This is a genomic window from Mycobacterium sp. E3198, assembly GCF_001667015.1.
Taxonomy (GTDB): domain Bacteria; phylum Actinomycetota; class Actinomycetes; order Mycobacteriales; family Mycobacteriaceae; genus Mycobacterium.
On the sequence record NZ_LZIS01000003.1, the window covers coordinates 1 to 45,036 of the forward strand.

The following is a 45,036-nucleotide window of genomic DNA, read 5'->3' on the forward strand; positions in this document are numbered from 1 at the left end:
AGGCCCAGCTGGACCCGACGGCGCTGTCGGTGCTGGCCATGTTGCTGCCGGCGCTTTGCACCTTCTGGCCGTGGGCGTTGGCCTGCTCGTAGATCACCTGGAAGTTGCGACCCAACTGGGTGATGAACTCCTGGCAGGCGACCGAACCGGCGCCGCCCCAGAAGTCACCAGCGGCCAGCACATCGCGCACGATGGCCTGGTGCTCGGCCTCCAACGACGCCGCCTGGGCGCGAATCGTCGCGCCGTGGGCGTCCACGTCGCCAAACTGGTAATTGATGGTCATGTTTACGTCCTTTCAAATCTTCAAAAGTTGGGGACGACAGCGCCGTTGGGCTAGCTGCCGAGGATCTGCTGGGAAGCCTGCTCTTGCTGCTCGTAGTTGTTGGCGTCGCGGATCAGCCCGTCGCGCACACCGTGCAGCATGTTCACGATGTTGCGGAAGGCCTGATTCATCTGGCCCATGGTGTCGTAGGAGGTCGCCTGGGCCTGGCCGCTCCAGCCGGCACCGGCGATGTTCATCGACGACGCCCACATCTTGCGAGCCTCGTCCTCAACGGTCTGAGCGTGGACCTCGAAACGGCCCGCCATCGCCCGCATCTCATGCGGGTCAGTCATAAAACGTGTTGCCATGTTGCCTTTCTCCTTCTGGATTTAACTTCTCGGATTTCTCATTCAGGTTGGTCTTGAATCACGCGTGAAACCTCAGCCCGCCGCCGGCGAGGTCGGTACCACGCTGGTAGTGCGGGGCAGGTCGAAGCGGGGTTCCGCCTCGCCTTGCCACTCGCTCCATTCGGCCCATTCATTCCACTCGTCCATGCCGTCGCCGCCCGCCTCCGGGTTGACCCCGTCGGCCGCCTGCGCGGTTGCATCGGCGCCTTCTTCCGGCTCCGGTGCCCAATGGTCGTAGTCATCCGGGGGAACAGCCACTCCCCACTTCAGCGGAACCGATAAGCCGCCGAGCATCCCCGACTCGCCTCGCTTTGCCGACACCGCATCGTCCGGCAGCGGGGAACCAAGAGGCAGAAGCACGGTGCCCCCTTCCACAGCCGTTTCGTTCACTTTTCGGACCCGGCGGCAAATACAGCACCACCAGGCACTTCGCATCGTAAGTCAATTCTGAGGACAATATCCGGGATTCACCGATTTCGCCTCTTTGAAGAACAGCGCAAGATCGTGGGCGAAACCGATGACGGAATCCGGGTGAGAGCGGCACGCAACCGCAAGATGGCCACAGCCCCGGGCCCTGGGCCGCCGACCGCGGCCCGGCTTATCACCTGCCCTTTCCGGACGACCTATCCGACCCCGGTCCGCGGCACCACGCTGGGCCGCGACTGCACCACGTGGGTCGGGCTGGCACCGCCACGGCCCATCATCCCGCCGGGCATGCCCGCACCGGCGCCCATGCCACCCATCGGCATCGGCATCATCGGCATGCCGCCGCCCGTCGGCGCCCCGGCAGCCGCGGCCCCGGCCGGCATCTCGCCCATGCCCGACATGGCCGCGCTGACCATCCGGGACGGCGCCGATCCCTGCCACGTCGGGGGCACCGACATCGCCCCGACCAGCCGGGCCTTGCCCAGACCGGCCGAGGCGGCGCCCAGGCCGCCCATGCCGCCGCCGCCGAGCCCCTTCGGAACGGCACTGCTGACGAACTTCGCGGGATCCGCGGCCCCGGCAACGTGGCCGGCCAGCGCCGCCGAATTGCTCGCGCCCATTCCCGCTTGGGCCGCCATCATGATCGGCGACATCATCATGCTCACCGGCATCATGCCGACCTGGGCGACCGTCGACAGCGACGAAATCGGAGCGGCCGAGGCCAGCGAGGCCGCCTGCGACACCGCGCTCCCGGCCACCGCCATTACGCCCGTCGCCCCGAGTGCGCTCGACACCGACGACGCGACATTCGAGAGCGGCGCCGCCACGCCGGTCAGCGGCGCGGCCAACAGCCCCGTCAGGCCCGCCAGGTTCGTCGGCGGCAGGCTGAACGCCGGCAACGCCGCGGCCACGCCCAGCGCCCCGCCGTGGTAGCCCACCATGGCGGCGACGTCCTGGGCCCACATCTCCATGTATTCGAACTCGGTCATGAAGATCGCCGGGGTGTTCTGGCCGAGGATGTTCGTCGCGATCAACGCCATCAGCTGGGCGCGGTTCGCCGCGATCGCTGGGGTGGGCACCGTCGCCGCCAGCGCGGACTCAAACGCCGTCGCCGCGGTGCGCGCCTGCAGGCCGGCCGACTCCGCCTGCCCGGCCGCCGCGCTCAGCCACCCCACATAAGGGGTCGCCGCGGCTGCCATGGCCACCGACGCCGGGCCGGCCCACGGACCGTCGGTCAACCCGGAGACCACCGATTGGAACGACGACGCGGCACCCGCCAGGTCCGTCGCCAGGGAGTCCCAGGCCGACGCCGCCATGAACAAGGGCCCTGAACCCGCCCCGGCGAACATCAACGCCGAGTTGATCTCCGGTGGGAAGAACGTAAAAGCGGGAACCATCACACCCCCAAGCCAGTCAGCCGCATCAACGGCACAGTCCAACGATCAACAGACACCACGGGCCGATCCTAAGTCCATCGCCCACCAAAAATCCGGGGTTTCACCAAACCGTCCAGCCCGTATTGGCTCTGATTTCGCGTCGGCGACCGGTTCCCGTTACTGAGGACCCCTCGGGCGGGGGCAACACCGCGGTGCACCCCCGCCCTCGGATGGCCGGTCAGGCCCAGCTGGACCCGACGGCGCTGTCGGTGCTGGCCATGTTGCTGCCGGCGCTTTGCACCTTCTGGCCGTGGGCGTTGGCCTGCTCGTAGATCACCTGGAAGTTGCGACCCAACTGGGTGATGAACTCCTGGCAAGCCACCGAACCGGCGCCGCCCCAGAAGTCACCAGCAGCCAGCACATCGCGCACGATGGCCTGGTGCTCGGCCTCCAACGACGCCGCCTGGGCGCGAATCGTCGCGCCGTGGGCGTCCACGTCTCCGAACTGGTAGTTAATCGTCATTGCACAATCTCCTCACGCCTGAAAGCCACTAGCTGCTCAAAATTTGCTGCGAAGCCTGCTCTTGCTGCTCGTAGTTGTTGGCGTCGCGGATCAGCCCGTCGCGAACGCTCTGCAGCATGTTCACAATGTTGTGAAACGCCTGGTTCATCTGGCCCATCGTGTTGTAGGACGTCGCCGAAGCCGCCCCACTCCACCCGGCGCCGGAAATGTTTTGCGACGAGGCCCACATCAGGCGCGCCTCATCCGAAACCGTCTGTGCGTGCACGTCGAAACGACCTGCCATCACCCGCATCGCGTGCGGGTCGGTCATAAACCGAGTAGCCACTACACCACTCCTTCCCTAAGAAACCGAAATTTCAGTTAGACGCCGCTGCGGCGCCCACGTGCGAGCCCCGACCTATCACCCCCGCCCTTACCCGACTCCGACCCGCGGTACCACGCTGGGCCGTGACTGCACGACATTCGGGCTCGCCCCACCGCGGCCCATCATTCCGCCGGGCATGCCCGCCCCCGCGCCCATGCCACCCATGGGCATCGGCATGAACGGCATCCCGCCGCCCACCGGCGCCCCAGCCGCCGCGGCGGGGATCTCGCTGCCCAGACCCGACATCGCGGCGCTGACCATCCGGGCCGGCGTCGACCCCTGCCACGTCGGCGGCACCGACATCGCCCCGACCAGCCGCGCCTTCCCCATATCCGCGGCCGCGCCGCCCAGGCCGCCGCCGCCCAGGCCCTTCGCCGCGGGAGCCGCCTGGCTGACGAACTTCGCCGCGTCGGCGACGCCGGCGGCCCCCTTCGCACCGGCGAGCGCCGCCGAATTCGACGCGCCCATTCCCGCTTGGGCGGCCATCATGATGGGCGACATCATCATGCTCACCGGCATGATCCCGACCTGGGCGAGCGTCGACAGGCTGGAAATCGGTAAGGCCGAAGCCAGGCCGTACACCTGCTGCACGGCGGGCACGACCACGTCCGTCACCGGCGCCAACGAACCGGTCAGCGCCGCCCCCACCGGCGACAGCAATCCGGCGACCTGCGAGCCGACGCCGGCCAGGCTCAGCGGCGGCAGGCTGAACGCCGGCAACGCCGCGGCCGCCGACATCGCACCGCCGTGGTAGCCCAGCATCGCGGCGACATCCTGGGCCCACATCTCCATGTACTCGAACTCGTTCATGAAGATCGCCGGCGTGTTCAGACCCAGGATGTTCGCGGAGATCAACGCCATCAGCTGGGTGCGATTCGCCGCCACCGCCGCGGGAGCGACCGTCGCCGCCAACGCCGACTCGAACGCCGTCGCCACGGCGCGGGCCCCGGCCGCCGCGGCCGCAGCCTGCCCCGCCGCCGCGTTCAGCCACCCCACGTACGGCACCGCGGCCGCCGCCATGGCCGCCGCCGACGGACCGGTCCACGATCCATCGGTCAGACCGGTCACCACCGAGTTGAACGACGACGCGGCCCCCGCCAAGTCCGACGCCAACCCGTCCCAGGCCGACGCCGCCAGGAACAACGGCTGCGAACCCGCGCCGGCGGAGATTCGCGCCGAATTGATCTCGGGAGGCAACCAGGAGAAATCGAGAACCATCACGACCCCCGCGCAGCGGGCCGCGCCAACGGCCTCGTCGCCCCCCGGAAATCAACACACACCACGGCCGGATCGTAAGCCAAATACCGTGGAAAAGCCGCATTTTCTCCTAAACTTGAATCAATCGAATTAACGCAAACTTGATCCAATCCGAAAGACGCCCGTCGACCGCTGCGCGGGCGAAAGATCAGCCCGCCCCGCGCATCGGGTCCAGGCCCCCGGAACTGCGATGATCTCGGCGCGCCGCGGAATTCACCGCGACAAATGCGATGGCATGCAATTCCATTATTCGGCCCATTAGGTCAATGGTGCCGATTACGCGGCCATGAAATGCGGCAGTGGTTTGTGGCGCGCCGCCTAGCACCCCTTCAAACGCGGCGCCAGGTAATCGGCGACGGCGCCGATCGCAACCCGATCCTGGGTCATGGCGTCGCGCTCGCGCACGGTCACCGCGTCGTCCTCGAGCGAGTCGAAGTCGACGGTCACGCAGAACGGCGTGCCGACCTCGTCCTGGCGCCGATAGCGGCGTCCGATGGCGCCGGCGTCGTCGAAATCGACGTTCCAGCACTTACGCAACTCGGCGGCCAAGTCACGGGCCTTGGGGCTCAGGTCGGCGTGCCGCGACAACGGCAACACCGCGGCCTTGACCGGCGCCAGCCGCGGGTCGAGCCGGAGCACCGTCCGCTTTTCCATGGCCCCCTTGGCGTTGGGGGCTTCGTCCTCGCTGTAGGCATCGACGAGAAACGCCATGAACGACCGCGTCAGGCCGGCCGCGGGTTCGATGACGTAGGGCGTGTACCGGGAGTCGGTGGCCTGGTCGTAGAACGACAGGTCTGCCCCGGAATGCTTTGCGTGCGTTGATAAATCGAAGTCCGTGCGGTTGGCGACGCCTTCCAGCTCGCCCCACGGATTGCCGACGAAGCCGAACTTGTACTCGATGTCGACGGTGCGGTCGGAGTAGTGCGACAGCTTCTCCTCGGGGTGCTCGTACAGCCGCAGGTTCTGCGGGTCGATGCCTAGGTCGACGTACCACTGCAGCCGGGTGTCGATCCAATACTGGTGCCAGTCCTTGGCGGTCGACGGCTCCACGAAGAACTCCATCTCCATCTGCTCGAACTCGCGGGTCCGGAAGATGAAATTGCCGGGGGTGATCTCGTTGCGGAAGCTCTTGCCGATCTGCCCGATTCCGAACGGCGGCTTGCGCCGCGCGGTCGTCACCACGTTGGCGAAGTTGACGAAGATGCCCTGCGCGGTCTCGGGGCGCAGGTAGTGCAGCCCCTCCTCGGTCTCGATCGGCCCGAGGTAGGTCTTGAGCATCATGTTGAATTCGCGGGGCTCGGTCCACTGCCCCTTGGTGCCGCAGTCCGGGCAGACGATCTCGCCCATCGGGACCGAATCGGGGTCGGCGATGTTCTTCTTCGCCGCGTATGCCTCCTGCATGTGGTCCTGGCGATGCCGGTGGTGGCAGTTCAGGCACTCGACCAGCGGGTCGTGGAAGACCTCGACGTGACCGGAGGCCACCCACACCTGCCGCGGCAGGATGATCGACGAGTCGAGCCCGACCACGTCGTCGCGGCCGGTGACCACCGCGCGCCACCACTGGCGCTTGATGTTCTCCTTGAGCTCCACACCCAGCGGGCCGTAATCCCAGGCCGATTTGGTGCCGCCGTAGATCTCCCCCGAGGGAAAGACGAAGCCCCGCCGTTTGGCCAGGTTGACTACGGTGTCGATGACGGACGCCACGGGGCTGTGCACTCCCTTTCGAAGATCCGGGCAGGCGGCGCGGCGGAGAACCGCCGCTCGCAAAACATCAGCCATGGTATCGACCGGCGCCGCGATCTTTGACATGCGTCATTACGCATGTGACAGTGGAAAGCGGCCGATCGCGATTCCCGCGACGGGCCCTTCCAATACTCCTCGAGGTGATGACTGTCCCATGGCGACGTCCCCAACGTCTTCGGTCCCGGCGGCGGCCGGCGGCGACATGGGATCCGAGCTGAGCGTGCTGGCCCACGAGCATGGCGGCGCCGGCCCGGGCGCCCACACGGGGTTTACCGAATACCCCGTCCCGCCGCCGCGGGAGATCCTCGATGCCGCGGGCGAACTGTTGCGCGCGCTGGCCGCCCCGGTGCGGATCGCCATCGTGCTGCAGTTGCGGGAATCGCACCGCTGCGTGCACGAACTGGTCGACGCGCTCGGCGTGCCGCAGCCGCTGGTCAGCCAGCATCTGAAGATCCTCAAGGCGGCGGGCGTGGTGGCCGGCGAACGGTCCGGCCGCGAAGTGCTGTACCGACTCGCCGATCACCACCTGGCGCACATCGTCGTCGACGCCGTCGCCCACGCGAGCGAGGACACCCCGTGACGGGCGCCAGCGTGCGCTCCACCCGCCAGCGGGCCGCGATCGCCACCCTGCTGGAGACCCTGGACGACTTCCGCTCGGCCCAGGAGCTGCACGACGAGCTGCGCCGCCGCGGTGAGAACATCGGCCTGACCACGGTGTACCGGACGCTGCAGTCGATGGCGGCGGCGGGCATGGTCGACACGCTGCGCACCGACACCGGCGAGTCGGTCTACCGCCGGTGCTCGGAACATCACCACCACCATCTGGTGTGCCGATGCTGCGGTTCCACCATCGAGGTGGGCGACCACGAGGTCGAGGATTGGGCGGCGCAAGTGGCCGCCAAGCACGGCTACTCCGAGGTCAGCCACACCATCGAGATCTTCGGGACGTGCGCGCAATGCCGCTCCTAGCCGCGCGCGCAAAAAGTTTCTGAAAAAAGTGTCCGACACGCGTCCGCCGCGTGCTCCTACCCATGAGTGGCCCACGGGCCGAGACACCACCTCAAGGGAAATGAGCACATCATGCGCAAGGAACTATCCCCCCGTCTGCGGCCGGTCCGCGAGGTCGAGGCCCCGTCATTGCAGTTCCGCACGATCCACGGCTACCGCCGCGCCTTCCGGATCGCCGGGTCGGGACCGGCCCTGCTGCTGATCCACGGCGTCGGCGACAACTCCAAGTCATGGGAAACGGTGCACGCCAAGCTGGCGCAACGGTTCACGGTCATCGCGCCCGACCTGCTGGGCCACGGCGAGTCCGACAAGCCCCACGCCGACTACTCCCTGCCCGCTTTCGCGAACGGCATGCGCGATCTGCTCGCCGTGCTCGGCATCGACCGGGTCACCGTCGTCGGGCATTCCTTCGGGGGCGGCGTCGCGATGCAATTCGCCTACCAGTACCCCCAGCTGGTGGAGCGCATCGTGCTGGTGAGCGCCGGCGGCGTCGCGAAGGACGTGAGCCTGGCGTTGCGGCTGGCGGCGATGCCGCTGGGCGCCGAGGCGCTGGGCGCGCGGCGCGCGCCAGGGGTGATGCCCGCGATCCGGCGCGTGGGCCGCGCCGTGCAGAGCGTGCTGGGGTCCACCAAGTTCGGGCGCGACGCCGCCGAGGTCGTCGACTTGCTGGAGGGCTTCCTGGACCCCGACGGTCTGGCGGCGTTCGCGCGCACCCTGCGGTCGGTGGTGGACGCGCGCGGTCAATACGTCACCATGCTGGACCGCAGCTACCTTGTGAAATCCGTTCCGGTGCAGATCATCTGGGGCGAAGACGACCTGATCATCCCGGTGGACCACGCGCACACCGCGCACGCCGCGATGCCCGGTTCGCGCATGGAGATCTTCTCCGACTCCGGCCACATGCCGTTCCACGACCACCCCGACCGCTTCGTCGAGGTCGTCGAACGGTTCGTCGACTCGACCCGCCCGGCCGACTACGACCCGGACACGATGCCGGCGCTGCTGCGGAACGGCGGCCGCGAGGACCTGGCCGTCGACGCGACCGAGGCGGCGGTGTCCTAGCCCGTTACCGATCGACGTATCTCTGCGCCGGTGTCGAGCACCAACAGGATCATGGTGCGCAGGGCCTCGTCGGTCAGGCCGCCGCCGGGAAAGTTGTAGCGCAGCATCACGTCCCCGGTTTTGGCGGCACCCCTGCCGGAATTGCGTTGCACCGCCTTGTCGTTGACCTTCTCGACCACCGTCACGCTGCCGAAGTTGCTGTCGCGCGCCTGCTTGGCGATCTGATCGCTGATCTTTTTGGTCAGGGGCAGATCCCACGCCAGAATCTGCGTCAGCGAGACCAGATCGAGGCCCTCGGCGATGTTGACCACCCGCAACGAGGCCAGCGTGCCGTTGTGGCGCAGCGTCAGCGCGCCGTCGGGCTCCTCCTCGATGGGCAGGGCGTCGCGCAGTATCGACGCCAGCCGGTCCTGTAGTGATGGCATCAGGCGCTCCCGAACCGTCGATGGCGTTCCGCGTATTCCTCGCAGGCCGCCCACAGGTCGCGGCGGTCGTAGTCCGGCCACAGCTTGTCTTGAAAGATGTACTCGGCGTAGGCCGCCTGCCACAGCATGAAGTTGCTGGACCGCTGCTCCCCCGACGTCCGCAGGAACAGGTCCACGTCGGGGATGTCCGGCCGTTGCATGTGGCGCGAGATCGTCGACTCGCTGATCCGGTCGGGTTTGAGCCGGCCCGCCTCCACCAAACGGGCTATCTCCCTCGTGGATTCGGTGATCTCGGCGCGACCGCCGTAGTTCACGCAGTAATTGACGGTGATGACGTCGTTGCCGTCCGTCATCGCCTCGGCGATCGCCAGTTCGTTGATCACGCTGCGCCACAGGCGGGGTCGGGATCCGACCCACCGGATCCGCACCCCGATCGTGTTGAGGTTCACCCGGCGCATGCGCACCACGTCGCGGTTGAAGCCCATCAGGAAGCGGACCTCCTCGGGCGAACGCTTCCAGTTCTCGGTGGAAAACGCGTAAAGACTCAACCACTTGATCCCGATTTCGATTGCACCGCAGACGATGTCGATGACGACGGCCTCGCCGGCGCGATGGCCGTCGGTCCGGCTCAGCCCGCGCTGGGTGGCCCAGCGGCCGTTGCCGTCCATCACGATCGCCACGTGGTTGGGTAACCGGTCGGCGGAAATCCGCGGCGCGGCCGCTTTCGAGGTGTGCTGCGGGGGGCGGCGCGGGCCGCCGCCGGCGGGCGGCGGCAGCTCCGGGAAGGCGACGGGCCAGGTCGACTTGTCGGGAAAGACCGGGTAGTCGGCGGGCGCGGGGGGCAGCTGCGGGAAGTCGGTCGACTTCGGCTTGCGCTCAGCCACAGGCAGTATCCTGCCCGATCAGCGCTGCGCGCCGTTCGGCGATCGTGCGGTCGGCCTGGTAGTTCCGCTCTACCAGCGGCAACGTTTTGAGCTGCCGTTCCAGGTGCCATTGCAAGTGCGCGGCCACCAGCCCGCTGACGTAGCCCCGGTGCGATTGCGGCGACGCCTCGGCGGCCGCCCAGTCCCCGTCGTGCAGCGCGGCCATCAGATCCAGCACACCCGGCGGCGGGGTGGTCGAGCCGGCCGGGCGGCAGTGCGGGCAGACGCTGCCCCCGGCGGCGACGTGAAACGCCCGATGCGGACCGGGGGTGGCGCACCGGGCGCACTCGGTGAGCGCCGGCGCCCATCCGGCGATGCCCATGGCGCGCAGCAGATAGGCGTCCAGCAACAGGTCGCGGGGCCGGCGCCCGTCGGCGACCGCGCGCAGCGCGCCCACCGTGAGCCGGTGCAGCGCCGGGGCGGGCGCCCGCTCCTCGCCGGCGAGGCGTTCGGCAGTTTCCAGCATCGCGCACCCGCAGGTGTACCGGCCGTAGTCGCTGACGATGTCGGCGGCGAACGCGTCGATGGAGACGACCTGGGTGACGATGTCGAGATTGCGGCCGGGGTGCAGTTGCGCGTCGATGTGGGCAAACGGCTCCAGCCGCGCACCGAATTTGCTGCGGGTGCGGCGCACGCCCTTGGCCACCGCGCGGACCAGGCCATGGTCGCGGGTCAGCAGGGTGACGATCCGGTCGGCCTCGCCGAGCTTGTGCTGGCGCAACACCACAGCTCGGTCTCGATATAGCCGCATCACCATAGTTTTGCACCCCGCCGCGACAATGCGGGTATCCGCGCCGTTAGTCTCGTACCCCGTGATCGGCGCTTCCGGGGCGGGCACCGGGTCCATCTCCGGATCCGGCAACCAGCGCTTGCCCACACTGACTGACCTGCTATATCAGCTGGCCAGCCGCGCAGTGACGTCCACCACACTGGTGAGTCGGTCGCTGCACGCCATCCATTCCAGCCAGCCGACGCTGAACGCCTTCCGGGTGGTGCTGACCGAGTCGGCGCTGGCCGACGCGGCGAAAGCCGACCGGCGACGCGCGGCCGGGGACACCGCGCCGCTGCTGGGCATCCCGATCGCGGTCAAGGACGACGTCGACGTCGCCGGGGTGCCCACCGCCTTCGGCACCGAGGGCTACGTCGCGCCCGCGACCCAGGACGCCGAGGTGGTGCGGCGCCTGAAGGCCGCCGGCGCCGTGATCGTCGGCAAGACCAACACCTGCGAGCTGGGCCAGTGGCCATTCACCAGCGGGCCCGGCTTCGGCCACACCCGCAATCCCTGGTCGCGGCGGCACACCCCGGGCGGGTCGTCGGGGGGCAGCGCCGCCGCCGTGGCCGCGGGCCTGGTCACCGCCGCCATCGGCTCGGACGGCGCCGGCAGCGTCCGCATCCCCGCGGCGTGGACGCATCTGGTGGGCATCAAGCCGCAGCGCGGCCGCATCTCCACCTGGCCGCTGCCCGAGGCGTTCAACGGGATCACCGTCAACGGCGTGCTGGCCCGCACAGTGGCCGATGCGGCCCTGTTGCTCGACGCCGCCTCGGGCAACGTCGAGGGCGACCGGCACAAGCCGCCGCCGATCACGGCGTCCGACTATGTCGGCAAGGCGCCCGGCCCGCTGAACATCGCGCTGTCGACCAGGTTCCCGTACAACGGTTTTCGGACCAAGCTGCACCCCGAGATCCTCGCCGCCACGCGGGCCGTGGGTAAGCAGCTGGAGCTGCTCGGCCACAAGGTGGTGCCCGGCAACCCCGACTACGGCCTGCGGTTGTCGTGGAACTTCCTGGCCCGGTCCACCGCGGGCCTGCGGGATTGGGAGGAGCGGCTGGGCGACGGCGTGATCCTGGACCCCCGCACCGTGTCCAACCTGCGCATGGGCCAGGTGCTGGGGCAGGCGATCCTGCGCAGCGCGCGCCGCCACGAGGCGGCCGACCAGCGCCGGGTGGGCTCGATCTTCGACATCGTCGACGTGGTGCTGGCCCCGACGACCGCAGAACCGCCGCCGCTGGCGCGCGCGTTCGACCGGCTGGGCAGCTTCGGCACCGACCGCGCCATGATCGCCGCGTGCCCGTTGACCTGGCCGTGGAACCTGCTGGGGTGGCCCTCCATCAACGTGCCGGCCGGATTCACCTCCGAGGGTTTGCCGATCGGCGTGCAGCTGATGGGACCAGCAAACAGCGAGGGGCTGCTGATCTCGCTGGCCGCCGAGCTGGAGGCCGTCTGCGGCTGGTCCACCAAGCAGCCGCCGGTGTGGTGGCACGCCGGCGCCGACACGCCGCCCGCCGGGGGGACGCCGTCGCGCATGTGAGCCGCCGCGCTCTTAGCTCGCGACAACCGGGGTATCCCCACCGAATGGACCAATCTGATGCTCCACTGCTGAATGCGGTGGCCGACTACCGGGAGAAGAACCGGTACGGGTTCACCCCGCCGGGGCACCGGCAGGGCCGCGGCACCGATAACCGGGTGTTGGCTGTCCTGGGCCACGAACCGTTCCTCGATGACGTGCTGGCCAGCGGCGGGCTGGATGACCGCCGGACCAAAAACGGTTACCTGAAACACGCGGAGGACCTGATGGCCGACGCCGTGGGCGCCGACATCGCATGGTTTTCCACGTGCGGCAGCTCGCTGTCGGTGAAGGCCGCGATGATGGCCGTGGCCGGCGGCGACGGCAGCCTGCTGGTGAGCCGGGACAGTCACAAATCCATCGTGGCCGGCCTCATCTTCTCCGGCGTGCAACCCCGTTGGATCACGCCCCGCTGGGACGCCGAGCGCCATTTCTCGCATCCACCCTCACCGGAGCAGGTCGAGGAGACGTGGGAGAAGTACCCGGACGCGGCCGGCGCGCTCATCGTGAGCCCCAGCCCGTACGGCACCTGCGCCGACATCGCAAAGATCGCCGAAGTCTGCCACTCGCGCGGCAAGCCGCTGATCATCGACGAGGCGTGGGGCGCGCACCTGCCCTTCCACGAGGACCTGCCGACCTGGGCGATGGACGCCGGTGCCGACATCTGCGTGGTGAGCGTGCACAAGATGGGCGCCGGTTTCGAACAGGGCTCCGTGTTTCACCTGCAGGGCGACCGGATCGACAAGGACCGACTTTCGGCCTGCGCGGACCTGCTGATGACCACCAGCCCCAGCGTTCTGGTCTATGCCGCGATGGACGGCTGGCGGCGGCAGATGGTCGAGCGGGGTCACGACTTGCTCGGTGCCGCACTGGATCTGGCCCATCAGCTGCGCCACGACATCGAAATGATCCCGGACGTGGAGGTCCTCGACGACGAGTTGCTCGGCGTGCAGGCATCCCACGATCTGGACCGGATGCAGGTCATGATGGACGTTTCGGCCACGGGCACCTCCGGTTATCAGGCTCATGACTGGTTGCGCGCGCACGCCCACATCGACGTCGGGATGAGCGATCACCGCCGCATCTTGGCGACCCTGTCGTTCGCCGACGACGAGACCACCGCCGGCCGGCTCACCCATGCGCTGGCCGAATGGCGCAGGGCGGCCAGCGACTTCGATCCCCCACCCGAGATCGACCTGCCCGCACCCGGGGAGCTGCAATTGGACAACGTGTGCAAGCCGCGCGACGCGTTCTTCGGGCGCGTCGAGACGGTACCCACCGAGCGGGCCGCGGGGCGGATCTCCGCCGAACAGGTCACGCCGTATCCCCCCGGCATCCCCGCCGTCGTGCCCGGGGAGCGCCTCAATGACGCCGTGCTGGACTACTTGTGTACCGGTGTGCGAGCCGGGATGAACGTCCCCGACGCCGCCGACCCGTCGCTGCAGACCATCCGGGTACTCGCTTAGCCCCGCGCATCCGGGTGCTGGCTTAGCCCCGCGGCATCGACATCACCCGATTGCCAACGGCTTTCAGCCGATCGGGCAGCACGCGGTTCGCCATGCCCATCGCCTTGACCAGGACCGAGCCGGCGACCACCTTCTCCTCGCCGCGCATCAACGCCTCGAAGCCCTGCCGCGCGACCTCGGCGGGATCGTCCTTGGGCCCCTTGCCCATCAGGGAGTCGACCATCTTGGCGCGGCCGAAGAAGTTGGTGTCCGTCGGCCCGGGCATCAGGGCCGTGACGGTGATTGAGGTGTCGCGCAATTCGTCTCGAAGCGCCTCGGCGAACGACTGGACGAACGATTTCGACGCGTTGTAGACCGGCTGATAGGAGCCCGGCATCTGCGACGCGATGGACGACGTGAACAGCACTCTGCCCTTGTCGCGGTTGGCCATGTCTCGCAGCACCAGCTTGGCCAGATGCACGGTCGAGCGGACGTTGAGGTCCACGATGCTGAGGTCATCGGCGAGCTCGCTTTTGAGGAACATCTCACCGCGCCCGATGCCCGCGTTCAGCGCCGCGGCGGCCAGCACGCGCTCGCCGTCGATCGCGCTCTGGTAGAGGTGCTCCACCCCTTCCGGGGTGCGCAGGTCTACCTGTACCGCCTGTACGGCGGCGCTCCATTGGGAAAGCTTTTCCGGGACGTCTCTGATGGCGTCGTCCTCGGCCGCGACGACGAGGTCGTAGCCGTGCTGGGCAAACTGCTTGGCCAGTTCCAGCCCAATCCCACTGGACGCGCCGGTCACTAGGGCTAATTGTGGTTGGGTCATACGCGACGGCTACCCGGGCCACCCGCGGTCAAACCTTCTAAAAGCCCAGCCGACCAAGCTGTTTGGGGTCGCTCTGCCAGTTCTTGGCGACCTTGACGCGCAGGTCGAGGTAGACCTTGGTGCCCAGCAGCTTCTCGATCTGGGCACGCGCGGCGGTGCCCACTTCCCGCAGCCGCGCGCCGCCCTTGCCGATCACGATGCCCTTCTGGCTGTCCCGCTCGATGTAGAGGATCGCGTGCACGTCGATCAGGTCGTCGCGCCCCTCGCGGGGATTGACCTCGTCGATCACCACGGCCAGCGAGTGCGGCAGCTCGTCGCGCACCCCCTCCAGGGCGGCCTCGCGGATGAGCTCGGCCATCAGGACCTCTTCGGGCTCGTCGGTCAGCTCACCGTCGGGGTAGTAGGCCGGGCCGGCGGGCAGCGCCGCGGCCAGCACGTCGATCAGGATGTCGACCTGTGCGCCGGTTACCGCTGACACCGGGACGATCTCGGCCGAGTCACCGACCAGTTCGCTGACGGCGACCAGTTGCGCGGCCACCCGATCCTTGGGCACCTTGTCGATTTTGGTGACGACGGCGACGAGCGCGGTCTTGGGAGCGACCGCGCGAATCTGGTCGACGATCCACCTGTCGCCCGGGCCGATCGGCTCGTCGGCCGGGATGCACAACCCGATCACGTCGACCTCGGCGTAGGTGTCGCGGACCAGTTCGTTGAGCCGCTTGCCCAGCAGGGTGCGCGGCCGGTGCAGGCCGGGGGTGTCGACCAGGATGATCTGGAAGTCTTTTCGGTGCACGATCCCGCGGATCGTGTGGCGCGTGGTCTGCGGCCGCGTCGAGGTGATCGCCACCTTGGTGCCGACCAGCGCATTGGTCAGCGTCGACTTGCCGGTATTCGGCCGGCCCACCAAACACACGAAACCCGAACGGAATTCACTCATGGCAGCCCGTCATGCCGAGTTCCCGTCGGCTTCCGCCGGGCTCACCAGGACGGTGTTGATCCGCACTCGCCCCCGGTAATCGGGGCCGCCCTCGGCGCGCAGGCGCAGGCCGTGCGAGACCACTTCGGCGCCGGGCAGCGGCACCCGGCCCAATTCCAGGGCCACCAGGCCGCCCACGGTGTCGACGTCGAGGTCGTCGTCGAATTCGACATTGTAGAGTTCACCGACGTCCTCGATCGGCAGTCGCGCCGACACCCGGAATCGCTTGTCGCCCAACTCCTCTACCGGCGCGGTCTCCGCTTGATCGTACTCGTCGGCGATCTCCCCGACGATCTCTTCCAGCACGTCCTCGATGCTGACCAGGCCGGCTATCGCGCCGTACTCGTCAACGAGCAGGGCCATGTGGTTGCGGTCGCGTTGCATCTCGCGCAGCAGCGCGTCCAGCGGCTTGGAGTCCGGCACGAAGACCGCCGGGCGCATGACTTGCGACACCTTGGTGTCCCGGCCCCCGTCGGGCGAGGAGAATGTCTGCTGGACAAGGTCTTTCAGGTAGACCACCCCGACAATGTCGTCGACGTTTTCGCCGATCACCGGGATGCGGGAGTGCCCGCTGCGCACGGCCAGGTTGGTCGCCTGGCCGGCGGACTTGTCGCTTTCGATCCAGATCATCTCGGTGCGCGGCACCATCACCTCGCGGGCCGGGGTGTCACCGAGTTCGAAGACCGATTCGATCATCCGGCGCTCGTCGGCGGCCACCACGCCGCGCTGCTGGGCCAGGTCAACGACCTCGCGCAGTTCGATCTCGGAGGCGAACGGCCCGTTCCGCAGCCCCCGGCCGGGGGTGAGCGCGTTGCCCAGCACCACCAGCAACCGGCTGAGCGGCATCAACAACCACGAAATCACCCGCAGCGGAAGGGCGGTCACCAAGGAAATCGAATAGGCATGCTGGCGGCCGAGGGTGCGGGGGCCGACGCCGATGACGACGAAGCTCGTCACCACCATGATGGTGGCCGCGCCGAACAACCCCCACTTGATGCCCCAGTTGTCGTAGAGGAACACGACCAGCAGCACGGTCGCGCTGATTTCGCAGATGATGCGCAGCAGCACCACCAGGTTGATGTAGCGGGGACGCTCGCCCATCACCTTGAACAACGACACCGCACCCGGCCGCTCCTCGCGGACCAGCTCCTGCACGCGCGCCAGCGATACGGTGCTCATGGCGGCGTCGATCGCCGCGAAAAGGCCACCCAGGGCGATCAGGGCGATCGCGCCCAGCAGCTGGGAAACACCGGTCAATTGTCGAAATACCTTGACTTGTCCAGCAATCGGCGGTCGCGCTCCTGCTGGCGGTCCTGCTGGTAGGCCTCGACTTGTTCGGCGACCCATTCTTCGAGCAGCCGGCCCTGCAGGGCGAACATCTCTTTTTCCTCGGCCGGCTCGCCGTGGTCGTAGCCGAGCAGGTGGAGCACGCCGTGAATCGTCAACAACGCCAACTCATGTCCGAGGCTGTGGCCCGCGGCCGCCGCCTGTTCGGCCGCGAATTCCGGGCACAGCACGATGTCGCCCAGCATCGCCGGCCCCGGCTCGGGCGCGTCGGGGCGGCCGCCGGGCTCGAGCTCGTCCATCGGGAAGCTCATCACGTCCGTCGGCCCGGGCAGGTCCATCCAGCGCATGTGCAGGTCGGCCATCGCCGCGGTGTCCAGCAGCACCATCGACAGCTCGGCGCTGGGGTTGACGTCCATCCGCGCGATCACGAATTTCGCGACGCTGACCAACTCCACCTCGGACACGTCGATGCCCGACTCGTTGGAGACCTCGATGCTCATCGGCGACTGCGGCTACCCGAGGCCCGCCGGGCCGCCCGGTTCATCCCCGAGCCGGGCTCCTCGTACCGGGCGTAAGCTTCGACGATCTCCGAGACCAGCCGGTGGCGCACGACGTCGACGCTGGTCAGCTCCGCGATGCAGATGTCCTCGACGCTGTCGAGGATGTCGATCGCCGAGCGCAGGCCCGATCGCGCACCGCCGGGCAGGTCGATCTGCGTCATGTCCCCGGTGACGACCATCTTCGACCCGAAGCCCAGCCGGGTGAGGAACATCTTCATTTGCTCGGCGGTGGTGTTCTGGGCTTCGTCGAGGACGATGAACGCCGAATTCAAGCTCCTACCACGCATGTATGCCAGCGGCGCCACCTCGATGACCCCGGCCGACATCAGCTTCGGGATCAGCTCGGCGTCCATCATGTCGTAGAGCGCGTCGTACAGCGGCCGCAGGTACGGGTCGATCTTCTCGCTCAGCGTGCCCGGCAGAAACCCAAGGCGCTCACCGGCTTCCACCGCCGGCCGGGTCAGGATGATCCGGCTGACCTGCTTGGTCTGCAGCGCGTGGACGGCCTTGGCCATGGCGAGGTAGGTCTTGCCGGTGCCCGCGGGGCCGACGCCGAAGACGATGGTGTGGGCGTCGATGGCGTCGACGTAGCGCTTCTGGTTCAGCGTCTTGGGCCGGATCGTGTTGCCGCGCCAGGACAAAACGTCCAGGGTGAGGACCTCGGCCGGGGATTCGTTGCCGGTGCCGACGAGCATGGCGACGCTGTGGCGCACCACCTCCGGCGTCAACGGCTGGCCGCCGGCCACGATCGCGACCAGCTCGGAGATGGCCCGCTCGGCCAGCGCGACGTCGGCCGGCTCGCCGGAGATGGTGACGGCGTTGCCGCGCACGTGCAGGTCGGCGTTCAGGGAACGTTCGAGGGCGCGCAGGTTTTCGTCGGCGGAGCCGAGCAGGCCCACAACGAGGTCGGGCGGAACGTTGATGCTGCTGCGAACTTGAGCAGAGCCCGAAGGTGCGCCGGCAGCGCTGGTTTCGCGGGGCGTCACGTGGTTTCCGATACCTGCTTCCTCGGCTTGTCAGGGGTTTGCTCAGCTGACTCAGTCTACGCCGGGGGGTCCCAATGGTCAGCCTTCTAGTCGCCGTCGCCTGCGGTCAGGGCGCGGATCAACCGGTCGATGACCGCGCCGGCTTCCCGGCGTGCCGTGTCATGATCGTCCGCCCTCGCCACGTAGAGGGTGGCCTCGCGCATGGCGCCAAGCATCGTCAACGCGGTCGCTTCGATGGGTTGCGGCGGGATTCGGCCGGTCTCGATGGCGCTGGAGAGCAGCGCCCGTACCAACCCGATGTTGTAGCGGTTGCCTATCTCGGTCCACCGCGTCCAACCGAGCACCGCAGGCGCGTCCACCAGCGCGATGCGCTGGATTTCCGGATCGGAGCAGGCGTCCAGCCAAAAAGCGGCGCCCAACCTCATGACCTCGATGGCGTCGGTTTCGCCGGCCGCGGCGATGGCCTCGCCCATCCGGGCGGCGACCTCCGCCTCGACTTGCTCGAACACCGTCGCGAACAGTTCGGTCTTGTCGGCGAAGTGATGGTAGAGCGCGCCGCGGGTCACGCCCGCCGATCGCACGATCGCCTCCAGCGCCACCTCCGAGAAACCGTTGGCCGCGAACAAGGGCCGCGCCGAGGCGACCAGTGCGTCCCGCGTCTCTGCGGAGCGCTCCGCCTGGGTCCGGCGATCATCGTTCACAGGGGTTGCCTTTCATACATACTGTATGTAGGTTCATACATACCGTATGAATCTCGCCCTCAACATAACAGCGGGACGGCCGAACCAGGGAAAGGAACACGGTGAGATGAGCTCAGCGATACAGGCCATCGAGGCGGACCGCGCGGCGTTGCTCGCGACCTTGCCGCTTCTCGGAGACTCTGCCTGGGCACAGGCGAGCGGATGCCCCGGCTGGTCGGTGCGGGACGTCGTGTCTCACATGGCGTGCAGTTTCTGGCTGGCCGTCGACCCGTCGAAGCTGCCCGATCCCGGCGGGCTGCCCGCGGAGCGGGCAGCGGACCTCTACGTCGAGTCGCGCCGCTGGATGACCTCTCGGGAAATCGTCGACGATTACGAGTCGGTCAGCTTGAAGGGCCTCGAGGTCCTGGCCGCGGCAGCGAGCCAGGATTTCGAGGTGCCGCTCGGGGATGTCGGGACCTTTCCCGCGTCGCTGATACCGACGGCGTTCGCCTTCGAGCAATACGTACACATCCGACACGACCTCTTTCAGCCGCACGGCCCGGTGCAGGCGGAGCCCCCCGCCTCCGACGAATTGCGGCTGGAACCCACCGTCGACTGGATCGAGGCGGCGCTGCCCCAGCAGAACGCGGCCCTGCTCGGCCGCATCGACGACGCGGTGGAGATCCGCCTGATTGGCGGGTGCACCCGCACGCTGCGCTTCGGCGACGGGGACGTGACCGCCCACATCACCTCCGACGCCGACGCGTTCGTGCGGTGGGTCAGTCAGCGCGGAACGTGGGAAGCCTTCGGGGTGCAAGCGGAAGGGGACCGGGCGAACCTCGAGATCGTGCGCCAGCTAAGCGTTTTCTGACGCGGCGTCGCCGTCCAAGCCGGCAGCGTTCCATCGCGGCGTGAGCACGCCCAGCGCGCCCAGCGCCACCGCGGCCGCGGTCGACGTCCGCAGTACCTGCGGACCCAGCCGGACCGCGACCGCGCCCGCCGCGGTCAGCGCGGCGATCTCGTCCGGGGCGATGCCACCCTCGGGCCCGATCACCAGCAACACCGAATCCGCTTGGCCGACATGGTGATCCGCGAGGCGTTCGGTCGCCGACTCGTGCAGGGCCAGCACCGCCGACCGGGCGGCGACCTCGTCGTGCACCCGCCCCGTCAGCGCGGCGGTGGACAGCACCCCCTCGACGGGCGGGATGTGCGCCCTGCGGGACTGGCGGGCCGCCGAACGGGCGACGGCCCGCCACCGGCGCAGCCCCTTATCGACCCGGGCGCCCTCCCAGCTGGCCACGCAGCGGGCGGCCTGCCAGGCCACGAAAGCGTCGGCGCCGGCTTCGGTGGCCAACTCGATCGCCAGCTCCGAGCGATCGGATTTCGGCAGCGCCTGCACCACCGTCACCGCCGGGCGAGGAGGCTCGACGCTGAAGCGCCCGAGCACCCGCGCCCGCAGCCCGTCGCGCCCGGCGTGCTCGACCTCGCATCGGGCGAGGCCGCCCGCGCCGTCGCCGAGCACGAGCCGTTCGCCGGGCCGGATCCGGCGCACCGTGGCCGCGTGGAAACCCTCGTCGCCGGCGACGACGGCCAGCTCGCCGGCGTCGGGCAGTGCGTCGACGTAGAACAGCGTCGCCACCATGAGGCGCTCCGGCGACTCAGCGCCCGGTGAAGGTCTCGCGCAGCCGGCTGAACAGTCCGCCGCCGGCGTGGGTGGAGCGAACCTCGGCCACATCGCGGCTGCGGCGATTCTTCAGGTCGCGCAGCAGTTCGGTGTCGTGGTGGTCCAGGCGGGTGGGCACCACCACCTCGACGTGGACGTGCAGGTTGCCCCGGGCGCCCGAACGCAGGTGCGGCATCCCGTGGCCGCGCAGCGTGATGATCGAACCCGGCTGCGTGCCAGGCGGGATGGTGATCTCGCTCTGGCCGTCCAGGATGGCATCGACGGTGACGGTCACGCCGAGCGCCGCGTCGACCATCGGCACCGACACCGTGCAGTGCAGGTCGTCGCCCTCGCGGACGAAGATGTCGTGGGCCTGTTCGTGCACCTCGACGTACAGGTCACCGGCCGGCCCGCCCCCGGGCCCGACCTCGCCCTGGGCGGCCAGGCGGACGCGCATGCCCTCGCCAACACCGGCGGGAATCTTGACGCTGATCTCCCGGCGCGCCCGCACCCGCCCGTCGCCCATGCACTGGTGGCACGGGTCGGGGATGACGACCCCGACGCCGCGGCAGGTCGGGCACGGCCGCGACGTCATCACCTGGCCCAACAACGAGCGCTGCACCGTCTGCACCTCGCCGCGGCCGCCGCAGGTGTCGCACGGGACGGGCACCGAATCGCCATTGGTGCCCTTGCCCTGGCACCGGTCGCACAGCACCGCGGTGTCGACGGTGACCTGCTTGGTCACGCCGGTCGCGCACTCCTCCAGGTCCAGCCGCATCCGCAGCAGCGAGTCCGAACCGGGCCGGACCCGGCCGATGGGACCGCGCGACGCCGCACCCCCGCTGAAACCGCCACCGAAGAAGGCCTCGAACACGTCGCCCAGGTTGCCGAAGCCGCCGAACCCGCCACCGGCCGCGGCGGCATTCTCCAGCGGATCCCCGCCCAGGTCGACGACCCGGCGTTTCTCCGGGTCGCTCAGCACCTCGTAGGCGACGCTGATCTCCTTGAACTTCGCCTGCGCGGCCTCGTCGGGATTGACGTCGGGATGCAGCTCGCGCGCCAACTTGCGATACGCGCGCTTGATCTCCGCATCGCTGGCGTTCCTGCTCACGCCGAGCATCCCGTAATAGTCGCGTGCCACGCCCTGACCTTCCTTGTGCCGCCGTTATGCGGCCGTCACCAAACACCGGGGTGCGCGGTCATCGGGCACCCAGAACTTCGCCGATATAAAGAGCAACCGCTGCCACGCTGGCGATAGTTCCCGGATAGTCCATCCGGGTGGGGCCCAGCACACCCATACCGCCGTACACGGTATCGGAGGTGCCGTAGGCGGTGGACACCATCGAGGTGCCCGCCATCTGCTCGGCGGCGGTCTCGTGCCCGATACGCACCGTCACCTTGCCGGCCTCCTGCTGGGCCGCCAGCAACCGCAGCACCACCACCTGCTCCTCGAGGGCCTCCAGGATGGACCGCAGCGAACCGCCGAAATCCGCGGCGTGGCGGGTCAAATTGGCGGTGCCGCCCATCAGCAGGCGCTCCTCGGTGTGCTCCACCAGCGACTCCAGCAACACCGTCGCCGAGCGGCCGACGGCGTCGCTGAGGCTGTTGGCCAGGCCGCTGCGCCCATGCAGCTCACCGGCCAGGTCGGCGACGGCGGTGGACGCCGCGGCAAGCCTCTTGCCCACCAGAGCCTGGCCCAGCATCTCGCGCAACTGGGACAGCTGATGGTCGTCGATGACGTCGCCGAGTTCGACGATGCGCTGGTCCACCCGGCCCGAGTCGGTGATGACCACCATCAGCAGCCGCGCGGGCGTCAGGCCGATCACCTCCAGGTGGCGCACGGTCGACGTCGACAGCGTCGGGTACTGCACCACCGCCACCTGCCGGGTCAGTTGCGCCAACAGCCGCACCGCGCGGCGCAGCACGTCGTCGAGGTCGACGCCGGACTCCAGAAAGCTTTGGATCGCGCTCCGCTCGGCTGATGACAGCGGCTTGACGTCGGCCAGCCGGTCCACGAACTCGCGGTAGCCCTTTTCGGTGGGCACCCGCCCGGAGCTGGTGTGTGGCTGGGTGATGTAGCCCTCGGCCTCCAGCACCGCCATGTCGTTGCGGACCGTTGCCGACGACACGCCCAGGTTGTGGCGCTCCACCAACGACTTGGAGCCGATGGGTTCCTGGGTGGAGACGAAGTCGGCGACGATGGCGCGCAGTACCTCGAAGCGACGCTCCTCGGCACTTCCCATCGGCTCCCACCTCCTTGATCGCGTCCATTTTACGGTGCCAGCAGGTTCTCACCGCCACTCGCGGCGTCTGGCGGCGACGGCCGGCACCAGCGGGGCTAGCCTGTCCAGCATGCACCGGTCGGGCGGCACACAATGATTTTCAAGGGCGTGCGCGACGGCAAGCCGTACCCCGAGCATGGGCTGTCCTACAAGGACTGGTCCCAGATACCGCCGCAGCAGATCCGACTGGACGAACTGGTCACGACGACGACCGTGCTGGCGCTGGACCGGCTGCTGTCGGAGGACTCGACGTTCTACGGCGACCTTTTCCCGCACGCGGTGCGCTGGCGGGGCATCACCTACCTCGAGGACGGCCTGCACCGCGCGGTGCGCGCCGCGCTGCGGAACCGCACCGTGCTGCACGCCCGGGTGTTCGACATGGACATGCCGCTGAGCCACCAGACCTGACTCTGGCGCGGTCACATTTCCGCGTCGCCGGGTGTCGACGTAGAAAGGACCACGTTCAAGGAGGACCGCCATGGCTCGCCTTCCAGGAGTCTCCGACCGCGACGCCGGCCTGGGCGCCAAAATCGCCTTCTTCTTCACCAAGCGCAAGCTGGCGCAGATGACCGGGCTCGAGACCGCCGGCATGCTCGAACCGCTGCGGATGTACGCGCACATCCCCCGATTGCTCAGCGCCTACGGCCGGCTCGAGCAGGCGGAGTCGAAGCTGGACGTGCTCAGTCCCCGCCACCGCGCGCTGGCCGAGCTGAAGTCGGCGACCACGGTGGGCTGCGAGTACTGCATCGACCTCGGTTCGCAGATCGCGCGCCAGTGGGGACTCACCGACGAGGAACTGCTGGCCCTGTCGGATTACCGCACCGCCGCCTGCTTCTCCGAGCTGGACAAGCTGATCCTGGAGTACGCCACCGCGATGAGCCGCACCCCGGTCGAGGTGAGCGATCAGCTCTTCGACGCGCTGCGCGCCCATTTCGATCCCGCCCAGCTCGTCGGCCTCACCCACGTCATCACGCTGGGCAACATGCGGGCCCGGTTCAACATCGCGCTCGGCATCGGATCGTCCGGCTTCTCCGGTGACCGGGTGTGCGCGCTGCCCGAGAAGGACCGCGCGTGACGAAGCCGGATGGGCGGGGGGCCGCGCTGGCCGCGCGTTTCGAGGCGGCGCGGCCCCGGCTGGGCGCCATCGCCTACCGCATGCTGGGCTCGATCGACGACGCGCAGGACGCCGTGCAGGAGGCGTGGCTGCGGCTCAGCGGCGCCGACCAGGACATCGCGAATGTCGACGCCTGGCTGACCACGGTGGTGGCCCGCATCTGCCTGAACACGTTGCGCGACCGGCACGGGCGCGGGCGGGAGGAGCCGCTCGGTCACCTGCCGGATCCGATCGTCGACGCCGACGGGGAATTCGATCCCGAGCACCGGGCGATGCTGGCCGACGCGGTGGGCCTGGCCCTGTTCGTGGTGCTGGACACGCTGCCGCCCGCCGAGCGGCTGGCGTTCGTGCTGCACGACGTGTTCGCCGTCCCGTTCGACGAGATCGCGCCCATCGTCGAGCGGACCCCGGAGGCGACGCGCAAGCTGGCCAGCCGGGCGCGCCGGCGCATCGAGCGGGCCGAGCCGGCGCCCGACGGGGGCGTCGCCGCGCAGCGCGAGGTCGTCGACGCCTTCTTCGCCGCGGGGCGCGCGGGCGACTTCGACCGGCTGGTGTCGGTCCTAGATCCCGACGTCGTGCTGCGGGGCGACTTCGGCCGCGGCACCGCGGTATTCCGCGCCGAGGGTGCGGCCTCGGTGGCCAGACTCGCCCGCGGCTACGCGGGGCCGGAGCGCGAGGCGCGCCCCGCCATCGTCAACGGCGCCGCCGGCGCCGTCGTGTTCGTCGACGGGCGGCCCACGGCGGTCATGGGATTCGTGGTGCGCGACGGGCGGGTGGCCACCATCGATGTGCTGGCCGACCCGGACCGCGTCGCCAAACTAGACCTGCGCGGCGTGCGCGCCGATCACTGACCGGCGGCCTGCAGCAACTCCATTGCCGAGGAGCGCGACAGCACCCAGCCGCCCTGGTTCACGAACGTGACGTTCTGGGTGACCGGCGACGTCAGCTTGGGACCCGAAACCGCCACGTCGGCCGTCGCGGACCCGGCCGCGGCCGGCTGGATGTTGGTCACGTTGAACGCCAGCGGCAGGTCTCCGTTCTTGGCCGCCTTCTGCAGCTTCTTGTCGGCGACGTGGGCTTCGAGCCCGCTGATTCCGCCCTCAACCAGATTGCTCTTGTTGGAGAACGAAATGCTCGGGTCGGCGAGGCTGGTCAGCAGACCGGTCAACTGGTCGGCCGTCGGCACGTTCACCGCCTGCGGCGGATCCTGCGGCAAGGGCGCGCCGACCGCGATGAGTCGCACCGAGTCCGACTGGCCCGGCGCCGCGATGGACGTGATGCCGGCGGCCGCTCCCCCGATGACGGCCAGGGCTGCCGCACCGCCGGCGAAGAATTTCACGGTTTTCATGGTCCCCCCTCAGGTCGGCACGCATCGACCGACGGTGCCAGTGTGCATCTTTCGACTGTTGTTTCGCTTTTGCGCAGTGTGACGTTACGGCCAGACTATGTGAGCAGCCTGTGCGCCCACTGTGTGGGTGCACAGGCCGCGCGGCTTCGCTAGTTCGTCGCGGTCGCGGCCTGGATGAGGGCGATCGCGGCGTCGTGCTGCAGGATCCAGTTGCCGCCCTGGTTGACGAACGCGAGGTGCTTCTCGACCGGTCCGGCGAACCTCGGACCCGAGATCGCGACGTCGGCCTGGGCCACGTCCGGTCCGGCCGGCGCAATGTTCGTCACGGCGAACGTCTCCGGAAAGTTTCCGTTGCGGTACGCCTTCCGCAGGTCGTGGTCGGCCACGTGGCCCTCGTCCGGGGCGATGCCGTTTTGGACCAGGTTGGTCTTGGTCGTGTACGACACGCCGGGGTCGGTGGCCTGATTGCACAAGTTGGCCAGCTGCTCCGCGGTCGGCAGTCCCGGCGCCGGCGGCGGATCCTGTGGCTGCGGCGCCGCGGCGACGGGAGCGACGGGCGTGACGCCGACGGCCGCCGCGCCCATGGCGATCACGCTGATGGCCACGGATTTCAAGGGTTTCATTCTCATGGTCAGGTCCTCCCCCTGGTGAGTAAGAGTTGTGATTCTGCCCGTAGCGCCTGCTGTTCTTGGTCTCGGGCGGGTCACGGAACGGGCACGCTACCCGCGTTCAGCCGGCCGCCATGGCCTCGCGCAGGCTCTTCGGCCGCATGTCGGCCCAGTTCTCGTCGACGTAGTCCAAACACGCCGACCGGCTCGCTTCGCCGTACGCCACGCGCCAGCCGGCCGGGACCTCGGCGAACGCCGGCCACAGGCTGTGCTGCTCCTCGTCGTTGACCAGCACGTAGAACGCGGCGCCGTCGTCATCGAAGGGGTTGGTGCTCATCGCTTCTCCTCATCGTTTTCTGCTTGACCGGATGCGCCGTCGAGCCCAGCACCCGGTCGGACAGCAGCCCGAGGCAACTCAGGTTGGGGAAACCGGGGCCCTGAGTGAGTCCGGACAGGTTGGGCAGGAACAGCTTTGGGGTGACGTCGGTGACGGCCAGGTCGTAGCCGATGGCCTCCTGCAGGCTGTCGGCCGTGAGCGGGCCGCCCAGGCCGAGCTCGAGCAGGTCGAGCGCGTCCTGGCTGAACAGCGGGGTGAACCACAGCGGGTCGGCGCCGGATCCGTCGATGACCAGATCGAAACCGTGGACCGTTTCGAGGTTTTCGCTACCGCGGTTGGTGGACAGGGTCAACCGGATCTGCCCCTCGCGGCCCACCGCGTGGGCGACCCGGCCGCGCAGGTGGCGGATACGGTCGTCGGACAGCAGCGCTTCCTGCACGTTGGCCGAGAACACGCCGCGGTCGGTGCGGGCCAGCGCGTCGCGGCGTTCGTCGAGCGTCAGCGCGGTCCAGTCGGTGGGATCGGAGAACAGCGAGTTCTCGAAGAAGCCCTCGCCGCGGGTGAACAATGTCACCTGCGGCGAGATGACGGTGATCGTCGAAACCCGATGGCGGAAAAGCTCGTTGAGCATCGACGCGGCCGTCTCGCCCCCGCCGATCACCGCCACCCGCTCGGCGCTGATCCGGTCGTCGCCCGCGGCGCGGTCCCAGAACTGGGCGATCGACAGCATCCGGGGGTTGCCGGGCAGCAGCGACTTCTCGGCCTGGCCGGGGCCGGTGATCATCAAGGCCTCGGCGTGCACGGTGGTTTCGTGGGTCTGCAGCGCCCAGCAGTCGTCGTCGACGGCCAGCCGTTCGACCTCGCCGTGCACCACGTTCAGGCGGACCTGGTCGGCCACCCAGCCTAGGTACTGGCTCCACCGGCGATGGGTGGGCGCCGGCCGGCCGCGGTCGATCCATTCGGCGAACGACGCTGTGGCGATGAGGTATGCCTGCCAGCTGTAGCGGGTCATCCGCTCGTCGAGTTCGGCGTTGCGGCGCGGCACCAGCGCCGAGCGGTAGGGGAACCCGACGTCCTTTTCCGGGCTGGTGCCCAGCCGGTGCGCGCCGTCGGTCCAGCCGCCGCTGGCCTGCCAGTTGGCCCCCACCCCGATGCGTTCGACGGCGACCACATCCGGGACCTCGACACCCATGTCGCGCAGCACCGAAGCCTTGGCGGCGACGGCCACCGCCTTGGCTCCGGCGCCCACGATCGCGAGCGTGCTCATGTCGCCACCTCCCTGAGGCTGTCGGACCATAGTTGTTGCAGCGCGGCGATATCCGCGTCGTCGAGGATGCCGGGCAGCGCCCGCCATTGCGTGACCAGCATCCGCTGGTCCCCGGCGGTGAGCACGACGGCGAGGATGGTGAGCTCGTGGCGCACCGCGAGGTCGGGCTCGGGCACCGGTGACACATCGGCGAGCAGCTCGCGGTCGAGGCGCAGTGTGGTGCCGCCGCCGCTGTGGGCGGCGCCGAGATAGTTCAGCAGCAGCTGCGGCCCCGGGAAGCCGGCGAGCCGCTCGGCGGTGTCGGCGCGCAGGTAGCGCAGCAGCCCGTAGTCGATCCCGTCGCCGGGGATCTCGGCGAGCTGTTCGGCGACGGGTCGGGCCGGGTCGACCCGCATCGGGTAGATCGAGCTGAGCAGCCCGACGGTGTCGCCGGTGTCGACGGCGCGCGCGCCCGGTGCGTCCAGCAGCGCGTCGGCGCGGCCGTGGGTTTCCAGCGCGAGCAGGGGCGGCGGCGTGGCCTGGCCCCGTGCCCGCCGCCAGCCCGTCACCATCGCGGCGGTCGCGGCGACGAGCAGGTCGGGCAGGGGCGCTTGGGAATTCAGCAACCGGCCGCTGACGTCGCCATCGACCGGGGCGGTGCGGACGACGAGGTCGCGGGCCACGTCGCGGCCCGGTCGGATCCGCCGGGCGCCGATGTCCGGATCGTCGCCCTCGAGTTGGGCGCGCCAGAAGCCGACGGTGTCCAGCCGGCGGGCGCGCTCGGCCAGCGCGGCGGCCCAGCGCCGGTAGCTGGTGTGCTCCCGCACCGGCGCGGGAGGCCGCCCGGCGACCAAAGCCCCCAGCGCGGCGTCCAATTCGCCGAGCACCACACGCCACGACGCCGGGTCCATCGCCAGCACGTGGGCCGCCAACAGCAGGACGCTGTCGCCGCTCGGTGGCCTTAGCCACACCGCGGCCAACAGAGTTCCCCGCTCCGGGTCGAGGCGCTCGACGGCGGCGGACGCCTGCGCCGTGACCGCCTCGCGCAGGTCCTCGACGTCGACTTCGGTGAGGATGTCGGCGGCGGCGCCTTCGACGAGCGTCATCGCGGCGCGATCCAGTCGGGTGCGCAGCACCTCGTGGCCGTCGATGATGCCGGCCAGCGCGGCGCGCAGGTGTTCGCGGGTGACGGTGTCGGGCAGCCGGATGGCTTCGGTCTGCGCGAGCCGGCGCGGTTCGCCGTACTCGTAGAGCCAATGCGCGCTGGGTAGCACAGGAATTGGGCCGGGTGCCTCGGGGGGCGCGAGCTGTTCGGCATCGTCGTCGATCGCGGCGGCGAGCTCCCGGATGGTCTCGCACTCCAACATCAGCCTGGCCCGCAGCCCGACGCCACGCCGGCGGGCCGCCTGCACGACCGACAGGGCCGCGATGCTGTCCAGGCCCATGTCCAGGAAGGCGGCGGTGACGTCGACGGAGGCGACTTCCAGGACGTCGGTGAACGCCTCGGCCAGCGCCGCCTCGGTCGGGGTCTCGGGCCCAACGGCGCGTTCGACCGCGATAACGGTTGCCGCCAAAGACTTTTCGTCGATCTTGCCGTGCGGTGTCAGCGGCAACTCGTCCAGCACGACGATGTGGTGGGGCACCAGGTAGCGCGGCAGCCGCTGGAGCAGCATCGACCGCAGGTCGGCCACCGCCGGCGGATTGGGGCCGCCCGCCACGTACGCCGCGAGCCGCGGCCCGCTGGCATGGTGGCGGGCGCTCACGTGGGCGGCGCGCACCCCCTCGTGCCCGTTGAGCGCCGCGACGATCTCACCCGGTTCGATGCGAAAGCCGCGGATCTTGAGCTGATCGTCGCTGCGCCCGAGGAACTCCAGGCCGCCGTCGGGCATGCGGCGCACCACATCCCCGGTGCGGTACATCCGCTCGCCGCCGCCGTGCGGGTCGGCGACGAACCGCGCCGCGGTCTCGGCCGCACGCCCGAGGTAGCCGCGGGTCAGCTGATCGCCGGAAAGGTACAACTCGCCGGCGGCGCCGTCCGGCACCGGCCGCAGCCAGGAGTCCAGCACGTAGGCGCGGGTGGTCCGGGTCGGGTGCCCGATCGCCGGTCGCGGGTGCTCGTCGATGGCGGCGACGACGGCCTCGACCGTGGTCTCGGTGGGCCCGTAGCAATTGAAGGCGGCCATGGCGGTGCGGGCGCATTCCCGTTGGATCACTTGCCAGGCCGCGGCGCCCAGCGCTTCGCCGCCGAGCGCGAGCACCGCCAGCGGCACCCGGCGCAACAGCCCCGCGGTGTGCAGCTGGGCGAACATCGACGGCGTGGTGTCGATCATGTCCAGGCCGAACCGGTCGATCGCCGCGACCAGCGCCTCGGCGTCGCGCTGGCCGTCGCCGTCGATGATGTGCACCGCGTGGCCGTCAAGCAGCGCGGCCAACGGCTGCCACGCGGCGTCGAAGGTGAACGACCAGGCATGCGCGATGCGCAGCGGTCGCCCGAGTCGCGCGGCGGCCGGTCGCAGCACCCGCTCGAGGTGGTCGGCGGCGTAGGCGGTCAGCGCCCGGTGACTGCCGACGACGCCCTTCGGTGCGCCGGTGGTGCCCGAGGTGAAGACCGCGTAGGCCGCGTGATCCGGCGGCACCGTGGCCGCGCGGTAATGGGCGGGCGTGGCGGTTTCGGTGAAGGCGGCGAACCGTCGCTCGTCGAGCACGATCGGCGCCGACGTCTGGCGCAGGATCTCGGCCACCCGGTCCTCCGGCATCGCCGGATCCAGCGGCACGATGGTGCCGCCGGCCTTCAGGATCGCCAGCATCGCGGCCACATACCCGGGGCCCCGCGGCAGGGTGATCGCGACCGGGGTCTCGCTGGCCACGCCCGCCCGGCTCAGGGCCGCGGCCAGCCGGTCGGCGAGCGCGTCGAGCTCGCCGTAGCTCAGCCGGCCGTCGGCCCAGCTGACCGCCACCGCATCGGGTTGCGCCGCGGCCACTTCGGCGAACCTGGTGTGCACGGCGACCGGGTTCGCGGATGCCCTCGGCGGAATCGGGCGGTGCTCGCCGTCCAGCAGGGCGTCGACCTCGCGCAGGGGCCGGTCCCAGTTGTCCACCAGGCGCCGCAGCACCGCCAGCAGCCGCCCGCCGAGCCCCTCGGGCGCCATGGTGCCCAGCGCGCCGTCGAGCACCTCCACCAGCACGGTGAGCTCCCCCGCGCTCAGGTGCACCGCGATGGTCACGGGGAAGTGCGACACGCTCTCCAACGTCGCCGGGCGGAACGTGGCGCCGTTGGCCGCGAATTCGGTGGCGCCGACCACCGCCCCGGGCGGAAAGTTCTCGTACACCAGCAGGCTGTCGAACATCTCGCCGATGCCGGCGAGCGAGCGCAACTCGGCGTGCCCCAGGTAGCTGTGGTCGCGCAGGGCGGCCGATTCCCGTTGCAGGGCGGCGCATTGCGCACCGACCGTCTTTTGGGGATCCAGCCGCACCCGCAACGGCACGGTGTTGATGAACAGGCCGACCATCGTCTCCACGCCCGACAGTTCGTCGGGCCGGCCGGACACCGTCACCCCGAAGGTCACGTCGCTGCGGTCGGTGAACACCGAAAGTATCGCCGCCCAAGCCATTTGAACCAGGGTGTTGAGGGTGACGCCGCGGGTGCGGGCGGCCTCGGCCAGCGCGGTGGTGGCGTCGCAGTCGAGGCGCAGCGTGGTGCGGCCCGGGATGCCCGCCCGCGGCGGGGTGGCGGTCAGCGCCGGCGACAGGAGGGTCGGCCCGTCGAGCCCGGCGAGGTGCTGGGCCCACAGCGCCCGGCTGCGCGCCTGGTCCCGGCCGGCCAGCCAGCCGATGTAGTCGCGATACGGCCGCGGCGATGGGGGTAGGGCCGCGCCGTCGCCGCCGGCGCGGTACAGGGCGAGCAGTTCGGAAACGAACAGCGGCAGCGACCACCCATCGATGACGAGGTGATGCGCGACGATGACCAGACGCCAACGCCGGTCGGGTAATTCGATGAGCAGGAACCGGATCAGCGGCCCGCGGCCCAGGTCGAAGCGGCGGCGGCGCTCCTGCGCCTCCAGGGTCTCGACCGCGTCGGGCGCGGCCCGGACCTGTCGCCAGGGCACCTCGACGGCGCTGGGAATGACCTGCACGGGCCGGCTGAGGTCACCGTGCACGAAGCTCGCCCGCAAGTTTGGGTGCCGCGCCAGCATCGCCGCGGCGCAGTCGCGGAGCAGGGAGACGTCCAGCGCACCCGCCACGTCGGCGGCCATCGCGATGACATACGGGTCGGCCGCGTCCGGATCGGTCAGAGTCGTCATCGCGAACAGCCCCTGCTGCAGCGGGCTGAGCGCCATCACGTCCTCGACGGCCGGTCGCTGTTCGGCTCGGGTCACGGCCGGCTATCCCATGAGGAGGTGAGGGCCGTCAGTTCGTCGGCGGACAGGCCCGACGTGCTCATCGGCGCGTGATGCGTGTCGTGCGAACCGGTTTCCGCGTCCGACTTGGCGTCGAGCGCGGCCGCCAGCTCGTGCAGCACGGGATGCTCGAAGACCATGCGCGGGTTCAGCGGCAGGCCGGCGTCGCGCGCCCGCGCGGCCACCCGCACCGCGAGGATGCTGTCGCCGCCGAGGTTGAAGAACTCGTCGTGGCGCCCGACCTGCGGGGCGTCGAGCACGTCGGTGAGGATGTCCGCCAGCGTGCGCTCCGTGGCGGTGGCCGGCGGTTCGGTCGGGCCGGTGACGGCTGCGGCCGTCGCCGGTGGCGCCGCCGTCGTGGCGGCCATCAGCTCGAGCTGGCCGTCGTCGCCCCACACGCCACGCTCACCGGTGCGGTAGAGCCGCGAACCGGGTTGCGCGGCAAACGGATCGGCGACCAGGCGGGTGGCGGTCAGAGAGGGGGTCGCCAGCCGGGCGATGACGGCCGGGCCGCCGCCGTAGTAGACGTCGCCCACCACGCCGGCCGGGACGGGGTTCAGCCACGCGTCCAGCAGGTATACCCGCGCCGTGCCGTCGCCCGTGGTCGACCGGTCCAGGATGCGTTGTCGCTCTTGCGCTCCGGCGATCTCGACCTCGTGCAGCCGTTGATCGGGATGGCGGGCGAACGCCTCGACGACGCGGACCAGCCATCCGGCGAAGCGGCGGGCGGTGTGGCGTCGATAGAGCTCGGGCCGGAAGATGACGTGTCCGCGGTAGCCGTCGTCGGAGGCGAAGAAGTTGACCGACATGTCGGCGTGGGCGACGTCGAAGGTCGGCTCCAGCGCGCTGAACGTGGTGTCGCCGGCCGGGCCGCTGTCGACGACGGTGTCTTGCGGCAGCCGGTCGCGAACGTGCACCACCACGTCGAACAGCGGGTTGCGCGACAGCGACCGCGCCGGGCTGACCGCATCGACCACCCGGTCGAAGGGCAGGTCCTGGTGCGAGTATGCGGCCAGCGCCATCTCCCGGGTCCGCAACAGCACCTCGCGCAGGGTCGGGTCTCCCCGTAGGTCGTTGCGCAGCACCAGGATGTTGATGAAGAACCCGATCAGCCGATCGAGCCCGGCTTCGTCGCGACCGGCCACCGGGGTGCCGATCGGGATGTCCGGGCTGCCGCCGGCCTTGTGCAGCACGACCGCGACGGCGGCTTGCAACAGCATGAACTCGGTGACGCCGAGGCCGCGGGCCAAGGTGGTCACCTCGTCGCGAATTTCAGGCCCGAGGCTGAACTCGACGGCGTCGCCGGTGCCACTGAGCGAGGCCGGGCGCGGGAAGTCCGGGCGCAGACCGGTTTCGGCCGGCATCCCCTCGAGTTGGCGCACCCAATAATCGCGCTGCGGGCCGGCGATGGCCGCGCCGTCGTCCAACAGTGCCGCCTGCCACCGGCCGTAGTCCGCGTACTGCACGGCCAGCGGTTCCCAGGACGGCCTTTCCCCGCCGCGGCGGGCCCGGTAGGCGGTCAGCAGATCGGTGAACAGCACGCCCGCGGACCAGTGGTCACCGGCGATGTGGTGCACCACCAACGACAACACGTGCCGGCCGGGAACGCTGAGCACGGCGGCACGAAGCGGCAGGTCGCTCTCCAGGTCGAAGACGTACCGCCGCTCGCCGTCGAGTTCGGTCCGCAGCCAGCGCTCGTCGGGTCCGGCGGCGCGGCGCACCGGCACCTCGGCGGGGGGATGGATGATCTGGTATGGGACGCCGTCGATTTCGCGGTAGGTGGTGCGCAAGATCTCGTGCCGCGCCACCACGTCGGTGACGGCCGCCGCCAGCGCCTCGGTGTCGCATGGGCCACGCAGTGCCGCGGCGAACGGAATGTTGTTGACGGCGTTGGGCCCGTCGAATCGATAGGTGGCCCAGCTGCGCAGCTGCGACGCCGACAGCGGCACCGGACCGTCGTGTGGCGCCGGCACCAGACGCGGCCTCGCCGAATCCCGGTACCCCGTGTCGATCCGTGCGGCGATCCTGGCCACCGTTGCCAGTTCGAAGATCTCGCGCACGCCGAGGTCGGCTCCGAACGTGTTGCGCACCGCGGCGACCAATTTGGTCGCGAGCAGCGAGTGGCCCCCGAGGTCGAAGAACGAGTCGTCGGCGCCGACCCGCTCCCGGCCGAGCAGCTCGGCGAACAGCCCGGCGACGCCGCGTTCGGTGGCCGTGTCCGGTTCGCGGAACGCGCCGCCGGAACCGACCTCCGGTTCGGGGAGCGCGGCTCGGTCGATCTTGCCGTGCGCGGTGATCGGAATCTCGTCGAGCACAACGTATGCCGCCGGCACCATGTATTCGGGCAGCGCCGCCGCCACCCGGGCGCGGATGCGGTCGAGGTCGACATCGTGGGTCCCGTCGTCGCCGGCCGCCGGGGTCACGTAACCCACCAGGCTCTTGCCCAGCCGCGGCAGGTCGCTGACCACCACGACGGCCTGTCCTACCGTGGGATCGACCGAGATGGCCGCGGCCACGTCCCCCAACTCGATCCGGAAACCGCGGATCTTGACCTGTTCGTCGGCGCGGCCCACGAACTCGACGTCGCCGTCGGCGTTGCGGCGAGCCAGGTCTCCCGTTCGGTACATCCGGGCGCCGGGGTTGAACGGGTCGGCGACGAACCGTTCGGCGGTGAGCCGGGCGCGCCGATGGTAGCCGTGCGCCAGATGCGTTCCGCCGAGGTAGATCTCGCCGATCGCGCCGACCGGAACCGGCTGCAGCGAATCGTCGAGCAGGTACATCGTGGTGTTGATCTTGGGGCGGCCGATGGGCACGATGCGGGTGCCCTGCGGGCCCTCCACCGGGTAGCGGCTGGCATTGATCACGGTTTCGGTCGGACCGTAGAAGTTGTGCAACAGCGCGTCGAAGGTGGCGTGGAACTTGTCGGCCACCTCGCCCGGCAGCGGCTCGCCGCCGATCGGCACCCGCCGCAACGTCCGCCACTGGTTGACGCCCGGCAGCGACAGGAACAGGCCCAGCAGCGACGGCACGAAATGCATTGCCGTGATGCCCTCGTCGCGCAGGAGGGCGGTGAGATAGCCGATGTCGCCCAGCCCCCCGGGGCGCGGGATCACCATCCGCGCGCCGCAGGCCAGCGTGCCGAAGATCTCGGCGATCGACACGTCGAAGCTCGGTGAGGCGACCTGCAGCAGCCGGTCGGTGTGGTCGACCCCGTACTCCCGCTGGAACCAGACGAAGTATTCGGCGACGGGGCGATGCGGCACCGCGACGCCCTTGGGTAATCCGGTGGTGCCCGACGTGTAGATCAGGTAGGCGGTGTTGTCCGGCCCCAGCGGCCGCACGCGATCGGCGTCCGTCGGAGCGTCGGTGCGGTAGGCGGCCAAGTCGCCCACCGGCTCCCGCAGCACCAGCTTCGCGTCGCAGTCGTCGAGGATGAATTCCAGCCGGTCCCGCGGGTAGGCGGGATCGACGGGCACATACACCGCACCGGCCTTGGCGATGCCCAGTGCGGTGACGACAAGGTCCGGAGACTTGTCGAGCAGCACGGCCACCCGGTCCTCGCCGCCGATGCCTTGCTCGATCAGCCAGTGCGCCAGGCGGTTTGCCACCTCGTTGACGGCGCGGTAGGTGAGCCGGCGGTCCTCGTAGACCACCGCGACGGCGTCGGGAGTGCGCGCGGCCTGCTCGGACACCAGGTCCGCGAGGGTCCTGGGCGGGGTGTCGAACGCCGTACCGCGCGACACCGAACGCAGCCAGTCGGCATCGGCCTCACCCAGCAGCGCCAGCCGCGCCAACGGCGTGTCCGGTCGGGCCAGGGCGTCGTCGAGCAGCACGGCAAAGTGGTCCAGCATTTGTCGCGCCAGCGGGGGGTCCAGGATCTCCAGCAGGTGTTCGGCCTCGACCAGCGCGCCGGTGCTTCCGAATTCGACCATGAATCCCAGGGGTAGCTGGGTGAGGTTGCTGCGCAGGTCGTAGCGCTCGCAGGTGAGGCCGGGCGGGCGGAATCCGCCGCCGTCGGGCTCGCGGAAACCGAAGGACAGGCGGGTCATTCGTTCGGCGCCGTGCCGGCGATCGGGATTCAATTCGCGCACCACGCGGTCCAGGTTGACCCGCTGGTGGGCGAACGCCCCGGTGGCGGCGTCGCGCGTCGCCGCCAGCAGTTCTCTGAAGCTCATCGTCGGGCGCGGCCGCAGCCGCATCGCCACCGTGTTGCCGAAGTACCCGATGGCATCGTCGGTTCCGGCGCCCCGATTGAGCACCGGCGCGGCGACGAGGAAGTCGTCGCAGTGGGTGTAGCGGTGCACCAGCGCGCCGAAGGCGGCCAGCAGCACCATGTACGGGGTGCAGCCGGTGTCCCGCGCCGTCGCGGTCACCCGCCGGGTGGTGCCGGCGGGCAGCCGCAGCGTCGTGCGGGCGGCGCGCCAGGTGGTCGGCACGCTGGTTCCGGCGGGGCCGGGAAGTTCCAGTGGCTCCGGCGGATCGGCCATGACGGCGCGCCAGTAGTCGAGGTCGGCCTCGCCGGTATCCGGTCCGGACGCGGCGGGCGGGCGGTGGGGCTCGAGGCGGGTGCCCTCGTAGGCTTTGGTGAGATCGGAGAAGAACACCCTCCAGGAGCCGTCATCCCACGCGATGTGGTGCGCCACCAACAGCAGCACGTGTTCCGCGGCCGCCGTGCGCACGACGGTGATCCGCAATGGCGCGTCGGCGGAAAGGTCGAAGGGCGCGGAGAATTCGCGTTGCGCCAGCACCTCGAGGCGAAGCCGGCGGGCGTGCTCCGACAGGTCGGTCAGGTCGTGTTCGGCCCACCCGGGGCGGAGATCGTCGTGCACCTCGGGTCGCGGGTCGCCCTCGTCGCTGACGGTGTAGGTGGTGCGCAGGATGCGATGGCGGCGGGATACGGCGTTGACGGCGTCGCGCAGCCGGGCGGGGTCGAGGTCGCCGGTGATCCGGTAGGAGACGCAGACGTTGAGCAGCGCTCCGCTCGGGTCGGCCGATTGCACGAACCACATGCGGGCCTGGCCGTCCGAGAGCCGGTCGTCGGCCGCGGGACGAGCTTCTTCGGCGTCGCCGGCCAGACCGCGTTCGGCGAGCCTGCGCCGAAGCAGTTCCAGTCTGACCGCGTCGAGCCGGGCGCCGGGGTCGGCGATGTCAGTCACGCGAAATGTCCACCTTCTGTGCTGTTTCGGGGCCCTCGGCGGTGTCCCCGAGCTTTTCGACGAGTTCGTCGCCGGTGAGTTCGCCCATCAGGGTCGCCAGGGACACGGTCCGGCCGGTCATCCGTTTGAGGCGTTTGCGCAAATCCAGCGCCAGCATCGAGTCGACGCCCAGGTCGAACAGCGATTCGGCGAGGTTCACCTCGGCGGGCCGATCGATGCCGAGCACGGCCGCCAGCTGGGTGCGCACCGCGTCGGCCACCGACACCATGTCGTGTGCGTGCCCCAAGGATTCCGGTGCCGGCGTGCCGAGCGGCCCGGCCCGGCTGCGGTCCAGGAACATTCGCAGCCGCGCCGCATCCGCCGCGAACACGAGCGGGTCCTCGTGCCAGTCACGCAGGCTCGCTTCGATGGCCTCGCGCGGCGCCATCGGGCGCAGCCCGGACCGCTCGATGTCGGCGATTCCGGCCGAATCCGCGATGCCGCGGTCCGATTCCGCCGACGCCTGCCATAGGCCCCATTTCACCGCGACGCAATGCCTGCCCGCGTCGCGCAGCTGGGCGGCGGCCACGTCCAGCAGCCGGTTGGCCGCCGAGTACGCGGCGTGTTTGCGGCCGCCCCACACCCCGGACACCGACGAACACAACAGCATTCGCGTGTCGGCGCGCATGGGCCACACCTCGACCAAGTGGGCGAGGCCGCGAACCTTGGCGGCGAAGGTGTCCGTTACGGCGCCGGCCGCGAGCGCGCCCAGCGAGCCGAACGTGGCGCTGCCCGCGGCGTGGACGATCAGCGACGCGCCGGATCGGCCGTATTCCGCCGCGATGAAAGACAATTGGGCCGCATCGGTGATGTCGCAGGGCGCCGACACGAGCTCGGTGCCGTGTCGGGCCGTCAAGGCCGTCAGCAGCTCGGGGTCCGCGGGCCTGCGGCTCAGCAGGACGATGCGCCGCGCGCCGCGCTCGGCGAGGTGGCGGGCGTAATACATCCCGATGGCTCCGGCGCCGCCGGTGATCACCACGTCGTCGAACGCGCCGGGGCCCATCGGCTCGGGGGCGGGCGCATCGCGCAACGTCCGCTCGAACATCGCGTAGCCGCTGTCGGAGCCGCGCAGCGCGGTTTCGCCGTAACCGGACAGCAATCCGGCCACGGCCGCGCGGCCGGCGGCGGGCGTCAGCTCCCCCACCGGCAGGTCCAGGTGCGTGAAACTTCGCTCGGGATGGTCGAATCCGATGCTGCGGTGCATCGCAGCCAGCGCCGCCTGGCCGGGTGAGGGCGGCGCGTCGCGATCTCCCACCCGCTCGGCGCCCACGGTGACCAGACAGACGGTGTGGCAGCAGGGACCGAGCGCGGGCGCATAGTCGAGCTGGCCGGTGCCGATCAGACCCGTGAGGGTCTCGGCGGCCGCGGCGGCGTCGGCGCCGTCGAGTGCGGGTGCGATCACCACGACGACCTCGGCATCCTGCGGCGCGGCGAGGGTGCCCGCCGGGTGGGCCTCGATCGCCGCGCGCAGGAAACCGGTGAGCGCACCGTCACCGCGGAGGCCGACCACCGCGATCCGCACCGCTGGTCCCGCGATCGGCGCGGACGGCGGCGGCGTCGGTTCCCAGCGCTCGACGGCAATCGTCAGTCGCTGCAACTCATCCAGCGGTTCCGGGAGCGCCCACATCGGAATCGGGCGCATGGGCGCATTCGGGAAGCCACGCAAATCCACGCCGCCGGCGTCCAAGTAATCGCCCCAGCCGTAGCCGGGGTCGGCAACCGCCGCGGTGACGATGTTCGAAGACAGCGCCTCGACCAACGGCTCGTCGCGGTGCGCCGACCCGACCAGCACCGCCGGATCCCCGCGGGACTCGAAGATCTGGCCGATCGAGAACAGCAGCGCGGGATGGGCCGACAGCTCGATGAACGAGCCCGCGCCACACCGGATTGCCGACTCGAATGCCCGGTCCAGCCGCACGGTGTTGCGCAGGTTCGCGTACCAGTAGTCGGCGAACCGCGTTCCCAGCGCGACCACGTCGCCGGTGGTGCCGCCGATGAATTGGACCGGCGCGTCGGCGAATTGCGCCGCGGGCAGCCGCCGGTGGAATTCGTCGCGCAGCCGTTCCAGCAGGCTGGTGTGCCCCGGGAACCCGGCGGTGATCTCGCGGGCGAATCCGCCGCGGGAGCGGACGGCGTCGGCGACGGTGAGCACCGCGTCGCGTTCGCCCGACACGGCGACGGTCGAGGCGGAGTAGACCACGGACAGCTCCACCCAGCCGTCGGCGGCCGCGATCAGCGCCTCGGCCTCCCCGGCCCCGATGCCCAGCGTCGCCATCGCGTAGCGACCCGGAAGGCGGTCGACCACACCGGCCCGCGCCGCGACCACCGCGACCGCGTCCGGCACCGTGATGCAGCCGGCGACGACGGCCGCGGCGACCTCGCCGAGGCTCTGACCGATGGTGAGGTCGGGAACCACGCCGCACGAGCGCCACACCTCGGCCAGGGCGACGGCGTGGACGAATTGCGCTCCCTGGATTTCGATCTCCGAAAAACCGTGCGAGTCGTCCCCGGCCGTCAGGTAGCGCAGCGGCGATTCGACGCCGGCGGCCTCGAACGCCGCCACGCAGCCGTCGGCGGCGGCCCGGTAGCCGGCGAGCGCCCGGTAGGCGGCGACGCCCATGCCCGGCCAGTGACCGCCCTGACCGGGAAAGACGAACACCTGGCGGGGCGCCGCACCCAGCGCCGACCTGGCGACCAGCGGATGCTCGCGCTCGGCGGCCACGCGCGCAACCCGTCGACGAGCTCGGCCCGGTCCGCGGCGCGGACCACCGCGCGGAAGCCGCGGACCCGCCGGGTTGCGCGCAGCCGCCGGGCCACCTGCGCCACGGTCGTTTCCGGGAAGCGGTCGAGATAATCGGCGATCGCCCGGGCATCCACACCGACGAGTTCGTCGCCGTGGGCGCTGAGCAGTACCGGGGTCCGCCCGTCGGGCAGGAGTCTGAGGGCCATCAGGCGGCCCCGCGCCCGTCGGGCATCGAGACGATCAGATGGGTGTTGGTGCCGCTCATCCCGAACGCGGAGACCGCCGCGGTGCGCCGGCCGTCGACCGCGTGCCACGGCGTCAGCTTGTCCGCCAATCGCAAACCCTGGCTCTCCCAATCTATTTCGCGACTGGGTTCGTCGACGTGCAGGGTCGGGGGCACCGCGGCGTGTTCGGCGGCCAGGATCACCTTGGCCAGGCCCAACGCGCCCGCCGCGGCCTGGGCATGGCCGAGATTGGACTTGACCGAGCCCAGCAGCGGGCCGCGCCCGGGCGGCGCGGTGCCGTAACTGGCCGCCATCGACAATAGCTCTGTCCGGTCACCGAGCCGGGTTCCCGTGGCGTGGCCTTCGATCATCCCGACATCGGCGGGCTCGATACCGGCCTGCACGAGGGCGCGCCGGAACAGCCGCAGCTGCCCGTCGCCGCTGGGGGCCATCAGCCCGGCGCTGCGCCCGTCCGAATTCAGGCAGCTGGCACGCACTTCGGCGAGGATGCGACGCCCGTCGGCCACCGCCCTGGACCGGCGCGTAAGCACGAACATGGCCGCGCCCTCGGCCCAGACGGTGCCGCTGGCCAGTGCGCTGTAGGGCCGGCAGCGGCCGTCGTCAGACAGCGCGTGTTTTTTGGAGAACTCGACGAAATAGCCGGGGCTGCCCATCACGCACACGGCGCCGGCGATCGCGAGGTCGCAGTCGCCGGCCCGGATCGCCTGCACCGCGGTGTGGAACGCCGCCAGCGCCGACGAGCACGCGGTGTCGATCGTCAGCGCCGGACCCGCCAGGTCCAGCGTGTAGGCGATGCGCCCCGAGATGACGCCCAGCGACGTCCCGGTGATCAAATGCCCGCTGTGGTGCGAGAACTCGGAGAGCGGAGGCCCGTATTCGAGTGTGGAGGCGCCGACGTAGCAGCCCACATCGTGACCGGCCAGGTCGTCGGGGTTGATCCCGCTGTTCTCCACGCTGCGCCACGCCACCCGCAGCCCGACCCGCTGTTGGGGGTCCATGGCGGTCGCTTCACGCCGGGAGATGCCGAAGAAATCCGGGTCGAATGTGGTTGCGCTGGAAAGGAAGCCACCGAGATTACGGATGGGCTTGAACCCGTCCCGCCGCGACCCGTCAAACAGCTCCTCCAGCGGCCAGCCCCGATCGGTGGGGAACGGCCCCAGCGCCTCCCGCTGCTCGGACAGCAGCGCCCAGAAGGCGTCCGGCGTCTCGATCCCGCCGGGCGCCTCCACCGCGAATCCGACGACGACGACCGGGTCGCTATCGGACATCGGCGCTCACCAACCGGGCCACCGCGTCGAGGTGATCGTTGAGGTAGAAGTGGCCGCCCGCGAAGTCGGACACCGTGAATCGGCCGGATGTGTGGGTTTCCCAGCGGGCCAGGGTTTCCCGGCTGATCCGGTGGTCCCGGTCGCCACCAACCGCATGGATGTCGGCGCCGATGCGTACGTCCGGGCCGCAGGAGTAGGCGTTCAGGGCGCGGTAGTCGGCCTGCACCGCGGTCACCAGGAGTTCGACGAATTCGTCGTCCTCCAAGAGCACCGGATCGGTGCCACCAAGGTCCACCATGTCGGCCAGCACACCGCTTGCGCTGGTCGGCAGCGGTCCGTACGCGGCGACCGTCGACGGGGGCTGCCCGGCCGATGCCCACAGCACCCGCACCGGCACCCCATTGCTCTCGGCGACGCGGGCGAACTCGAAGGCGACCACCGCCCCCATGCAATGGCCGAACAGGCTCAGCGGAGCCGCCGCGGCCCAGTCCCCTGCCGCGAAAAGGTCGCGCGCCAGCGCGCCGATGCTGTCCGACGCGGGGTGATCGCGCCGGTCGGCCCGCTGCGGGTACTGCAGCACGAAGGCGTCAACGCCGTTGGCCGACAGCGCTTTGGCCAGCGACCGGTAGGCCGCGGCCGCACCGCCGGCGTGCGGGAACACGACCACCGAGCCGCGCGAGGCGGCGCCGGTGAACCGCTTCACCCAGGGCTGGAACTCCCGCGGCGCCGGCGCGCTCGGCTTTTCCTCGAGCGCGGACAGCACGTCGACGCTCGACATGTCCGCGATTTCCAGGTACAGCTCGGCGACCTGCTCCAGCCGCCCGCCGCCGGCTTCCCGCTCGACCAGCAACTGGGCCAGGGCGGCGACTGTCCGGGCCGCGAAAACGTCGGCGACCATCAGGCTCGGCGAATCGAGCCACTGCCGGATGCCCGCGACGGCCTGCGTCGCGAGCACGGAATCGCCGCCGAGGGAGAAGAAGTCGTCGTGCACGCCCACCGCGCCGGTGTCGCGGTGGAGCAGCTCGGCGACGATGTGGCACAGCGCCCGCTGCAGCCGCGTGGCCGGCGCCTCGCAGGGCGCCGACGTCGCGCGCGACTCCTCGGCCACCGCCGCGGCCAGCAGCTTGGCGACGGCGCGCCGGTCGATCTTGCCGCCGTCGGTGAACGGGATGCGCCCGACCACCGAGATGTGCGCCGGAATCATGTGGGCGGGAACGAGATCGGCCAGCCCGTCGCGGATCCGCCGGGCGTCCGGCTCCACACCCTCGAGGCGGACCTGCGCGGCCAGCACCTCGGCGCCGCCGGGCGCGGACACCAGCGCGGCCGCCGCCGCGCGCACCCCGGGCACCCGCCGCAGCGCCGCCTCGATCTCGCCGAGCTCGACGCGATACCCGCTGAGCTTGATCCGGTGATCGGCGCGGCCGACGAACTCGAGGGTGCCGTCCGGCCAGTAGCGGGCCAGATCGCCGGTGCGGTACCAGGTTCGGCCCTCGTGGGCGACGAAGCGTTCGGCGGTCAGCTCGGGGCGCCCGCGGTAGCCGCGGGCGATCCCGCGGCCGGAGACCCACAGTTCGCCGGCCACCCAGTCGGGGCAGTCGGCGCCGCCGTCGCCGACCACCCGGCAGGCGATGTTGGGAAAAGGCCTGCCGTAGGGCACCGCGGTCCAGTGGTCGGGCGGATCCCCGGTGACTTCGAAAATGGTTGCGTGGACCGCCGTTTCGGTGGCGCCGCCGAGCCCGGCGAACCGGACGCCGGGCGCCTGCGCCCGCAGCCGGCGGGCCAGGCCGGGACGCACCCAGTCGCCGCCGGTGGGCACCACCCGCAGCGACGACAGCCTGCCGTCTCCGACCTCGACCAGCATCTCGAGCCACCCGGGCAGGAAGTTCAGCACGGTGACCCGGTGGGCGTCGATCAGCCGGGCCCACGCGTCGGGATCGCGCCGCTGCGCCTCGTCGACCACCACGATCGCCCCGCCGGCGCGCAGCGTGGCGAAGACGTCCAGCACCGACATGTCGCATTCCAGCGTGGACAGCGCCAGGCACCGGTCGGCGGCGCCGATGTCGAAGTGGCGGCTGACGAATTCGACCGTGTTCATGGCGCCGTCGTGCGTCATCTCGACGCCCTTGGGTTCGCCCGTCGACCCGGAGGTGAACAGCACGTAGGCGAGCGCGCCGGGATCGATTCTGGGGGGCGCGAATTCGGGCGTCGCGCCGCGCGGCAGGTCGGCGATCACCATGGCGGGCACCGGCAACGACAGCGGCCGGCCGCCGCACACGAGTGCCACGCGCACCCCGCCGGTGTCCAGGATGCGCTCCGCGCGGTCGCGCGGCTGATCGACGCCGATCGGCAGGTACACCCCGCCGGCGGCCAGGATCCCGAGCAGCGCGGGCACCTGTTCGGCGGTCTTCGGGCCCAGCACCGCGACGGTGTCGCCGGCGCCGATCCCGGCCGCCCGCAACGCGGCGGCCACGGCCAGCGCCCGATCGCGCAGCTGCGCATAGGTGAGGTCGCCCGAGCTCGCGAAGACAGCGGGTGCGTCCGGTTGCCGTTCGGCCCGGCGGAAGAACCCGTCGTGCAGCGCCTCGCCGCTGGGCTCGGCGGTGCGGCCGTTGGCCGCCTCGCGCACCGCGCGCTGCGCCTCCGGCAGCGCCGGTGGGCCGGGCTCGTCCCAGGCGTCCTCGTCGGCGGCCAGCCGCAGCAGTTCGGCGATGTGGTGGTCGAACATGGCGTCGACGACGCCGGGCGCGAAGACGCCGTCGCGCACGTCCCAGTTCACCAGCACGCCGCCGTCGAACTCGGTGACCTGCGCGTCGAGCAGCACCTGCGGCCCCTGGGAGATGATCCAGGAGGGCTCGCCGAATTGCGTTGTGACGTCGGCGCCGAACAGTTCTCCCAGGCCGAGCGCGCTGGTGAAGACCACCGGCGCCAGGACCTGGGTGCCGCGGTGGCGGCTGAGGTCGCGCAGCACCGACAGCCCCGGGTAGGCGGCATGAGCGGCGGCGGTCCGCATGGCGTCCTGCACGGCGTGCGCGCGCGCCGCCGGGGTGTCGGCTCCCGTCAAATCGACGTCGAGCAGCAACGAGGAGGTGAAGTCGCCGACCAGGAGGTCGACGTCGGGGTGCAGCTCCTGGCGCCCGAACAGCGGGACGTTCAGCAGGAATCGCGCGGTGGACCAGCGGGCCAGCGCGTTGGCGAACGCGGCGCCCAGCGCCATCGCCGGGGTGACGCCGCGGGCCCGCGCGCGGGCGAACACCGCGTCGCGGGTGGCCGGGTCGAGCCAGTGCCAGCGCCGCGTGCTGGTGCGCGAGCCCCGGCCGCCGGCCGACGGCGGCGCCGGCGGGTCGGGCAGCTGCGGGATGCGAGCCGCCCACCAGTCCCGGTCGGCGTCGTGCTCCGGCCGCGGTTGGGCCTCCTGCCGGGCGATTGCCTGGCGGTATTCCCGGTAGGTGTAACCCAACTCGGGGAGGTCGCGGCCCAGGTAGAGGGCGGCGAGGTCGGCCATCAGGGTGCGATAGCTCATCGCGTCGGCGGCCTGCATGTCCAGATCGACGTGCAGCCGGGACCGATCGTCGGGGAGCAGCGTCAGCGTCAGTTCGAACACCGCGCCGTCGAGCTGCTGGTGCGATTTGGCCTCCCGCAGGGCTTCCAGCCGCCGCTCCGCGTCGAGGTCGTCGCGCAGGTCGACCACCGCGACGGGGAAGTCGCCGCC

The 45,036-nt window shown here is 70.3% G+C and carries 37 protein-coding genes and 1 pseudogene; 9 read left to right on the forward strand and 29 right to left on the reverse strand.

Annotation, left to right across the window (positions count from 1 at the left end):
* From A5673_RS01205 to A5673_RS01240, 8 genes are all read right to left on the reverse strand, one after another.
* Positions 1-283: WXG100 family type VII secretion target (locus tag A5673_RS01205; protein ID WP_068226688.1), on the reverse strand; the 283-nt coding region annotated here is incomplete at its 3' end.
* Between the two features lie 50 nt (positions 284-333).
* Positions 334-630: a WXG100 family type VII secretion target gene (locus A5673_RS01210; RefSeq protein WP_066914021.1), complete on the reverse strand. Its 297-nt coding sequence runs from the start codon at positions 628-630 to the stop codon at positions 334-336.
* Between the two features lie 72 nt (positions 631-702).
* On the reverse strand, positions 703-1,029 hold the full coding sequence (locus tag A5673_RS01215) for a hypothetical protein (RefSeq protein ID WP_369806447.1): 327 nt from the start codon (positions 1,027-1,029) through the stop codon (positions 703-705).
* A gap of 263 nt (positions 1,030-1,292) precedes the next feature.
* Positions 1,293-2,492 carry a PPE family protein gene (locus A5673_RS01220; protein ID WP_068226690.1) on the reverse strand — a complete coding sequence of 400 codons (1,200 nt, stop codon included), beginning with the start codon at positions 2,490-2,492 and terminating at the stop codon, positions 1,293-1,295.
* 217 nt (positions 2,493-2,709) lie between these two features.
* On the reverse strand, positions 2,710-2,994 hold the full coding sequence (locus A5673_RS01225) for a WXG100 family type VII secretion target (protein ID WP_068226688.1): 285 nt from the start codon (positions 2,992-2,994) through the stop codon (positions 2,710-2,712).
* Between the two features lie 28 nt (positions 2,995-3,022).
* Positions 3,023-3,319: a WXG100 family type VII secretion target gene (locus A5673_RS01230; RefSeq protein WP_068226691.1), complete on the reverse strand. Its 297-nt coding sequence runs from the start codon at positions 3,317-3,319 to the stop codon at positions 3,023-3,025.
* Between the two features lie 87 nt (positions 3,320-3,406).
* Entirely contained in the window at positions 3,407-4,576 is a 1,170-nt protein-coding gene (locus A5673_RS01235) for a PPE family protein (RefSeq protein ID WP_068226692.1), read from the reverse strand.
* A 357-nt stretch (positions 4,577-4,933) separates the two neighbouring features.
* The gene (locus A5673_RS01240; RefSeq protein ID WP_197518254.1) at positions 4,934-6,331 is read right to left on the reverse strand and encodes a glycine--tRNA ligase; all 1,398 of its coding nucleotides are present in this window, start codon (positions 6,329-6,331) and stop codon (positions 4,934-4,936) included.
* Positions 6,332-6,512: 181 nt separating this feature from the next.
* Between A5673_RS01240 and A5673_RS01245 the strand changes: the two genes are divergently transcribed.
* The 3 genes from A5673_RS01245 (at position 6,513) to A5673_RS01255 (ending at position 8,428) form a co-directional block, all read left to right on the forward strand.
* Positions 6,513-6,938: a helix-turn-helix transcriptional regulator gene (locus A5673_RS01245; RefSeq protein WP_068226694.1), complete on the forward strand. Its 426-nt coding sequence runs from the start codon at positions 6,513-6,515 to the stop codon at positions 6,936-6,938.
* Positions 6,935-7,327: a Fur family transcriptional regulator gene (locus A5673_RS01250; protein WP_068226695.1), complete on the forward strand. Its 393-nt coding sequence runs from the start codon at positions 6,935-6,937 to the stop codon at positions 7,325-7,327. Before A5673_RS01245 ends, A5673_RS01250 begins: the two co-directional genes overlap by 4 nt.
* A 111-nt stretch (positions 7,328-7,438) precedes the next feature.
* Complete coding sequence (locus A5673_RS01255) at positions 7,439-8,428, forward strand: alpha/beta fold hydrolase (protein ID WP_068226696.1); 990 nt, start codon at positions 7,439-7,441, stop codon at positions 8,426-8,428.
* Here the strand turns inward: A5673_RS01255 and A5673_RS01260 are convergent.
* The 3 genes from A5673_RS01260 to recO are packed head-to-tail and all read right to left on the reverse strand — an operon-like array spanning position 8,425 to position 10,527.
* Complete coding sequence (locus tag A5673_RS01260; RefSeq protein ID WP_068226697.1) at positions 8,425-8,853, reverse strand: hypothetical protein; 429 nt, start codon at positions 8,851-8,853, stop codon at positions 8,425-8,427. The two genes, A5673_RS01255 and A5673_RS01260, sit on opposite strands and share 4 nt — an antisense overlap.
* A complete protein-coding gene (locus A5673_RS01265; RefSeq protein ID WP_068226698.1) occupies positions 8,853-9,737 on the reverse strand; it encodes a decaprenyl diphosphate synthase in 885 nt (294 codons plus the stop codon). Before A5673_RS01265 ends, A5673_RS01260 begins: the two co-directional genes overlap by 1 nt.
* Positions 9,730-10,527, reverse strand: a complete 798-nt coding sequence (gene recO / locus A5673_RS01270) for a DNA repair protein RecO (RefSeq protein WP_068226719.1) — start codon at positions 10,525-10,527, stop codon at positions 9,730-9,732. Before recO ends, A5673_RS01265 begins: the two co-directional genes overlap by 8 nt.
* 61 nt (positions 10,528-10,588) lie before the next feature.
* On the opposite strand from recO, the gene A5673_RS01275 reads away from it, so the two are divergent.
* Positions 10,589-12,085 (forward strand): amidase, encoded by a 1,497-nt coding sequence (locus A5673_RS01275; protein WP_068226699.1) that lies wholly within the window; start codon positions 10,589-10,591, stop codon positions 12,083-12,085.
* A 44-nt stretch (positions 12,086-12,129) separates the two neighbouring features.
* The gene (locus tag A5673_RS01280) at positions 12,130-13,587 is read left to right on the forward strand and encodes an aminotransferase class I/II-fold pyridoxal phosphate-dependent enzyme (protein ID WP_068226700.1); all 1,458 of its coding nucleotides are present in this window, start codon (positions 12,130-12,132) and stop codon (positions 13,585-13,587) included.
* A 22-nt stretch (positions 13,588-13,609) separates the two neighbouring features.
* Here A5673_RS01280 and A5673_RS01285 read toward each other — a convergent pair whose 3' ends face one another.
* The 6 genes from A5673_RS01285 to A5673_RS01310 all read right to left on the reverse strand — a co-directional run bounded on the left by A5673_RS01285 (position 13,610) and on the right by A5673_RS01310 (position 18,902).
* Complete coding sequence (locus A5673_RS01285) at positions 13,610-14,392, reverse strand: SDR family oxidoreductase (protein WP_068226701.1); 783 nt, start codon at positions 14,390-14,392, stop codon at positions 13,610-13,612.
* A gap of 37 nt (positions 14,393-14,429) precedes the next feature.
* On the reverse strand, positions 14,430-15,329 hold the full coding sequence (gene era, locus A5673_RS01290; RefSeq protein ID WP_068226702.1) for a GTPase Era: 900 nt from the start codon (positions 15,327-15,329) through the stop codon (positions 14,430-14,432).
* A gap of 9 nt (positions 15,330-15,338) precedes the next feature.
* The gene (locus A5673_RS01295; protein ID WP_068226703.1) at positions 15,339-16,625 is read right to left on the reverse strand and encodes a hemolysin family protein; all 1,287 of its coding nucleotides are present in this window, start codon (positions 16,623-16,625) and stop codon (positions 15,339-15,341) included.
* Complete coding sequence (gene ybeY, locus A5673_RS01300; RefSeq protein WP_068226704.1) at positions 16,622-17,155, reverse strand: rRNA maturation RNase YbeY; 534 nt, start codon at positions 17,153-17,155, stop codon at positions 16,622-16,624. Before ybeY ends, A5673_RS01295 begins: the two co-directional genes overlap by 4 nt.
* Complete coding sequence (locus A5673_RS01305; RefSeq protein WP_068226705.1) at positions 17,152-18,201, reverse strand: PhoH family protein; 1,050 nt, start codon at positions 18,199-18,201, stop codon at positions 17,152-17,154. The genes ybeY and A5673_RS01305 overlap by 4 nt, the downstream gene beginning before the upstream one ends.
* A gap of 86 nt (positions 18,202-18,287) precedes the next feature.
* On the reverse strand, positions 18,288-18,902 hold the full coding sequence (locus A5673_RS01310) for a TetR/AcrR family transcriptional regulator (RefSeq protein WP_068226706.1): 615 nt from the start codon (positions 18,900-18,902) through the stop codon (positions 18,288-18,290).
* A gap of 106 nt (positions 18,903-19,008) precedes the next feature.
* Here A5673_RS01310 and A5673_RS01315 point away from each other — a divergent pair, with 106 nt between their 5' ends.
* Positions 19,009-19,752, forward strand: a complete 744-nt coding sequence (locus A5673_RS01315) for a maleylpyruvate isomerase family mycothiol-dependent enzyme (protein WP_082958484.1) — start codon at positions 19,009-19,011, stop codon at positions 19,750-19,752.
* Here A5673_RS01315 and A5673_RS01320 read toward each other — a convergent pair.
* The 3 genes from A5673_RS01320 to hrcA are packed head-to-tail and all read right to left on the reverse strand — an operon-like array spanning position 19,738 to position 22,787.
* Entirely contained in the window at positions 19,738-20,523 is a 786-nt protein-coding gene (locus A5673_RS01320) for a 16S rRNA (uracil(1498)-N(3))-methyltransferase (protein ID WP_068226707.1), read from the reverse strand. The two genes, A5673_RS01315 and A5673_RS01320, sit on opposite strands and share 15 nt — an antisense overlap.
* A gap of 16 nt (positions 20,524-20,539) precedes the next feature.
* Positions 20,540-21,685 (reverse strand): molecular chaperone DnaJ, encoded by a 1,146-nt coding sequence (gene dnaJ / locus A5673_RS01325; protein ID WP_068226708.1) that lies wholly within the window; start codon positions 21,683-21,685, stop codon positions 20,540-20,542.
* A 58-nt stretch (positions 21,686-21,743) separates the two neighbouring features.
* Entirely contained in the window at positions 21,744-22,787 is a 1,044-nt protein-coding gene (gene hrcA / locus A5673_RS01330) for a heat-inducible transcriptional repressor HrcA (RefSeq protein ID WP_068226709.1), read from the reverse strand.
* Between the two features lie 132 nt (positions 22,788-22,919).
* On the opposite strand from hrcA, the gene A5673_RS01335 reads away from it, so the two are divergent.
* The 3 genes from A5673_RS01335 (at position 22,920) to A5673_RS01345 (ending at position 24,791) form a co-directional block, all read left to right on the forward strand.
* Complete coding sequence (locus A5673_RS01335; RefSeq protein WP_066914047.1) at positions 22,920-23,234, forward strand: type II toxin-antitoxin system VapB family antitoxin; 315 nt, start codon at positions 22,920-22,922, stop codon at positions 23,232-23,234.
* A 70-nt stretch (positions 23,235-23,304) separates the two neighbouring features.
* Entirely contained in the window at positions 23,305-23,901 is a 597-nt protein-coding gene (locus A5673_RS01340) for a carboxymuconolactone decarboxylase family protein (RefSeq protein ID WP_068226710.1), read from the forward strand.
* Complete coding sequence (locus A5673_RS01345) at positions 23,898-24,791, forward strand: sigma-70 family RNA polymerase sigma factor (RefSeq protein WP_068226711.1); 894 nt, start codon at positions 23,898-23,900, stop codon at positions 24,789-24,791. Before A5673_RS01340 ends, A5673_RS01345 begins: the two co-directional genes overlap by 4 nt.
* Here the strand turns inward: A5673_RS01345 and A5673_RS01350 are convergent.
* The 9 genes and pseudogenes from A5673_RS01350 to A5673_RS01390 form a co-directional block, all read right to left on the reverse strand.
* Positions 24,785-25,288: a hypothetical protein gene (locus tag A5673_RS01350; protein ID WP_068226712.1), complete on the reverse strand. Its 504-nt coding sequence runs from the start codon at positions 25,286-25,288 to the stop codon at positions 24,785-24,787. The two genes, A5673_RS01345 and A5673_RS01350, sit on opposite strands and share 7 nt — an antisense overlap.
* A gap of 149 nt (positions 25,289-25,437) precedes the next feature.
* Positions 25,438-25,911: a hypothetical protein gene (locus A5673_RS01355; protein WP_068226713.1), complete on the reverse strand. Its 474-nt coding sequence runs from the start codon at positions 25,909-25,911 to the stop codon at positions 25,438-25,440.
* Between the two features lie 106 nt (positions 25,912-26,017).
* Positions 26,018-26,233, reverse strand: a complete 216-nt coding sequence (locus tag A5673_RS01360; RefSeq protein WP_068226714.1) for an MbtH family protein — start codon at positions 26,231-26,233, stop codon at positions 26,018-26,020.
* The gene (gene mbtG / locus A5673_RS01365) at positions 26,211-27,500 is read right to left on the reverse strand and encodes an NADPH-dependent L-lysine N(6)-monooxygenase MbtG (protein ID WP_068226715.1); all 1,290 of its coding nucleotides are present in this window, start codon (positions 27,498-27,500) and stop codon (positions 26,211-26,213) included. The genes A5673_RS01360 and mbtG overlap by 23 nt, the downstream gene beginning before the upstream one ends.
* Positions 27,497-31,855 (reverse strand): non-ribosomal peptide synthetase, encoded by a 4,359-nt coding sequence (locus A5673_RS01370; RefSeq protein WP_068226716.1) that lies wholly within the window; start codon positions 31,853-31,855, stop codon positions 27,497-27,499. Before A5673_RS01370 ends, mbtG begins: the two co-directional genes overlap by 4 nt.
* Positions 31,852-37,032, reverse strand: a complete 5,181-nt coding sequence (locus A5673_RS01375) for a non-ribosomal peptide synthetase (protein ID WP_068226717.1) — start codon at positions 37,030-37,032, stop codon at positions 31,852-31,854. The genes A5673_RS01370 and A5673_RS01375 overlap by 4 nt, the downstream gene beginning before the upstream one ends.
* Positions 37,025-40,020: pseudogene (gene mbtD, locus A5673_RS01380) on the reverse strand (mycobactin polyketide synthase MbtD). Before mbtD ends, A5673_RS01375 begins: the two are co-directional and overlap by 8 nt.
* The gene (locus A5673_RS01385; protein WP_068226718.1) at positions 40,020-41,327 is read right to left on the reverse strand and encodes a polyketide synthase; all 1,308 of its coding nucleotides are present in this window, start codon (positions 41,325-41,327) and stop codon (positions 40,020-40,022) included. The pseudogene mbtD and the gene A5673_RS01385 overlap by 1 nt, the downstream one beginning before the upstream one ends.
* The coding region (locus A5673_RS01390) for a non-ribosomal peptide synthetase (RefSeq protein WP_068226721.1) at positions 41,317-45,036 on the reverse strand (3,720 nt) is incomplete at its 5' end. The genes A5673_RS01390 and A5673_RS01385, both read right to left, overlap by 11 nt.

What these genes read in the sequence shown, in the direction of transcription:
- A5673_RS01210 (WP_066914021.1), bottom strand. Translation starts at nt 630, where the DNA reads ATGGCAACACGTTTTATGACTGACCCGCATGAGATGCGGGCGATGGCG.
- A5673_RS01220 (WP_068226690.1), bottom strand. Translation starts at nt 2,492, where the DNA reads ATGGTTCCCGCTTTTACGTTCTTCCCACCGGAGATCAACTCGGCGTTG.
- A5673_RS01225 (WP_068226688.1), bottom strand. Translation starts at nt 2,994, where the DNA reads ATGACGATTAACTACCAGTTCGGAGACGTGGACGCCCACGGCGCGACG.
- A5673_RS01235 (WP_068226692.1), bottom strand. Translation starts at nt 4,576, where the DNA reads ATGGTTCTCGATTTCTCCTGGTTGCCTCCCGAGATCAATTCGGCGCGA.
- A5673_RS01245 (WP_068226694.1), top strand. Translation starts at nt 6,513, where the DNA reads ATGGCGACGTCCCCAACGTCTTCGGTCCCGGCGGCGGCCGGCGGCGAC.
- A5673_RS01255 (WP_068226696.1), top strand. Translation starts at nt 7,439, where the DNA reads ATGCGCAAGGAACTATCCCCCCGTCTGCGGCCGGTCCGCGAGGTCGAG.
- A5673_RS01260 (WP_068226697.1), bottom strand. Translation starts at nt 8,853, where the DNA reads ATGCCATCACTACAGGACCGGCTGGCGTCGATACTGCGCGACGCCCTG.
- recO (WP_068226719.1), bottom strand. Translation starts at nt 10,527, where the DNA reads ATGCGGCTATATCGAGACCGAGCTGTGGTGTTGCGCCAGCACAAGCTC.
- A5673_RS01280 (WP_068226700.1), top strand. Translation starts at nt 12,130, where the DNA reads ATGGACCAATCTGATGCTCCACTGCTGAATGCGGTGGCCGACTACCGG.
- A5673_RS01285 (WP_068226701.1), bottom strand. Translation starts at nt 14,392, where the DNA reads ATGACCCAACCACAATTAGCCCTAGTGACCGGCGCGTCCAGTGGGATT.
- era (WP_068226702.1), bottom strand. Translation starts at nt 15,329, where the DNA reads ATGAGTGAATTCCGTTCGGGTTTCGTGTGTTTGGTGGGCCGGCCGAAT.
- ybeY (WP_068226704.1), bottom strand. Translation starts at nt 17,155, where the DNA reads ATGAGCATCGAGGTCTCCAACGAGTCGGGCATCGACGTGTCCGAGGTG.
- A5673_RS01315 (WP_082958484.1), top strand. Translation starts at nt 19,009, where the DNA reads ATGAGCTCAGCGATACAGGCCATCGAGGCGGACCGCGCGGCGTTGCTC.
- A5673_RS01320 (WP_068226707.1), bottom strand. Translation starts at nt 20,523, where the DNA reads ATGGTGGCGACGCTGTTCTACGTCGACGCACTGCCCGACGCCGGCGAG.
- hrcA (WP_068226709.1), bottom strand. Translation starts at nt 22,787, where the DNA reads ATGGGAAGTGCCGAGGAGCGTCGCTTCGAGGTACTGCGCGCCATCGTC.
- A5673_RS01335 (WP_066914047.1), top strand. Translation starts at nt 22,920, where the DNA reads ATGATTTTCAAGGGCGTGCGCGACGGCAAGCCGTACCCCGAGCATGGG.
- A5673_RS01340 (WP_068226710.1), top strand. Translation starts at nt 23,305, where the DNA reads ATGGCTCGCCTTCCAGGAGTCTCCGACCGCGACGCCGGCCTGGGCGCC.
- A5673_RS01350 (WP_068226712.1), bottom strand. Translation starts at nt 25,288, where the DNA reads ATGAAAACCGTGAAATTCTTCGCCGGCGGTGCGGCAGCCCTGGCCGTC.
- A5673_RS01355 (WP_068226713.1), bottom strand. Translation starts at nt 25,911, where the DNA reads ATGAAACCCTTGAAATCCGTGGCCATCAGCGTGATCGCCATGGGCGCG.
- A5673_RS01360 (WP_068226714.1), bottom strand. Translation starts at nt 26,233, where the DNA reads ATGAGCACCAACCCCTTCGATGACGACGGCGCCGCGTTCTACGTGCTG.
- mbtG (WP_068226715.1), bottom strand. Translation starts at nt 27,500, where the DNA reads ATGAGCACGCTCGCGATCGTGGGCGCCGGAGCCAAGGCGGTGGCCGTC.
- A5673_RS01385 (WP_068226718.1), bottom strand. Translation starts at nt 41,327, where the DNA reads ATGTCCGATAGCGACCCGGTCGTCGTCGTCGGATTCGCGGTGGAGGCG.